This is a genomic window from Streptomyces fulvoviolaceus, assembly GCF_000718165.1.
Lineage (GTDB): Bacteria > Actinomycetota > Actinomycetes > Streptomycetales > Streptomycetaceae > Streptomyces > Streptomyces fulvoviolaceus.
In genome coordinates, this window is record NZ_JOEY01000005.1 from 112872 (window position 1) to 169098 (window position 56227).

Annotated in this window: 53 protein-coding genes and 1 riboswitch (2 of these 54 only partly in view); of the genes, 25 read left to right on the forward strand and 28 right to left on the reverse strand. The window is 71.3% G+C overall.

Features of this window, described 5'->3' with window-relative positions; genetic code table 11:
* A protein-coding gene (locus tag IG08_RS0106790) for a 2'-5' RNA ligase family protein (RefSeq protein ID WP_030597485.1) crosses the window boundary here: on the reverse strand, positions 1-104 show its 5' end (the start). Its footprint begins 475 nt before the window's first position; 104 of the gene's 579 nt are visible here — the first part of the coding sequence; the start codon lies at positions 102-104; the stop codon falls past the left edge of the window.
* A 151-nt stretch (positions 105-255) separates the two neighbouring features.
* Positions 256-1269, reverse strand: coding sequence for a tryptophan--tRNA ligase (gene trpS / locus IG08_RS0106795; protein ID WP_030597487.1), 1014 nt, complete (start codon positions 1267-1269; stop codon positions 256-258).
* A 141-nt stretch (positions 1270-1410) separates the two neighbouring features.
* Between trpS and IG08_RS0106800 the strand changes: the two genes are divergently transcribed.
* The 4 genes from IG08_RS0106800 (at position 1411) to IG08_RS0106815 (ending at position 4442) form a co-directional block, all read left to right on the forward strand.
* Positions 1411-1971: an RNA polymerase sigma factor gene (locus tag IG08_RS0106800; RefSeq protein ID WP_030597490.1), complete on the forward strand. Its 561-nt coding sequence runs from the start codon at positions 1411-1413 to the stop codon at positions 1969-1971.
* Positions 1958-2857, forward strand: a complete 900-nt coding sequence (locus IG08_RS0106805; RefSeq protein ID WP_199820816.1) for a hypothetical protein — start codon at positions 1958-1960, stop codon at positions 2855-2857. The genes IG08_RS0106800 and IG08_RS0106805 overlap by 14 nt, the downstream gene beginning before the upstream one ends.
* A gap of 98 nt (positions 2858-2955) precedes the next feature.
* The gene (locus tag IG08_RS0106810) at positions 2956-3681 is read left to right on the forward strand and encodes a hypothetical protein (RefSeq protein ID WP_030597496.1); all 726 of its coding nucleotides are present in this window, start codon (positions 2956-2958) and stop codon (positions 3679-3681) included.
* Positions 3682-3809: 128 nt separating this feature from the next.
* Positions 3810-4442 (forward strand): hypothetical protein, encoded by a 633-nt coding sequence (locus tag IG08_RS0106815; RefSeq protein WP_052424519.1) that lies wholly within the window; start codon positions 3810-3812, stop codon positions 4440-4442.
* Positions 4443-4478: 36 nt separating this feature from the next.
* Here the strand turns inward: IG08_RS0106815 and IG08_RS0106820 are convergent, their stop codons facing one another.
* Complete coding sequence (locus IG08_RS0106820; RefSeq protein ID WP_030597502.1) at positions 4479-5927, reverse strand: glycine hydroxymethyltransferase; 1449 nt, start codon at positions 5925-5927, stop codon at positions 4479-4481.
* Between the two features lie 41 nt (positions 5928-5968).
* Positions 5969-6058: riboswitch (ZMP/ZTP riboswitch) on the reverse strand.
* A 91-nt stretch (positions 6059-6149) separates the two neighbouring features.
* Between IG08_RS0106820 and rocD the strand changes: the two genes are divergently transcribed.
* Positions 6150-7355, forward strand: a complete 1206-nt coding sequence (gene rocD, locus IG08_RS0106825; protein WP_030597505.1) for an ornithine--oxo-acid transaminase — start codon at positions 6150-6152, stop codon at positions 7353-7355.
* 36 nt (positions 7356-7391) lie between these two features.
* Here rocD and IG08_RS0106830 read toward each other — a convergent pair whose 3' ends face one another.
* A complete protein-coding gene (locus IG08_RS0106830; protein WP_030597508.1) occupies positions 7392-8585 on the reverse strand; it encodes a glutathionylspermidine synthase family protein in 1194 nt (397 codons plus the stop codon).
* Between the two features lie 19 nt (positions 8586-8604).
* Entirely contained in the window at positions 8605-8967 is a 363-nt protein-coding gene (locus tag IG08_RS0106835; protein WP_030597511.1) for a hypothetical protein, read from the reverse strand.
* Positions 8968-9093: 126 nt separating this feature from the next.
* Here IG08_RS0106835 and IG08_RS0106840 point away from each other — a divergent pair, with 126 nt between their 5' ends.
* Complete coding sequence (locus IG08_RS0106840) at positions 9094-9915, forward strand: DMT family protein (protein ID WP_030597515.1); 822 nt, start codon at positions 9094-9096, stop codon at positions 9913-9915.
* Between the two features lie 4 nt (positions 9916-9919).
* Here IG08_RS0106840 and pdxR read toward each other — a convergent pair whose 3' ends face one another.
* Entirely contained in the window at positions 9920-11338 is a 1419-nt protein-coding gene (gene pdxR, locus IG08_RS0106845) for a MocR-like pyridoxine biosynthesis transcription factor PdxR (RefSeq protein WP_030597518.1), read from the reverse strand.
* A 47-nt stretch (positions 11339-11385) separates the two neighbouring features.
* Here pdxR and IG08_RS0106850 point away from each other — a divergent pair, with 47 nt between their 5' ends.
* The 3 genes from IG08_RS0106850 to IG08_RS0106860 are packed head-to-tail and all read left to right on the forward strand — an operon-like array spanning position 11386 to position 13075.
* Positions 11386-11895 carry a carboxymuconolactone decarboxylase family protein gene (locus tag IG08_RS0106850; RefSeq protein WP_030597521.1) on the forward strand — a complete coding sequence of 170 codons (510 nt, stop codon included), beginning with the start codon at positions 11386-11388 and terminating at the stop codon, positions 11893-11895.
* Positions 11892-12335 (forward strand): carboxymuconolactone decarboxylase family protein, encoded by a 444-nt coding sequence (locus IG08_RS0106855; RefSeq protein WP_030597524.1) that lies wholly within the window; start codon positions 11892-11894, stop codon positions 12333-12335. The genes IG08_RS0106850 and IG08_RS0106855 overlap by 4 nt, the downstream gene beginning before the upstream one ends.
* A complete protein-coding gene (locus IG08_RS0106860) occupies positions 12332-13075 on the forward strand; it encodes an isocitrate lyase/PEP mutase family protein (protein ID WP_390898519.1) in 744 nt (247 codons plus the stop codon). Before IG08_RS0106855 ends, IG08_RS0106860 begins: the two co-directional genes overlap by 4 nt.
* 15 nt (positions 13076-13090) lie before the next feature.
* On the opposite strand, the gene IG08_RS0106865 is transcribed toward IG08_RS0106860, so the two are convergent.
* Genes IG08_RS0106865 through IG08_RS0106885 form a run of 5 tightly spaced genes read right to left on the reverse strand, consistent with a single transcriptional unit; the run spans position 13091 to position 20173 of the window.
* Positions 13091-14047, reverse strand: a complete 957-nt coding sequence (locus IG08_RS0106865) for an ABC transporter substrate-binding protein (protein ID WP_030597528.1) — start codon at positions 14045-14047, stop codon at positions 13091-13093.
* A gap of 1 nt (position 14048) precedes the next feature.
* A complete protein-coding gene (locus tag IG08_RS0106870) occupies positions 14049-15989 on the reverse strand; it encodes an ABC transporter permease subunit (RefSeq protein WP_030597531.1) in 1941 nt (646 codons plus the stop codon).
* Positions 15989-17044, reverse strand: a complete 1056-nt coding sequence (locus tag IG08_RS0106875; RefSeq protein ID WP_030597536.1) for a quaternary amine ABC transporter ATP-binding protein — start codon at positions 17042-17044, stop codon at positions 15989-15991. The genes IG08_RS0106870 and IG08_RS0106875 overlap by 1 nt, the downstream gene beginning before the upstream one ends.
* Before the next feature lie 29 nt (positions 17045-17073).
* A complete protein-coding gene (locus IG08_RS0106880) occupies positions 17074-18597 on the reverse strand; it encodes a GMC family oxidoreductase (protein WP_030597539.1) in 1524 nt (507 codons plus the stop codon).
* 49 nt (positions 18598-18646) lie between these two features.
* Positions 18647-20173, reverse strand: coding sequence for an aldehyde dehydrogenase family protein (locus tag IG08_RS0106885; protein ID WP_030597541.1), 1527 nt, complete (start codon positions 20171-20173; stop codon positions 18647-18649).
* A gap of 189 nt (positions 20174-20362) precedes the next feature.
* Here IG08_RS0106885 and IG08_RS0106890 point away from each other — a divergent pair, with 189 nt between their 5' ends.
* On the forward strand, positions 20363-21115 hold the full coding sequence (locus IG08_RS0106890) for a LolA-like protein (protein WP_030597543.1): 753 nt from the start codon (positions 20363-20365) through the stop codon (positions 21113-21115).
* 16 nt (positions 21116-21131) lie between these two features.
* Here IG08_RS0106890 and IG08_RS60600 read toward each other — a convergent pair whose 3' ends face one another.
* From IG08_RS60600 to IG08_RS62770, 4 genes are all read right to left on the reverse strand, one after another.
* A complete protein-coding gene (locus tag IG08_RS60600) occupies positions 21132-22196 on the reverse strand; it encodes a hypothetical protein (RefSeq protein WP_030597545.1) in 1065 nt (354 codons plus the stop codon).
* A 51-nt stretch (positions 22197-22247) separates the two neighbouring features.
* Positions 22248-22601 (reverse strand): hypothetical protein, encoded by a 354-nt coding sequence (locus IG08_RS0106900; RefSeq protein ID WP_030597547.1) that lies wholly within the window; start codon positions 22599-22601, stop codon positions 22248-22250.
* A complete protein-coding gene (locus IG08_RS0106905; protein ID WP_030597549.1) occupies positions 22588-24348 on the reverse strand; it encodes a hypothetical protein in 1761 nt (586 codons plus the stop codon). The genes IG08_RS0106900 and IG08_RS0106905 overlap by 14 nt, the downstream gene beginning before the upstream one ends.
* A 93-nt stretch (positions 24349-24441) precedes the next feature.
* Complete coding sequence (locus IG08_RS62770; RefSeq protein ID WP_338060139.1) at positions 24442-25026, reverse strand: mycothiol transferase; 585 nt, start codon at positions 25024-25026, stop codon at positions 24442-24444.
* Between the two features lie 82 nt (positions 25027-25108).
* On the opposite strand from IG08_RS62770, the gene IG08_RS0106915 reads away from it, so the two are divergent.
* On the forward strand, positions 25109-25993 hold the full coding sequence (locus IG08_RS0106915; protein WP_030597551.1) for a GNAT family N-acetyltransferase: 885 nt from the start codon (positions 25109-25111) through the stop codon (positions 25991-25993).
* Between the two features lie 203 nt (positions 25994-26196).
* Here the strand turns inward: IG08_RS0106915 and IG08_RS0106920 are convergent, their stop codons facing one another.
* The 6 genes from IG08_RS0106920 to IG08_RS0106945 form a co-directional block, all read right to left on the reverse strand.
* Positions 26197-27105 carry a hypothetical protein gene (locus IG08_RS0106920; protein WP_030597553.1) on the reverse strand — a complete coding sequence of 303 codons (909 nt, stop codon included), beginning with the start codon at positions 27103-27105 and terminating at the stop codon, positions 26197-26199.
* Between the two features lie 143 nt (positions 27106-27248).
* Positions 27249-28238 (reverse strand): malate dehydrogenase, encoded by a 990-nt coding sequence (locus IG08_RS0106925; RefSeq protein ID WP_030597555.1) that lies wholly within the window; start codon positions 28236-28238, stop codon positions 27249-27251.
* A gap of 333 nt (positions 28239-28571) precedes the next feature.
* Positions 28572-29750, reverse strand: a complete 1179-nt coding sequence (locus IG08_RS0106930) for a helix-turn-helix domain-containing protein (RefSeq protein ID WP_030597560.1) — start codon at positions 29748-29750, stop codon at positions 28572-28574.
* A gap of 324 nt (positions 29751-30074) precedes the next feature.
* Complete coding sequence (locus tag IG08_RS0106935; RefSeq protein WP_030597564.1) at positions 30075-30524, reverse strand: helix-turn-helix domain-containing protein; 450 nt, start codon at positions 30522-30524, stop codon at positions 30075-30077.
* Between the two features lie 232 nt (positions 30525-30756).
* Complete coding sequence (locus IG08_RS0106940) at positions 30757-31236, reverse strand: DUF3017 domain-containing protein (RefSeq protein ID WP_030597567.1); 480 nt, start codon at positions 31234-31236, stop codon at positions 30757-30759.
* A complete protein-coding gene (locus IG08_RS0106945) occupies positions 31226-32080 on the reverse strand; it encodes a bifunctional methylenetetrahydrofolate dehydrogenase/methenyltetrahydrofolate cyclohydrolase (RefSeq protein WP_030597569.1) in 855 nt (284 codons plus the stop codon). The genes IG08_RS0106940 and IG08_RS0106945 overlap by 11 nt, the downstream gene beginning before the upstream one ends.
* Before the next feature lie 291 nt (positions 32081-32371).
* Here IG08_RS0106945 and IG08_RS0106950 point away from each other — a divergent pair, with 291 nt between their 5' ends.
* The 5 genes from IG08_RS0106950 (at position 32372) to IG08_RS0106970 (ending at position 37686) form a co-directional block, all read left to right on the forward strand.
* Entirely contained in the window at positions 32372-32956 is a 585-nt protein-coding gene (locus IG08_RS0106950; protein WP_030597572.1) for a hypothetical protein, read from the forward strand.
* Between the two features lie 132 nt (positions 32957-33088).
* Complete coding sequence (locus IG08_RS0106955; protein WP_030597576.1) at positions 33089-33832, forward strand: FHA domain-containing protein; 744 nt, start codon at positions 33089-33091, stop codon at positions 33830-33832.
* Positions 33829-35331 (forward strand): protein kinase domain-containing protein, encoded by a 1503-nt coding sequence (locus tag IG08_RS0106960; RefSeq protein ID WP_030597579.1) that lies wholly within the window; start codon positions 33829-33831, stop codon positions 35329-35331. Before IG08_RS0106955 ends, IG08_RS0106960 begins: the two co-directional genes overlap by 4 nt.
* A gap of 133 nt (positions 35332-35464) precedes the next feature.
* Positions 35465-36208, forward strand: a complete 744-nt coding sequence (locus IG08_RS0106965) for a hypothetical protein (protein WP_030597582.1) — start codon at positions 35465-35467, stop codon at positions 36206-36208.
* Positions 36205-37686: a protein kinase domain-containing protein gene (locus tag IG08_RS0106970; protein WP_030597584.1), complete on the forward strand. Its 1482-nt coding sequence runs from the start codon at positions 36205-36207 to the stop codon at positions 37684-37686. The genes IG08_RS0106965 and IG08_RS0106970 overlap by 4 nt, the downstream gene beginning before the upstream one ends.
* A 32-nt stretch (positions 37687-37718) precedes the next feature.
* Here the strand turns inward: IG08_RS0106970 and IG08_RS58840 are convergent, their stop codons facing one another.
* On the reverse strand, positions 37719-37910 hold the full coding sequence (locus IG08_RS58840; RefSeq protein WP_234342819.1) for a hypothetical protein: 192 nt from the start codon (positions 37908-37910) through the stop codon (positions 37719-37721).
* Between the two features lie 38 nt (positions 37911-37948).
* On the opposite strand from IG08_RS58840, the gene IG08_RS0106980 reads away from it, so the two are divergent.
* The 7 genes from IG08_RS0106980 (at position 37949) to IG08_RS55675 (ending at position 45807) form a co-directional block, all read left to right on the forward strand.
* Positions 37949-39145, forward strand: coding sequence for an acyl-CoA dehydrogenase family protein (locus IG08_RS0106980; RefSeq protein WP_030597585.1), 1197 nt, complete (start codon positions 37949-37951; stop codon positions 39143-39145).
* 235 nt (positions 39146-39380) lie between these two features.
* Positions 39381-39962, forward strand: coding sequence for a peptidoglycan-binding domain-containing protein (locus tag IG08_RS0106985; RefSeq protein WP_052424507.1), 582 nt, complete (start codon positions 39381-39383; stop codon positions 39960-39962).
* A gap of 231 nt (positions 39963-40193) precedes the next feature.
* Positions 40194-40418 carry an ATP-binding protein gene (locus IG08_RS53955; protein ID WP_338060140.1) on the forward strand — a complete coding sequence of 75 codons (225 nt, stop codon included), beginning with the start codon at positions 40194-40196 and terminating at the stop codon, positions 40416-40418.
* Between the two features lie 94 nt (positions 40419-40512).
* Positions 40513-41103, forward strand: a complete 591-nt coding sequence (locus IG08_RS59980; protein WP_030597595.1) for a peptidoglycan-binding domain-containing protein — start codon at positions 40513-40515, stop codon at positions 41101-41103.
* A gap of 298 nt (positions 41104-41401) precedes the next feature.
* Complete coding sequence (locus IG08_RS0107000; RefSeq protein WP_030597598.1) at positions 41402-43093, forward strand: serine/threonine-protein kinase; 1692 nt, start codon at positions 41402-41404, stop codon at positions 43091-43093.
* 136 nt (positions 43094-43229) lie between these two features.
* Positions 43230-44195: an ArsR/SmtB family transcription factor gene (locus IG08_RS0107005; RefSeq protein WP_030597600.1), complete on the forward strand. Its 966-nt coding sequence runs from the start codon at positions 43230-43232 to the stop codon at positions 44193-44195.
* Between the two features lie 145 nt (positions 44196-44340).
* Entirely contained in the window at positions 44341-45807 is a 1467-nt protein-coding gene (locus tag IG08_RS55675) for a choice-of-anchor P family protein (RefSeq protein WP_199820817.1), read from the forward strand.
* Between the two features lie 73 nt (positions 45808-45880).
* Here IG08_RS55675 and purH read toward each other — a convergent pair whose 3' ends face one another.
* Together purH and purN are read right to left on the reverse strand one after the other, a co-directional pair.
* Positions 45881-47449: a bifunctional phosphoribosylaminoimidazolecarboxamide formyltransferase/IMP cyclohydrolase gene (purH, locus tag IG08_RS0107015; protein WP_030597606.1), complete on the reverse strand. Its 1569-nt coding sequence runs from the start codon at positions 47447-47449 to the stop codon at positions 45881-45883.
* The gene (gene purN / locus IG08_RS0107020; protein ID WP_030597608.1) at positions 47446-48075 is read right to left on the reverse strand and encodes a phosphoribosylglycinamide formyltransferase; all 630 of its coding nucleotides are present in this window, start codon (positions 48073-48075) and stop codon (positions 47446-47448) included. The genes purH and purN overlap by 4 nt, the downstream gene beginning before the upstream one ends.
* Before the next feature lie 254 nt (positions 48076-48329).
* Here purN and IG08_RS0107025 point away from each other — a divergent pair, with 254 nt between their 5' ends.
* Complete coding sequence (locus IG08_RS0107025) at positions 48330-49130, forward strand: hypothetical protein (RefSeq protein WP_030597609.1); 801 nt, start codon at positions 48330-48332, stop codon at positions 49128-49130.
* 100 nt (positions 49131-49230) lie between these two features.
* Here the strand turns inward: IG08_RS0107025 and IG08_RS0107030 are convergent, their stop codons facing one another.
* Positions 49231-50892, reverse strand: a complete 1662-nt coding sequence (locus IG08_RS0107030; RefSeq protein ID WP_030597612.1) for a cell division protein PerM — start codon at positions 50890-50892, stop codon at positions 49231-49233.
* A 96-nt stretch (positions 50893-50988) separates the two neighbouring features.
* On the opposite strand from IG08_RS0107030, the gene IG08_RS0107035 reads away from it, so the two are divergent.
* A complete protein-coding gene (locus IG08_RS0107035; RefSeq protein WP_030597613.1) occupies positions 50989-52059 on the forward strand; it encodes a helix-turn-helix domain-containing protein in 1071 nt (356 codons plus the stop codon).
* Positions 52060-52295: 236 nt separating this feature from the next.
* Here the strand turns inward: IG08_RS0107035 and sucD are convergent, their stop codons facing one another.
* From sucD to IG08_RS0107050, 3 genes are all read right to left on the reverse strand, one after another.
* Positions 52296-53180: a succinate--CoA ligase subunit alpha gene (sucD, locus tag IG08_RS0107040; RefSeq protein WP_030597616.1), complete on the reverse strand. Its 885-nt coding sequence runs from the start codon at positions 53178-53180 to the stop codon at positions 52296-52298.
* A 22-nt stretch (positions 53181-53202) separates the two neighbouring features.
* On the reverse strand, positions 53203-54381 hold the full coding sequence (gene sucC / locus IG08_RS0107045; RefSeq protein ID WP_030597619.1) for an ADP-forming succinate--CoA ligase subunit beta: 1179 nt from the start codon (positions 54379-54381) through the stop codon (positions 53203-53205).
* A gap of 434 nt (positions 54382-54815) precedes the next feature.
* Positions 54816-56227: the 3' portion of a hypothetical protein gene (locus IG08_RS0107050; protein WP_030597631.1), read on the reverse strand. 520 nt of this gene lie beyond the right edge of the window; 1412 of the gene's 1932 nt are visible here — the last part of the coding sequence; its start codon lies beyond the right edge, outside the window — the gene reads right to left on this strand; its stop codon occupies positions 54816-54818.

Consider the following 56227-nt stretch of genomic DNA (forward strand, 5'->3'; position numbering starts at 1 on the left):
ATGCCGTGAGCCGCGGCGTCGCCGAAGCCCGCGCGCCGCTCCTGGAGCAGGCTGCCGTGAGGCTCCGGGACCGCGATCGACACGCCGATCGTTACGGTCCCCACGTCGTCTCCTGTCGTCCTGTCGGGTTCGTTGCCAGCCGTCCGGCTATCGACTGTACGGCCACGGCTGTGTTGTGGGCAGGCGCAACTGTAGTGATGTGCAGCGCTCTGCCCAGTGGTACGTGTGTGCGGTGGTACGCCTCGTGCTTGACGGTCAGTGCTTGGCGGGCAGGAAGCCCACCTTCTCGTACGTCTGCGAGAGGGTCTCCGCGGCGACGGCGCGCGCCTTCTCCGCGCCCTTGGCCAGGATCGAGTCCAGCGTCTCCGGGTCGTCCAGGTACTGCTGGGTGCGCTCACGGAAGGGCGTCACGAACTCGACCATGACCTCGGCGAGGTCCGTCTTGAGCGCACCGTAGCCCTTGCCGTCGTACTTCTGCTCCAGTTCGGCGATCCCCTCGCCCGTGAGGGTCGAGTAGATGCCGAGGAGGTTGCTGACGCCCGGCTTGTTCTGGGGGTCGAAGCGGATGACGGTGTCGGTGTCGGTGACCGCGCTCTTGACCTTCTTCGCGGTGACCTTGGGCTCGTCGAGGAGGTTGATGAGGCCCTTCGGCGTGGACGCCGACTTGCTCATCTTGATCGACGGGTCCTGGAGGTCGTAGATCTTCGCCGTCTCCTTGAGGATGTACGGCTTCGGGATCGTGAACGTCTCGCCGAAGCGGCTGTTGAAGCGCTCGGCGAGGTCGCGGGTGAGCTCGATGTGCTGGCGCTGGTCCTCGCCGACCGGCACCTCGTTGGCCTGGTAGAGCAGGATGTCCGCGACCTGGAGGATCGGGTACGTGAACAGGCCGACGGAGGCGCGGTCGGCACCCTGCTTGGCGGACTTGTCCTTGAACTGGGTCATGCGGGAGGCCTCGCCGAAGCCGGTGAGGCAGTTCATGACCCAGGCGAGCTGTGCGTGCTCGGGGACGTGGCTCTGGACGAAGAGCGTGCAACGCTCCGGGTCGAGGCCCGCGGCGAGGAGCTGGGCGGTGGCCAGGCGGGTGTTGGCCCGCAGGTCCGCGGGGTCCTGCGGGATCGTGATCGCGTGCAGGTCGACGACCATGTAGAACGCGTCGTGGGACTCCTGCAGGGCCACCCACTGGCGGACGGCGCCGAGGTAGTTGCCGAGGTGGAACGAGCCTGCGGTGGGCTGGATTCCGGAGAGCACGCGGGGTCGATCAGAGGCCATGTCCTCATTCTCTCAGGTGTCGGGGGCCGATCCGGAACTGGTCGGAAACAGATGTGACACAGGTGGGAACCGATCCGGTCCGGGCGGTGTACCAATCGTGTGAGGACGCGGGAGGGGGGCCGCATCGTCGATGAGGCCGCGGTGATCGCACGCGTACGCGCCGGAGAGCCGGAGGCGTACGCCGAGCTGGTGCGGGCCCATACGGGCATCGCGCTCAGGGCGGCCGCCGCGCTCGGGGCGGGAGCGGACGCGGAGGACGTGGTGCAGCAGGCCTTCGTCAAGGCGTACTGCGCGCTGGGCCGGTTCCGGGACGGCGCGTCGTTCAAGCCGTGGCTGCTGTCGATCGTGGCCAATGAGACGAGGAACACAGTGCGGACGGCCGCGCGCCAGCGCACGCTCGCCGGCCGCGAGGCGGCGTTCGTGGAGACGGAGCCGCTGATACCGGAGTCGGCGGACCCGGCGGTGGCCGCCCTGGAGATAGAGCGCCGGGTCGCACTGCAGGCCGCCCTGGAGAGGCTGAGCGAGGAACACCGCCTGGTCGTCACCTACCGCTATCTCCTGGAGATGGACGAGTCCGAGACCGCCCAGGCGCTGGGCTGGCCGCGGGGCACGGTGAAGTCCCGGCTGAACCGGGCCCTGCGCAAGCTGGGGCGGCTGCTGCCCGATTTCGAGCCTCGGGAAGGAGGTGATGAGCGTGAGTGAGTCCTACGACGGTGAGGGCGTCGGCGGGAGTGCGCGTGAGCCTGCGTCGCGGCTGCCCGAGGAGCTGCGGGCGCTCGGGCGCTCGCTGGACGCGCCGGGCGCGGCCGGGTCCGAGTCGATGGTCGAGCGGGTGCTGGAGCAGATACTCGCCGATCAGGTGCCGGTCCCCGTCGCGGAGCCGTCCGGCGCCGGTGAGCGGCTGCGGGCGGTGCGGCAGTGGACGCGGGTGCGGTGGCGTTCGCTGACCGCGACGCTGTGCGGGCTGCTGGCGGTCCTCGCGCTCACGCCTCCGGTGCGGGCCGCGGTCCTCGACTGGTTCGACTTCGGCGGGGTCGAGGTGCGCTACGACCCGTCGGCGGTGCCCTCCGACGGGGCCGAGGTGCCCGGCTGCGGGCGGTCGGTGTCGCCGGTGCAGGCCGAGCGGCGGGCGGGGTTCGAACCGCTGGTGCCGGAGGCGCTGGGCACTCCGGACGCGGTGTCGGTGACGGCCGAGCCGCAGGGGCGCTTCCTGGTGTCTCTGTGCTGGCGCGAGCAGGGACGCACGGTCCGGCTGGACGAGTATCCGGCCAGCCTGGACATCGGCTTCGCCAAGAGCGTGCGCGAGCAGCCGGAGTGGATCTCGCTGGGTGAGGACTCCTCGGACGTCGGTTTGCCGAATGACACCGCCCTGTGGTTTCCACGGCCTCACCTGCTGAGTTTCTGGCTGGTGGACCGGGACGGGACCCAGTACACGCGTGAGAAGCGGACCGCCGGGCCGACCTTGCTGTGGATGCATGACTCGGGCGGCGGGGACGTGGCGCTCCGCCTCGAAGGCGTGGCGTCGAAGGGGCGGGCGGTGGAGATCGCGAAGTCGCTCACGGAGCCTGCGGAGGAATCTCCGAAATAGTGCGCGCGGGGTGGGAACCCCGCCGCCTCGGGCGGTGTACCAGAAGTGACACGCGGCTCGCGGACGGGCCGCACGAGCATCTTCTGCAGGGGGTTCGGATGCGCAGGCATGAGGGCGGCCGGAGCGGCCGATGTCGTGAACTGGCGGCACTGGCAGGGGCGTTGGCGGTGACGTTCGCGCTGATGATCTGGGGCGCGTCCTCGGCGTCGGCCGGCGGACCGACGAGCGTGCTCGTGGTCTCACCGCAGAGCACGGAGACGGCGGCGCTGTACTGCACCGACAAGGAGTACGGCGAGTTGGAGCGACTGCTCGGCGCCCCGGGCACGGGCACCCGCGACAAGCCGCCCGAGGCCAATCTGGCCGCCGCCCGGCAGATCAACGTCACCTGGATGGTGCACGACGTGTCGCCCTGGCGACTGGACCGCGTCTTTCCGCTGGCCGACGCGGACGACGTGTGGATACACACCGCGGAGAACGTGCCCGCTTCGGTCAACGGCGAATGGCACCGCGCTCGGAACCCCGGCCAACTGCGTGCCCTGCTCAAGGACCTGGGCCTGATGGGCGAGACCTCCGGCGAGGGCCACGCCATCTTCCCGACACCCTGGCAGGAGTCGGGGAACGACTCGGCCACGGCGGAGCCGGAGACCGCCGCGGCCACGAGCCCGACACCGGCAGCGGACGACGAGGCCGATTGGTGGTGGGCCCTGCCGGGTCTGGCAGCCGGAGCCGTACTGGCCTTGGTCCTGCGGCCGTTCGCGATGCGGATGCCGCCGGCCCGCCTGCGCCGTGAGCCGGGGCCGCGACAGGAACTGCGCGATGTGTGAGACGTGACGGGGAAGTCGGAAGCGCTGGAGGGGGACGGATGGGAATCCGGAGCAGAAGGACGAGGCCACGGCTCGCGAGGCGCACGGCACTCGTGCCGGTAGCGGTAGCGGCGGTGACCGTGCTCGGAATGCCGACGGCGGACGCGGCGGCACAGGGACCGGATCCCGACCAACCCAACCTGGCGCTGGTCATCGCCGGCGGCTCGAGCCGGACGACGACCTTGCGCTCCGGCGAGTCCTCCTTCGACCGTCTCTGGCAGTTGCTGCAGCCCACCTACACCGGCACGGAGCGGGTGCCGCATGCCTGGGCCGAGGGCCGGTATCCGCCGGTGCGGATCACCGTGGTCTGGGGACTGACGGGTGTCGGAGGCTGGCCGCAGACGAATGCGGCGCCCGGCGGCGATGTGGCCATCGAGCGGCAGGACCAGCTGTTCCTGGCCGAGGACGGCACACCGTGGGTGCGCACGGATCCGGCACCGGAGGTGGCGGACGACGACATCCGCTGGCATCGGGCGCCGCGTGCGGTCTTCGGGCAGCTGAGCCGGACGGAGCTGCTCGGCGGGGCCGTGGAGGCGCGGACAAGCGGTGAGGCCGGCGACGGGCCCGCGGACATGGAGCTCGGTGCGTGGTGGGCGGTTCCGGGCCTCGCCGTGGGGTTCGCGGCCGGTGTCGGCGGCACGCGGCTGATACGCCGCGCGGCGGCCCGGCCGGGAGCCGGACCGCCGCGGGAGGAGCCACGACAGGAACTCATCGATCTTTGAGAGTCGCCGGTCTTTGACAACTCAAGAGGGCGTTTGTCAGCCCAGGTCGATCTCCGGGTACAGCGGGAAACCGGCGACGAGGTCGGTCGCGCGGTGGGAGATCTCGTCCGCGACCTTCGGGTCGAGGACGTGCTGGGCCTTGGAGGGGGCTCCCGACTTGGTGGTGCCGGGCTCCGTGGTGGTGAGGACGCGGTCGATGAGACCGGCGACCTCGTCCATCTCGGCGGTGCCCAGGCCACGCGTGGTCAGGGCGGGGGTACCGATGCGGATGCCGGAGGTGTACCAGGCGCCGTTGGGGTCGGCCGGGATGGCGTTGCGGTTGGTGACGATGCCGGACTCGAGCAGAGCGGCCTCGGCCTGGCGGCCGGTGAGGCCGTAGGAGGTGACATCGATCAGGTTGAGGTGGTTGTCGGTGCCGCCGGTGACGAGGGACGCACCCCGGCGCATCAGGCCCTCGGCCAGGGCGCGAGAGTTGTCGACGATGCGCTGGGCGTAGTCCTGGAAGGACGGCTGACGGGCCTCGGCGAGAGCGACGGCCTTGGCGGCCATGACGTGCGGGAGCGGGCCACCGAGGACCATCGGGCAGCCGCGGTCGACCTGGTCCTTGAGGGAGTCGTCGCACAGGACCATGCCGCCGCGCGGACCACGCAGCGACTTGTGGGTGGTGGTGGTGACGATCTGGGCGTGCGGGACCGGGTCGAAGTCACCGGTGAGGACCTTGCCGGCGACGAGACCGGCGAAGTGGGCCATGTCGACCATGAGCGTGGCGCCGACCTCGTCGGCGATCTCGCGCATGATCCGGAAGTTCACCAGCCGGGGGTAGGCGGAGTAGCCGGCGACGATGATGAGCGGCTTGAACTCGCGGGCCGAGGCGCGCAGGGCCTCGTAGTCCACGAGGCCGGTGGCCGAGTCGGTGCCGTAGGAGCGCTGGTCGAACATCTTGCCGGAGATGTTCGGGCGGAAGCCGTGGGTGAGGTGGCCGCCGGCGTCCAGGGACATGCCGAGCATGCGCTGGTTGCCGAAGGCCCGGCGGAGCTCGGCCCAGTCGGCCTCGGAGAGGTCGTTGACCTGGCGGACGCCGGCCTTCTCCAGCGCGGGGACCTCGACGCGGGCGGCGAGGACGGACCAGAAGGCGACGAGGTTGGCGTCGATGCCGGAGTGCGGCTGGACGTAGGCGTGGCGGGCGCCGAAGAGCTCCTTGGCGTGCTCGGCGGCCAGCGACTCCACCGTGTCGACGTTGCGACAGCCGGCGTAGAAGCGGCGGCCGATGGTGCCCTCGGCGTACTTGTCGCTGAACCAGTTGCCCATCGCGAGGAGAGTGGCCGGGGAGGCGTAGTTCTCGGAGGCGATCAGCTTGAGCATCTCGCGCTGGTCGTGAACCTCCTGGCCGATGGCGTCGGCGACGCGGGGCTCGACGGCGCGGATCACGTCGAGCGCGGCACGGAAGGCGGTGGACTCGGTGGAGAGGGGCTGCTGCTCTGACATGGCGGCCTCCGGGCGGCGTGGCTTGAAACGGTCACGGTTCACGGTTCGGCCCAGGCGCACGGCACTTGATCACTCACAGGCCGCTCCCCGATGGTCCGTCCCATCCCAGCGCGCCAGTCACGGCCTGTCGGCCAGCCTACCGGGCGCACCCCGGGCCCAAGGTGCCGCGTCCACCATGCGAGCGACCATGGAGGGAGGGCAGTCGCACCCCCGGGAGGTCCCGTGACCACGACGGAAGCGCTCATCGCGGCGGCCGACGCGCACAGCGCACACACCTACGACCCCTTGCCGGTGGTGGTCGCCACCGCGGACGGCGCCTGGATGACGGATGTGGAGGGGCGGCGCTATCTGGACCTGCTGGCCGGCTACTCGGCGCTGAATTTCGGGCACCGCAACCGGCGGCTGATCGAGGCGGCGAAGGCCCAGCTGGAGCGGGTGACGCTGACCTCGCGGGCGTTCCACCACGACCGGTTCGCGGCGTTCTGCGGTGAGCTCGCCGAGCTGTGCGGCATGGAGTCGGTGCTGCCGATGAACACGGGCGCGGAGGCGGTGGAGACGGCGGTGAAGACGGCCCGGAAGTGGGGCTACCGGGTCAAGGGCGTGCCGGCGGAGAGGGCGAAGATCGTGGTCGCGGGCAACAACTTCCACGGCCGTACGACGACGATCATCAGCTTCTCCACCGATCCGGAGGCGAGGGCGGACTTCGGGCCCTACACGCCGGGCTTCGAGATCGTCCCGTACGGGGATCTGACCGCGATGCGTGGGGCGCTGACCGAGAACACGGTCGCCGTGCTCCTGGAGCCGATCCAGGGCGAGGCGGGGGTGCTGGTGCCGCCGGCCGGGTATCTGCCGGCGGTGCGGGAGCTGACGCGCGAGCGGAACGTGCTGTTCGTGGCGGACGAGATCCAGTCCGGGCTGGGGCGGACGGGACGGACCTTCGCGTGCGAGCACGAGGGTGTCGTGCCGGACATGTACGTGCTCGGGAAGGCGCTCGGCGGCGGGATCGTGCCGGTGTCGGCGGTGGTGTCGAGCGCCGAGGTGCTCGGGGTGTTCCGGCCCGGGGAGCACGGGTCGACGTTCGGCGGGAATCCGCTGGCCTGCGCGGTGGCGCTGGAGGTGATCGCGATGCTGCGGTCCGGCGAGTACCAGGCGCGGTCCGCGGAGCTCGGCGGGCATCTGCACCGTGAGCTGGGCGCGCTGGCCGACACGGGCCGGGTGACGGCGGTGCGCGGGCGTGGGCTGTGGGCCGGCGTCGACATCGCTCCGGCGTACGGGACGGGGAGGGAGGTCTCGGAGAAGCTGATGGACCGGGGTGTGCTGGCGAAAGACACCTATGGGGCGACGCTCCGGATCGCGCCGCCCCTGGTGATCAGCAAGGAGGACCTGGACTGGGGGCTGGCACAGCTTCGGGGTGTGCTGGGCGTGTAGGCGTCGGGGCGGGGCAGGGTGAGCCGGGGCTCGCGGCTAGAGGATGACGTGCGGCAGGAAGCGTGCGTACTCGTCTGTGACCAGGCCGGACGACTCCCGGATGCCCAGGCCCGCCGACTCGTCCTCCACGACCCACGCGCCGAGGACGACGCGATTGCCGTCGAAGTCGGGAAGGGGCGCCAACTCCTGGTAGCAGCAAGGCTCTTCGGGTGCGTCCCGAACTGCGCCCGAGGTGCCCGGCTCGTGGATCGTCACGCCCGCACCCTCGCGGCCCAGCAGCGGCTTGGCGACGTAGCCGGTCGTCGTCGCCAGCTCCCGTGGGCCGTCGAGGTAGGCGGGGAGGAGGTTCGGGTGCCCCGGGTGCAGCTCCCAGAGGATCGCCAGCAGCGCCTTGTTGCTGAGCAGCATCTTCCAGGCCGGTTCGATCCACAGGGTGCTGCCCGTGCCGCCGCCGTTGTCGAGGGTGCCGAGGACGTGGCCGGCGAAGCGGTCGGTGGTGAGCCACTCCCAGGGGTAGAGCTTGAAGCAGCTGCGGATGAAGCGGAGTTGGTTGTCGACGAAGCGGCCGGACAGCGGGTCCCAGCCGATCTCCTCCATCGAGATCCAGTCGGTGTCCAGGCCGGCCTGATCCGCGGTCTCCTTCAGGTAGGCGACCGTCATGAGGTCCTCACCGAGTTCGTCGGCCGAGGAGTGCGCGAAGTAGAGGGGGCTGCCCGGCGGGAGGAGGGCGGCCTGCTTCTTCCAGGCGGCGACGAGGCGTTCGTGGAGGGAGTTCCACTGGTCGGCGCCCGGGAAGCGTTCCTCCATCCAGAACCACTGGGGTGAGGCGGCCTCGACGAGAGACGTGGGGGTGTCGGCGTTGTACTCGAGGAGCTTCGCGGGGCCCGTGCCGTCGTAGCGGAGGTCGAAGCGGCCGTAGACGGAAGGGAGTTCGGCGCGGCGGTGCCAGGACTCGGCGACCGCCTCGGCCACCTGCGGGTCGGTGATGCCGAGGTCGGTGAAGCGGCCGGCCGTGACGATGTGGTCCGCAGCCCTCAGGCACATGCGGTGGAGTTCCTCGACGACCTCCTCCAGCGCCTCGACCTCGGGGAGCGCGAAGGCGTAGTACGCGCTCTCGTCCCAGTAGGGGCGCAGGGAATCGTCGGGGTGGCGGGTGAGGGGGTAGATGAGTCCCTGCTGCTCGACGGTCTGCTGCCAGCCGGGGCGGGGCTCGATGGTGTGGCGTTTCATGAGAGCGAGGTCCTGTTGCTCAGCCGCCGGAGCTGCCCTTGCCGCCACTGCCGCTGTCGCTGCCGAAGCCGCCTCGGTCGACACCGCCGCTGCCGCCGCTGGTCGAGGAACTGCCGGACTTCTTGCTGGACTTGGTGAAGGAGCCGCCGGTGACCCAGGCGCCCTTCTTCTTGCCGCCGTAGTAGTAGGCGCCGTTGACGGTGGAGACGGACTTGCAGTTCTTGTCGGCGACGACCTGGTAGCCCTTGGTGGCGGTGTAACTGTCGCGGTCGACGCAGCGCTTGTCGGGGTCCGAGGAGCAGGCGGTCAGGGCCACGGCGAGCAGTCCCACACCGCCGAGTGCGACCGTGCCCGAGCGAAGTTGCCGGCGTGTGTCCGCCATGTCGTGTCTCCCCGTTGATGTGGTGGTCGTGCGGTGTCCGGCGGTCAGCTTAGAGATCAGTAAGAGCATGTTCACAGGCGGCCCTTCCCTCCTCTCCTCCCCTACAGTCGCTTTGTGCTCTTTGGAATGGTGTGCGCCCTTGGTGCCGCGGTCTGCTTCGGTACGGCGACGGTGTTGCAGGCGATGGCGGCGCGGGTGGCGGCCACCGTCGGGGGTGGTGGCGAGGCGGCACTGTTTCTGCGGGCGGTGCGGCAGTGGCGGTATCTGGCCGGGCTGTCGCTGGACGGAGTGGGATTTCTGCTCCAGGTCGCCGCGCTGCGGTCGATCCCGATCTACGCGGTCGGCGCGGCGCTCGCGTCGAGTCTCGCGGTGACGGCGGTGGTCTCGGCGCGGCTGCTGCGGGTTCGGCTGAGCGGGAGCGAGTGGGGCGCGGTGGGGGTGGTGTGCGCCGGGCTCGCACTGCTGGGGGTCGCGTCCGGGACGGAGGGCGACCGGGGCGGGTCGGCGGCGTTGAAGTACGCGATGCTCGCGACCGCGCTGGCCGTGCTGGGGCTGGGGTTGCTGGGCGGCCGGCTGCCGGAGCGGGGGCGTGCGCTGGTGCTCGGGCTGGGGGCCGGGTTCGGGTTCGGGGTCGTCGAGGTGTCGGTCCGGCTGATCGACTCGCTGGCACCGTCGGACCTGCTGGCCAACCCGGCGACGTACGCCCTCCTCATCGGCGGAGGCGCGGCCTTCCTGTCGCTGACCTCGGCCTTGCAGCGGGGCTCGGTGACCACGGCGACCGCCGGGATGGTGATCGGGGAGACGATCGGGCCCGCGCTGGTGGGGGTGGTGTGGCTGGGGGACCGTACACGGGAGGGCTTCGCGTGGGTGGCCGTGCTGGGGTTCGCCGTCGCGGTGGCGGGGGCGTTGGCGCTGGCCCGGTTCGGGGAGGCGCCGGCCGAGAAATGAGCCTTCACGGCAGCACCCTGCACAACGCCTCCAGCGCCCCCGCCCACGCGTGGTCCGGCGGGGTGCCGTACCCGACGACCAGGGCGTCCAGTGGCTCGGCGAGCGCGGCGGTGTGGCGGAAGAAGGTGAGGCCGTGGAGGGCCAGGCCCTGCCAGGTGGCTGCCTGGAGGACGGTGCGTTCGGTGCCGGACGGGAGGGGCAGGACGGCGTGGAGGCCGGCGGCGATGCCGGTGACGTGCACCTCGGGGGCGTGCGCGGCCAGGGCTGTGACCAGGGCGTCTCTGCGGCGGCGGTAGCGGAGGCGGGCGGATCGTACGTGACGGTCGTAGGCGCCGGAGGTGATGAACTCCGCCAGGGTCAGCTGGTCCATCACCCCGCAGGTGTCCATGCCGCCCTTCGCCGAGACGGCCTCCTCCATCAGGCGCGGCGGCAGGACCATCCAGGCCAGCCGCAGGCCGGGCGCGAGGGACTTGCTCGCCGTGCCCAGGTGGACGACACGGTCGGGGTCCAGGCCCTGGAGGGCGCCGACCGGCTGGCGGTCGTAGCGGAACTCGCCGTCGTAGTCGTCCTCCAGGACCAGCCCTCCGGTGCGCCGCGCCCAGTCCACGACGGCCGCCCGCCGGTCGCGGTGCAGGGGTGCGCCCATCGGGAACTGGTGGGCGGGGGTGAGCAGGACGGCGTCTTCGTCCGTCAACACCGTCGGATCCGTGCCGAGTTCGTCGTACGGCAGTGGCTGGGTGCGCAGGCCCGCTGCCGTCAGCAGGTTCCAGTGCGGGGGGAGCCCGTACGACTCCACGGCGACCGTCCGTGCCCCGTGCGCCCGCAGAACCGTGCCGAGCAGCGTCAGGCCGTGTGCGAACCCGGCGCAGATCAGAATGTGTTCGGGGTCGGTGCGGACGCCGCGGGCGCGGGAGAGGTAGGCGGCGAGTGCGGTGCGCAGTTCGATACGGCCGCGGGGGTCGCCGTAGCCGAGGGCCTCGTTCGGGGCGGAGGTGAAGGCGCGGCGGGCGGCCTTGAGCCACTCCGTGCGGGGGAAGGAGGCGAGGTCGGGGGTACCGGGGCGGAGGTCGTACGTCGGGCGGTGGCGCTCCCTGCGTGAGGGGGCCGTGCCGGAAGGGGGGACGACCGCGCTCCCCCACCGCCTGAAGGGCGTGGGAGGTGCCCCCATGGCGACCCTCGTGCCCGAGCCCTGGCGGGCGGTGAGCCAGCCCTCGGCGACGAGGTCGGCGTAGGCCTCGGCGACCGTGTTGCGGGCGATGCCCAGGTCGGTGGCGAGGGTGCGGGAGGAGGGCAGCCGGGTACCGGGGGCCAGCCGGCCGGTGCGGACGGCCTCGCGCAGGGCGTCGGTCAGGCCCCGGCGCAGGCCCGGACCGGTGGGTTCCAAGTGGAGGTCCACGCCCAGAGTGGCCCAAGGTTTCGGCATGGAAATGGACCATACTCCTGGGCTGCCTGGCTCATAGTGTCGACGGCATGACGACGAACGACACCATTTCTACGACCGTGGAGTACGCCCCCGAACACACCCCCCGGCTGAACTGGGCCGAGCAGGCCCCCGAGGTCTTCAAGGCGATGGTCCGGCTCGATGCCGCCGCCCGGAAGGGCCTCGACCCGAAGCTGCTCGAGCTGGTGAAGATCCGCGCCTCGCAGATCAACCACTGCGCGCTCTGCGTCGACATGCACAGCAAGGACGCGCTGGCCGCCGGCGAGAGCGTCGAGCGGATCGTCCAGCTCAGCGCGTGGGAGGAGTCGGAGCACTTCTACGCCGAGAAGGAGCTCGCGGCGCTGGCGCTGACGGAGGCGGTGACCGTCCTGACGGACGGCTTCGTGCCGGACGCGACCTACGAGAAGGCCGCCAAGCACTTCGAGGAGGCCGAGCTGGCGCAGCTGATCGCCGTGATCGCGGTGATCAATGCATGGAACCGGTTCGGGGTGACCTGCCGCCTGGTGCCGGGGCACTACCAGCCGGGGCAGTACAAGTGAGCCGTACGACGCACCTGGACCGCGAGGTCGGACAGGCCTTCTCCGCACTCAGCGCCGCCGCGAAGAAGGGGCTCGGCGATCCCGGTCTCGCCGAGCTCGTGGTGATCCGCGCCTCGCAGATCAACCACTGCGCCTTCTGCCTCGACATGCACCTCACCATCGCGCGCAAGCACGGGGTGAGCGAGAAGCAGCTCGATCTGCTCGCCACCTGGGAGGAGGCCGGGGACCTCTACGACGAGCGGGAGCGGGCGGCGCTGGCGCTGACGGAGGCGGTGACCGTGCTGACGGAGGGGTTCGTGCCGGACGCGGTCTACGACAACGCTGCCAAGTACTTCGACGACACCCGCCTCGCCCATCTCATCGCCCTGATCGTCGCCATCAACAACTGGAACCGGGTGATGGTCGGCCGCCGTATCCCGCCGGGGGGTTACACACCATGAGCACGGCAACGAGCAAGGCCATCAGCAAGACCGAGACCTTCCGGAGGCTCCACCGCGGGCGCACCCCGGACAATCCCCTCGTCCTGCCCGGGCCCTGGGACGCGGCCAGTGCGCGGGTCCTGGAGGAGGCCGGGTTCCCCGCGCTCGCGACGCCCAGTGCGGGGGTCGCCGCCTCGCTCGGGTACGCGGACGGGGCGACTCCGGCGGACGAGATGTTCGCGGCGGTGGCACGGATCGTACGGGCGGTGGACGTGCCGGTGTCCGCGGATGTCGAGGGCGGGTACGGGCTCGCGCCCAAGGAGCTGGTGGAACGGCTGCTGGAGACGGGGGCCGTCGGCTGCAACCTGGAGGACTCCCACGGGGACGGTGTTCTCAAGGACCCGCGCGAGCACGCCGAGTGGCTCGCCGAGGTGCGGTACGCCGCCGGGGACCGGCTCTTCGTCAACGCGCGCATCGACACCTTTGTGCGGGGCGTGTCCGATCCCGAACGGGCCATCGAGCGGGCCGCGTTGTACGTCGCCGCGGGCGCCGACTGCGTCTATCCGATCGGTGCGCCGGTGGGCGTACTCCCGCTGCTGCGGTCCGGGATCCAGGGGCCGATGAACGTGATCGCGCGGGTGGGCGAGGGCCCCTCCCCCACCGAGCTCGGTGAGCGAGGGGCCACCCGGATCACGTTCGGGCCGGGGCTGCAGCGCAGGGCCACGGCAGCCGTCAAGGAGATCGCCGTACAGCTGAAGTAGCTGAAGCAGCGGGACTCAGGACAGCCACGCCTTCCAGGTGGACTCGTGGCTGTCCACCCACTTCTTCGCCGCCTGCTCGGGGCTCAGCTTCTGGTCGGCGATCATCAGGGAGACCTCGTTCTGGTCCGCGGTCGTCCACTTGAACTTCTTCAGGAAGGCGGCCGCCTTGCCGCCGGACTGAGCGAAGTCGGTGTTGAGGTACTTCTGCAGCGGGGTGTGCGGGTAGGCGCAGGCGACCTTCGCGGCATCCGCGTCGCAGCCCTCCTTGTAGGCGGGCAGCTTCACCTCGGTCATGGGGACCTTCTCGAAGAGCCACTGCGGGGAGTACCAGTAGGTCAGGAAGGGCTTCTTCTCCTTGGCGAACTGCCTGATCTGGGTGATCTGGGCGGCCTCCGAACCGGCGAAGACCACCTGGTAGTCCAGGTTCAGGTTGTTCACCAGCGCCTTGTCGTTGGTGACGTAGGACGGGGAGCCGTCCATGAGCTGGCCCTTGCTGCCGCTCTCGGCGGTGCGCATCTGGGACGCGTACTTGTTGAGGTTCTTCCAGTTCGTGACGTCCGGGTGCTGCTTGGCGAAGTACGTGGGGACGTACCAGCCGATGTGCCCGGTGACCCCGAGGTCACCGCCCGGAGTGATCGTCTTCTTGTCCTGGACGTACCGCTGTTCCTGCTCGGGGTGGCCCCAGTCCTCCAGGATCGCGTCGACCCGGCCTTGGCTGAGCGCATCCCAGGCGGGGACCTCGTCGACCTGGACGGTGTCGACGCGGTAGCCGAGCTTGTGGTCCAGCAGGTACTGGGCCACGGCTACGTTCGCCTGCGCGCCCACCCAGGACTGGACGGACAGGGTCACCGTCTTGGCGCCCTGGGCGTTCGCGAACGGCGAGGCCTGCTTGGTCATGTCGGCGGCGCCGCAGCCGGTGAGCAGCGCGAGCGAGGACACGCCCGCCACTACGGCAGTCGTACGAAGTCGCATGTCACGCTCCCTTCTTCGTGCGGCGTTCCGTCGGCTGGGTCACCCGGTCGAGCATCAGGCCGAGGCAGACGATGGCAGCGCCGGCGACCAGGCCGGTCGCCAGGTCGCCCTGTGCGAGGCCGAAGACGGCGTCGTAGCCGAGCGCTCCGCCGCCGACCAGGCCGCCGATGATGACGACGGCGAGGACCAGGACCACGCCCTGGTTGAGGGCGAGCAGCAACGCCGGGCGGGCGAGCGGGAGTTGGACCTGCCGCAGCTGCTGCCAGCTCGTCGCACCGAGCGAGCTCGAAGACTCCAGCGCGGCCGGGTCGACCTGGCGCAGCCCCTGGGTGGTGATGCGGACGACGGCGGGGAGCGCGTAGACCACGGCGGCCGCCACGGCGGGGGCGCGGCCCACGCCGAACAGTGCGACGACCGGGATCAGGTACACGAACTGCGGCATCGTCTGGAAGACGTCCAGGACAGGGCGGAGAGCTCGCTCGACGCGGTCGCTGCGCGCCGCCGCGATGCCCGTCGCGAAACCGATGACCACAGTGACGGCGACGGCCGCCAAGACCTGGGAGAGGGTGTCCAGGGAGGGCCCCCAGACGCCCAGCACGCCGATCGCGGCCATCGCGAGGACCGCGGTGAGCGCGGTGCGCCAGGTGCCGATCAGCCAGGCGAGGGCGGCGATGAGGAGCAGGACCGACCACCAGGGCAGCCACTGCAGACCGTCGCGGACCGGGTTGAGGACCCAGGTGGTGAAGTGGGCCGCCCAGTCGGCCGTGCCACCGACGACGGGGACACCGGAGTAGAGGTGGTCCGTCATCCAGCCGACGGCACGGTTGACCGGTTCGGCGATGTTCACGATCCAGACGTCGGGCCAGTCGAGGCGGCCCATGAGACGTCCGGCCGCCGCGACGGCCACGGCGGCGACGAGCGCGTACGCCCATCCCGCGCGCCCCGACCCCTCGGTGCCGTCTCCCGCCGCCCCGGTCACCCGGTCCAGTACGACGGCGAGCAGCACGATCGGAATGCCGGCCGCCAGCGCCGCGCCCACGTCGACCGAGGCCAGCGCCTGGTAGACGCGGTCACCGAGGCCGCCCGCGCCGATCACCGACGCGATGACGGCCATGGAGAGGGCCATCATGATCGTCTGGTTGAGGCCGAGGAGGAGTTCCTTGCGGGCCAGTGGGATACGGGCGGTCAGCAGACGTTGGCGTGCGGTGGAGCCCAGCGACTCGACGGCCTCCAGGACCTCCTTGTCGGCGCCGCGCAGACCGAGGGAGGTGAGGCGGGCCATGGGCGGGGCGGCGTAGACGACGGTGGCGAGGACGGCCGCGGGGACGCCCATGCCGAAGACCAGGACGACGGGCAGCAGATACGCGTACGCCGGGAGCACCTGCATGGTGTCCAGGACCGGGCGCAGGGCTCGGTCGAGGCGGTCGGAGAGACCGGCGCCGAGGCCCAGCAGGGCGCCCACGACGACCGACGCCAGGACGGCGACCACCATCAGCGCCAGCGTCTGCATGGTCGGCACCCACATGCCGAGCAGACCGCAGGTCAGGAACGCGGCGCCCGTACCGAGCGCGAGCCGGACCCCGGCCACGCGCCAGGCGACGAGCGCGCCGAGGGCCGTGACGCCGGCCCAGCCCGCGCCGAGCAGCACGAGATAGACGGCGTGTACGGAGATCACGACCGCGTTGCTGACGTAGCCGAAGAAGTAGAGGAACAGGGGGTGGCTGTCCCGGTTGTCGATGATCCAGTCGCTGGCCTTGGCCAACGGTTCGGAGAAGTCGACGGTGAGGGCGTCGGGCCAACTGCCGCTGGCCCAGCGGGCGTTCGCGAGCGGCACGAGCACAGCGGCAGCGAGGGCCAGGAGGAGGAGCTTGTGGACGGCGCGGTGCCTCAGCAGGCTGCCGGGGAGCGCGCGAGGGGCGGAGGATGCGGTGATCGTCGCCATCAGACGGCCTCCTTTCGGAGCTCCGTTCCGGCCACGACGTCCAGGAGCCGTTCGTGGTCGACGACCCCCAGACACCGGCCGTTCTCCACGACGCAGGCGGCCTTGCGGCTCCGAGCGACGACCTTGATGGCCTCGGCGACCACCGCGTCGGCCGCCAGCGCACCCGGGTGCTCGATGCCGCCGCAGTCCCCGGCACGCATGGCCGTACGGACCGTCATGACCTGCTCGCGCGGCACGTCCCGGACGAACTCGCGGACGTAGTCGTCGGCCGGGGAGCCCACGATCTCCTCCGGAGTACCCAGCTGGACCACCTGGCCGTCGCGCATCAGCGCGATGCGGTCGCCGAGCTTCAGGGCCTCGCTCAGGTCGTGGGTGATGAAGACCATCGTGCGGCCCTCCTCGCGGTGCAGCCGGACGACCTCCTCCTGCATGTCCCGCCGGATCAGCGGGTCGAGCGCGCTGAACGGCTCGTCGAACAGAAGGACCTGGGGGTCCACGGCGAGTGCGCGGGCCAGGCCCACGCGCTGCCGCTGGCCGCCCGACAGTTGGGCGGGCTTGCGCTGCTCCATGCCTTCCAGGCCGACCTTGGCGACGACCTCGGCGGCCCGCCTGCGGCGCTCGGCCTTCCCCATGCCCTGGATCTCGAGGCCGTAGGCCACGTTGTCGAGGACCGTGCGGTGCGGGAGGAGGCCGAAGTGCTGGAAGACCATCGCGGCGCGGTGGCGGCGCAGTTCGCGCAGACGGGACTTGTCCATGGCGCGGACGTCCTCGCCGTCGATGGCGATCGTGCCGGCCGTCGGCTCGATCAGCCGGGTCAGGCAGCGGACGAGGGTGGACTTGCCGGAGCCGGACAGGCCCATCACCACGAAGACCTCGCCCTTGCGGACGTCGAAGGAGACGTCGCGGACGGCGGCCGTGCAGCCGGTGCGGGTGCGCAGTTCGGCGGGGGTGAGGGAGGACAGCTCGGGGTCGGCGGGTATGCGGTCCGCCTTCGGGCCGAAGACCTTCCAGAGGCCGTCCACCGAGAACACCGGCGTGTTCGATTCCGTATTCATCACGTCCACACTCATCACGTCCGTACTCATCACGCACCGCCTCCAATCAGGTCTACGGCCCTCTCACCGACCATCAACACCCCGATCATCGGGTTCACGGCGGGCATGGTCGGGAAGACGGAGGCGTCGGCGATGCGGATGCCGTCCAGGCCTCGGACCCGCAAGTCGGGGTCGACCACCGCCTGTTGGTCGTCGGCGGATCCCATACGGCACGTTCCCGCCGGGTGGTACACGGTGTGCGCGACCTGGCGGGCGTACGCGCTCAGCTCTTCCTCGTCCGTGACCTGCGGCCCGGGGGCCACCTCGCGCTTGAGCCAGCTGGCCAGCGGCTCGGTCGTCGCGATCTCGCGGGCGATGCGGATGCCGTCGACGAGGGTGCGGCCGTCGTAGTCGTCCTCGTCGGTGAAGTAACGGAAGTCGAGCGCGGGCTTCACGGACGGGTCGGCGCTGGTGAGGTACAGCCGGCCGCGGCTCTTCGGCTTGGGGATGTTCGGGGTCATCGAGACGCCGTACGGCGGGCGTTCGTAGCCGATGCGCTCCGGGTTGTCCGTGAACGGGATCTGGTAGAAGTGGAACATCAGGTCGGGGCCCTGGTGTTCGGGGTCGCGGCGCACGAACAGGCCGGCGTCGGAGTCCATCGCGGAGTTCTCGGGGATGGGTCCGTGCGTCTCCCAGACGATCACCGACTCGGGGTGGTCGAGCAGGTTCTCGCCGACACCGGGCAGGTCGTGGACGACGGGGATGCCGAGCTCGGCGAGGTCCTCCTTCGGGCCGATGCCCGAGTGCAGCAGCAGGCGGGGCGAATCGACCGCGCCCGCGCACAGCAGGACCTCGCGGCGGGCCCGTACGACGAACTCCTCGCCGTCCTTGGCGCGGACGTGCACGCCTTCGGCCCGCGTGCCGTCCAGCTGCAGCTTGTACGCCCAGGTCTCCAGCAGGATCGTCAGGTTCTCCCGCTCGTCCATCACCGGGTGCAGATACGCCACCGAGGCGCTGGAGCGCTTGTTGTTCTCGGGGTGGTAGGCGAGGTCGAAGAACCCGACGCCCTCGGTGAACGGCTGCTTGTTGAAGCCCTCGACGCGCGGGACGTCGAGCGCGCTCTGTGCCGCATCGACGAAGTCGCGGGCGATGGCGTTCCGGTCCTTCTCGTCGACCGGGACGATGTTGTTGCGCAGGCGCGGGAAGTACGCCTCCATCGACACCGCGCCCCAGCCCTTGGCGCCGGCCGCCTCCCACTCGTCCCAGTCGGAGGGCAGCGGCTTGAACGCGATGAGCGTGTTGTGGGAGGAACAGCCTCCCAGGACGCGGGCGCGGCTGTGCCGGATGTGGGAGTTGCCGCGGGGCTGTTCGGTGGTCGGGTAGTCGTAGTCGAGCTCACCGCCGAGCAGGCCCATCCAGCGGCGCAGGGTCAGGACGTCGTCGCGGCCGACGTCGCTGGGGCCACCCTCGATGACGGCGACGGTGACGTCGGGGTTCTCGGTGAGGCGGGAGGCGATGACGGAACCTGCGGTTCCGCCGCCGATCACTACATAGTCGTACTCGTGCTGGTGCATGGGGGGTTACTCCAGGGACGTGCGAAGCGAAACGAAGCGGGGTGCGGGGTCAGCCGGCGAACCAGCGGACCGGCTTCGGCGCGAGGTTCTGGTAGACGTGCTTGGACTCGCGGTACTCGGCGAGCCCGGCGGGCCCGAGCTCGCGGCCCACGCCGCTCTTGCCGAAGCCGCCCCACTCCGCCTGCGGGAGGTAGGGGTGGAAGTCGTTGATCCAGACGGTGCCGTGCCGCAGCCGGCCCGCGACCCTGCGGGCCCGTCCGGCGTCGGTGGTCCAGACGGCGCCCGCGAGGCCGTACTCGGTGTCGTTGGCCAGGGCGACGGCCTCGTCCTCGGTCTGGAAGGTCTCGACGGTGAGGACCGGGCCGAAGACCTCCTCGCGTACGACCCGCATCTCGCGGTGGCAGGCGTCGAGGACAGTGGGCTCGTAGAAGTAGCCGGTGGCGGGCCGCTGCGCGGACGGCTCCGGGCGCTTGCCGCCGGTGCGCAGCACCGCGCCCTCCTCCAGCGCGGAGGCGACGAACGACTCGACCTTCGTGCGCTGCTGCTCGGAGACCAGGGGCCCGCACTCGACGCTGTCCGCCGTGCCGCGGCCGAGGCGGATCTTCGCGGCGCGGCGGGCGAGTTCGGCGACGAAGCGTTCCCGGATGCTCTCCTCGACGATGAGGCGTCCGCCCGCCGAGCAGACCTGGCCGCTGTGGATGAAGGCGGCGTTGAGGGCCTGGTCGACGGCGGTGTCGAAGCCCTCCTCCGTGGCGCAGGCGTCGGCGAAGACGACGTTGGGGTTCTTGCCGCCGAGTTCGAGGGCGACCTTCTTGACGCTCGGCGCGGCGGCCTGGGCCACCTTCGTGCCGCTGACCAGGCCGCCGGTGAAGGAGACGAGGTCGACGTCGGGGTGCTCGGCGAGCCGGGCGCCGACGGAGTGGCCGGGGCCGGTGACGATGTTCGCGACACCGGCGGGGAGACCGGCCTCGGTCAGCAGGTCGATGAGGGCGATCGTCGTCAGCGGGGTGATCTCGCTCGGCTTGACCACGAAGGTGTTGCCGGCCGCGAGCGCGGGGGCGATCTTCCAACTGGCCTGGAGGAGCGGGTAGTTCCAGGGGGTGATCAGCGCGCAGACGCCGACGGGCTCGTGGACGACGACGCTGTGGATGTCGGGCGAGCCCGCGTCCACGACCCGGCCGGGGGCCTCGGCGGCGACGAGGTCGGCGAAGTAGCGGAAGGCGTCGGCGACGCAGTCGATGTCGACGCGGCCCTCCTCGACGGTCTTGCCCGCGTCACGGGCCTCCAGCCGGCCGAGGTCTTCGCGGTCGCGTACGAGGAGATCGGCGACGCGGCGCAGCAGCGCGGCCCGCTCGGCGACCGGGGTTTGCGGCCAGACGCCCTGGCCTCCGTCGAAGGCCTGCCGGGCGGCCGCGACCGCGAGGTCGGTGTCCTTCTCGTCACCCTCCGCGACCAGGACGAACGGCAGGGCGTCCGCGGGGTCGAGGATCTCGCGCGTGGCGCCGGAGACGGCTTCGAGCCACTCCCCGCCCACGTGGATGGTCTTCCGCGCCTGGAGTTCTGGTGTGTCCGCCATGATCGGGATTGCCTTCCGTTCCTGTTCAGTGCCCCTGTGTCACACATGTGTCACTCATCGGGACCGTGATCGCCTGCCCTTGGCCTTCGATTGCATGCGCAATCCATGGCTGAAAGTGGGCCGCGTCACTGAACATGCGGACAAATAGGTCGAAACCTAGCCTGGAGAGGGGTGCGTGGAGGTGTCGCGATGGCCAGGAAAGCTCTTGTCTGCGCGGCGGCGAGTGCGGCCCTGCTGCTGTCACCGGGCCTCGCCACGGCGGGCGACGCCGACGGCCTGAGCGCACGGGAGCTCGTCGAGCAGGCGCAGGACAACCTTCTCGACGCCGAGTCCGTCCATCTGAAACTGACGGACCGCAGCGCGGACGCGAGCACCAGCACGACACAGCCGACCTCGATGGACCTCTCCCTGGACCAGGACGGCAACTGCGTCGGCTCGATGGAGATGGGCTCGGACGGCGGCAGCGTCGAGATCGTCAAGCAGGGCGACGAGGTGTGGATGAAGCCGGACACGGCGTTCTGGAAGGCCCAGGTGCCGGGCGGTGAGGGCGACGCGGTCGCCGAACTCTTCAAAAACCGCTACATCCACGGCTCCACGCGAGACGCCATGCTCAAGGGCATGGCCGACACCTGCGACCTGACCTCCTTCCAGCAGGAGGTCGACACCGACTCCTCCGACGCCGGCAAGCTGAGGAAGGGCGACGAGACGACGGTCGACGGCACGAAGGTGGTCCCGCTGAAGGGTGTGTCGGACGGCAAGCAGGCGGTCCTGTACGTCACTTCGGACTCCCCGCACCGGCTGGTGCAGGCCACGCAGAAGGGCGACGGGACCGACATGACGCTGTCCTTCTCGGACTACGGCAAGCCTGTCCCGTCGAAGACGCCTTCGGCCGACGAGACCGTGGACGTCGGCAAGCTCCAGGACGAGCTCCAGAGCGTGTGACCGCCGACCCCGCCACTCAGTCGATCGACGCCGGGTCGCAGGCGTAAGGCGCGCAGAAACCTGCCAACGCCGTGGTGAGCAGCTCCAGTTCGTCCTCACGGCCGTCCGAGTCGGGGCCGTACGCGGCGATCGCGTAGATGAAGCCGTCCTGGGCCACGAAACGCTCGTCGTAGACGTGCCAGGTACCGACGTCGGGCTCGCCCTTGAGGGAGTCGGCGGTGTACTCCAGCCGTGATCCCGTGAACTCGCCGTCCTCGACGGTCCGCAGGTCCAGCTCCTCGAAGCCGTCCGGCTTGGGCGTGTCGTCGGAGAGGTACAGCTCGAACGACTCCTCCGGAGAGGCCTCCGCCACCTGGTACACCTGCAGGCGGCGTTCACCGTCCGCGCTGCGGTAGTTGACGATCTTCATGCCGTACTGCGAGTCCACGGCGGTGCGCGACCACCCCAGGGGCCGCCCGATCCGGAACTGCTCGTCGTCCTCGTACAGCTCGTAGCCGGCGGGGAGTTCGGGGGTCGAGGGCGACGCCGACTCCGCGGTGAGGGACGGATCCGGCGAGGTGTACAGGTCGGTCCGCTCCGAGGCCGAGGCTGTCGGGGACGGGCTCGCGGCGGCCGACGGCTTGTCGTCCTCGTCCCCGCCTCCGACCACCAGGGTCAGCACCAGGCTCACGGCGACACCGACGACGGCGGCCCCGATCAGCACGGACCATACGAGCCTACGGCTGACTCCACCGGCCGGGGCGGGCACGGCGGGCTGGTCGACGGGCGGCCAGGCCGCACCCGCACCGCCACTCGCCCACTCGGGCGCCGCGCCGCCGGAACCGCTCGCGCCTGCGGAACCGCCCGCACCGCCGGCCCCCGGACCGTGCCAGGCGCTGCCGCCACCGGCGCCGGGCCAGCCGGCGGGACCGGCCGGCGGAGGCGGCGGCGCGTCCGGAGTCACCGATGCCGCCGGTGCCGCCGGTGTGAACTCCGGTCGCGCCGGTGGCGGCGGAGTCGTCGACGCGGCCGGGACCCGGCTGCCGTCACCGTCCTCCCAGCGCTGCGTCTCCTCGTTCCAGTACCGGGCTCCCCCGCTCATCGCGTTCCCCTCGGACGTCCGTACCGAGCTCCCCCGCTCATGGCGTCCCCCTCACATCCCCAGCAGACCGGCCACGGCCCCGGCCGAGGCGAACAGGGTCACCAGGGCCTGGGAGTCCTGAAGCAGCTCCCGCAGGCGCTCCCGGCGCGACGGAGCGGCCTGCCCGGTCGTGGCGATCTCCTCCTCCGTCTCGGCCAGCTCGGCGTCCAGCGTCGCCGTCTCCTCGCTGGCGCGTACCCGGGTCAGGTCGGCGCGCAACTCGCGCACCGCCTGCAGCAGTTCCTCGGTGGCCTGGTCACGGCCAGGGGCCACGCCGGTGCGGTTCTCCGCGCTGGCGTTGGCGCCGATGGCCACGGCGCTGTTCGTCACGCCACTGATGTTGATGCCGGACTCATGCGGTGCCATGGGTGTCGGTTCCCTTCTGCGGCGCGGTGGCGCCCGAGACATTGGAGGCGGATGCGTTGTCGCCGAGGGCGATGGAGCTGCCTTGGACGCCGCTGATGTTCACGATCTTCTGGACGAACTCGCCGGTCTGGTAACCCGATTCGGCCAGTGCGGTCGTCACCCCGTGCGCGATGCGGTCCTGCATGTTCTTGAGGTAGCGGGAGACGTCCATCTCCTGGAAGAGGGACCCGAGGCCCACCGAGCCCAGCTCCCGCACCGACAGGGCCGGACCGTCGGGCAGCGCGTTCGCGTGGCCGCCGGTCAGCAGCCGCCACACGTATCCCAGGCTCCTGCCCAGGGTGACCGCCGAGCGGGCGGCGGACCCGGGCACCCGGACGATCGCCCAGGCGGCCTTGCCCAGCACGTTGTTGTGGCGGAAGACGTGGGCCGTACGGTCGGCGTTCTTGAAGTCCTCGCGCACCGGCAGCAGGACGTGCGGGGCGATCTCCAGGGTGAGCATGCGGCCCTGGGTGTGGACGCGCACGAAGACCGTGACGACCAGCTCCTCCTCCCAGCCGCCGACGCGGATGCGCAGGAAGTGCCGCCGCTTCTCGGCGCCCTCCTCCACCGCACGCGCCCGGTGCTCCTCGAAGGCCTGCGGGTTGTACGGCGCCTCCTCGCGCCGCCGCAGTCCCTCGGCGGGCAGGAACACGCACTCGTCGATCTCCAGCCAGCGCAGCCGGTCGCGGACCGTGTGGCCGGCGAACTCGGAGGGCAGCCGCAGCTGTTCGAGCAGCGGCCGGATCTTCTCCAGGACCGCGCGGTTGTTGAGCGGCTGCTGCTCCTTCTTGTCGCCGTCCGGCTTCAGCTCGACGGCGAGCACCCAGGTCTGGTAGGCGTAGCCCGCCCCGCAGAACGGGCGCTTCTCGTGGTACATGACCAGCGGCGCGTGCTGTTCGGTCCGGATGCGCCCCTTGAGCCGCTGGAACCGCTGCCCGTCGGCCTGTTCGGCGGGGTCGCCGGCGGCGTCCGGGAAGCGCTCCGGGGACAGTTCGGCGGCGAGCACCTTGGCGAACTGGCCGCGCTGCCCGGCCACGCACAGCGCGATGAGCGCGAACAGGACGATCACCATCCAGGCCTGCCACGGCTCGACGAGGCCGCCGACCTGGGTGAGGTCCGGGAACAGCAGGTCGGTCCAGTCCGACGAGTCGCTGTAGGAGCCGTAGGAGCCGTAGCCGTACGAGTCGTCGTAGGAGTACGAGTCGTCGTCCCCGCCGCCGAACGCGGCGACGAGGGTGATGATCAGGAACATCGTGAAGGCGATACGGCCCCACCAGCGGAACCAGAACGCGGGCAGCCGTCGGTACAGCGGCGGGTTCGCGTTCTTGCCGCGGACCCAGGAGGCGAGCGCGAGCAGCAGGCTGGGCACCAGGAATCCGGCCAGCAGCCCGCCGGTGAGCGGCAGCCCGACCACCCACAGGCCGAGGATCAGCCCGGCCCACGCCAGCTCCTGGCGGCGGGCCCGCAGCGCGTGCGCGAGGACGCGGGCCGCATCGAGGCCGAACGACGGCGCCACGATCCGCTGTTCGTTGAGGTGCAGTTGCTCGATGACCCGGTCCCGGTAACCGGAATCCAGATAGGTGCCCGCGCACAGCAGCCGGGTCGCCTCACTGGCGTGCGGCGGCGTGGGCGCCTGCGGCGGTGCCGGTGTCGGTGGTGTACCGGCCGGTGTCGGCTGTGGTTGCTGCGGCACGTATGCGGTGCTCACGCGACTCCCCCGATGCGTGTAAATACCCTTACTCAGCGTGCTGTTGACAAACAATCAGCATAGAGGGACCGGCGGAGGCGGGAAACCGGAATGTCAAGAGGCCGGCGGATCCTCACCCACTCTGCCGTCCACGGACTCCCGTACGAGATCGGCGTGGCCCACGTGACGGGCGTACTCCTCGATGACGTCCACCAGGATCCGCCGCAGGCTGGGCGCCCGCCCGTCGGGCCAGGTGCGGCGTCCCAGTCCGCCGAGGCCGCCTTCGTCCAGCGCCTGCCGCAGGTTTGCCCGGGACCGGGCGACGGCGTCCTCCCAGAGGGCGTACAGCTGCTCGGGGGTGTCGGAAGCGGCCGAACTCCACTCCCAGTCGGGCTCGGCGTCCCAGTCCGCCGAGCGCCACGGCTCCCCAGTTCGCGTCCGAGCGGCCGCCGGGAGAAGTACTCCTCCTCGACGAGCGCCAGGTGCTTGAGCAGCCCGCCCAGCGTGACGGCGGACTGCGCGAGTCTCGCGCTCAGCCCGGCCGCGTCCAGGTCCCCGCAGGGGGTCTGGGGGGGTGTCCCCCAGATGACGCAGCCACGCGAAGGTCCTGCGCTGCCGCTCCACCGAGCCGATCAAGGTGTCGGTCTCATCGCCCGCGACCGGCGGTTCCAGGGGAATCACTTCGATCTCCTCAGCCATGTCCCGAAGGCTACGAGCCGGGTCTGACAATGCCCGCCGGACTGTGGACGGACCCGGATTCTTTGACTAGGGTCAAAGAAATATGGAGCCAGTGTCGACGGATCACGTGGCGGCCCTCCGCCACTTCAACCGCTACTTCACGCGCCGTATCGGAGCGCTCGACGACCACTACCTCGGCCAGGACCGCCCGCTCGGCGAGGCCCGCCTGCTGTTCGAGATCGGGGACGGGGTCTCCCTCAGAGCACTCAGGGCCCGGCTCGGCCTGGACGCCGGGTATCTGAGCCGGATGGCGAAGGCCCTGGAGACGCAGGGCATGGTCCGCATCACCGTGCACCCGGACGACAACCGGCTGCGCATGGTCGAGTTGACCCCCGCCGGCCGGATCGAGCTCAAGGAGCAGAACCGGCGGGCCAACGCCCTCGCGGCCGGGCTGCTCGCCGAGCTCGACCCACGCCAACAGGAACAGCTGACCGAGGCGATGGCCACCGCCCAGCGCCTGCTGCGCCTGGCCGGCATCACCGTCGAGCTCGTCGACGGCGCCGCCCCGGAGGCCCGCGCCTGTCTGGACGCCTACGCCGCCGACATCGACGCGCGCTTCCCGGAGGGCTTCGACAAGTCCGATCTCGTACGGCCCGAGGAGGTGTCCGGGGACGCCGGCGCGTTCTTCGTGGCGTACGAGGAGGGGCGACCGGTGGGCTGCGGGGCCCTGCGCCGCCTGAAGCCCGGCGTCGGCGAGATCCGGCACGTGTGGGTCCACCCGGCCGCCCGCCGCCTCGGCCTCGCCCGACGGCTGCTCGCCGCGCTGGAAGGGGAGGCCGCCGCCCGCGGCTTCGACGTCATCCGGCTCGACACACACGCCACGCTCACCGAGGCGCAGGCGATGTACCGGGCGAGCGGGTACACGGAGATCCCGGCGTACGTGGACCATGTCTACGCCGACCACTGGTTCGAGAAGCGACTCCCTTAGAGCCGCCCGGACGTCAACTCGCCGTCCGGCAGCGAGTGTCCGGCCCGGGGGACGGCATGGGCCCCGCCCTGCACACGGTCGCACTGCTGGTACCGGCGGCCACGGTGACAGTGGTCGCCGGTTACCGCGGAGGCGACGGACGATCCCGTACGACGGTCAGGTCGGCCCCCGCGAAGGAGCCCGCGGCATGAGCGCCCCGCACCTCACGCGCACTCCCGTCCCGCCGGGCAGAAGGAGTCGACCGCCCGCGTGAGCGGGGTGCGGACCAGCTCGGGGGTGAGGTTCTCGGGGCCGGTGGAGCGGATCGCGTACAGCGTGCCGTCGACGGCCTCGAAGCGGTGGTCGACGACCTGGCGGGGGCCGAGGTCCGTGTCGTCGTAGCGGTAGGAGAGCTCGGACCAGTCGGCGCCGGAGGCGCGGTCGAGGACCTGGTAGCCGGGCTGCCGCGAGAAGCCGTAGCCGGGGTCGTTCTCGGCCAGGTCGAGGGATTCGGCGGGGGTGGCCTCGGTGAGCCGGAAGATCTGCAGGCGGCGGCCGTCGGCGGGGGCGTCGTAGGTGACCACGGGAGCCAGCCGGCCCTGTTTCTCGGTGCGGGCCCAGCCCGCGGGGATCTCGACGGCGTAGCCGATCGGGTCCTCGGTGCGGCGGTAACCGACGGCGGTGGAGGGGGAGTTGGAGTCCGGCGGCGGAGTGGTGGCGGTGACGCTCGCCGCCGGTCCGGCGCCCGGTCCGGCGCCGGAGCCGGAGCCGACGGACGTGTCACGGATGAGGAGCCACACACCCACGCCGACCCCCACACCGAGCAGGACGGACACGGCGAAGGCGACGAGCGCGCGCCGGACTCCGTGCCGGGCGGGAGGAGCGCTCACCGACGCCGGCAGCGCCCAGGGCGGCGTGAGCGAGGCCTGTGTCTCCGCCGTCACCCATGGAGGCGTGAGCGAGGCCTGTGTCTCCGCCGTCGCCCAAGGCGGCGTGAACGAGGTCTGCGTCTCCGCCGAGGACCACGGCGGCGGGAATCCCGTCTGCCCCGAGGTCCAGGCCGCCTGGCCTCTCTCCTCGCTCGGCTCGTGTTCCGCCCCGGAGCCGGAGCTGTAGCCGTTCCATCCGCTCATCGCGATCCCCCCGAAATCACCCCACCGGGTACGGGTCTGACGGTAGGGCGAAAAACGGCCACGGGCCCCGTTCCGGAAGGAACCGGAACGGGGCCCGTGCAGGGTCGTGACAGAACCGTCGCGAGGACGACTCGGCGGACGGCTCAGATGAGGCCGAGGCCGCGCACCGCGTCGCGCTCCTCCGCCAGCTCCTGCACCGAGGCGTCGATGCGGGCGCGGGAGAACTCGTTGATCTCCAGGCCCTGGACGATCTCGTACACGCCGTCCTTGGTGGTGACCGGGAAGGAGGAGATCAGGCCCTCCGGGACGCCGTAGGAGCCGTCCGACGGGATGCCCATGGAAGTCCAGTCGCCCTCGGCGGTGCCGTTGACCCACGTGTACACGTGGTCGATGGCGGCGTTGGCGGCGGAGGCCGCGGAGGACGCGCCACGGGCCTCGATGATCGCGGCGCCGCGCTTGGCGACGGTCGGGATGAAGTCCTCGGCCAGCCACTTCTCGTCGTTGACGACCTCGGCGGCGTTCTTGCCGGCGACCGAGGCGTGGAAGATGTCGGGGTACTGGGTGGCGGAGTGGTTGCCCCAGATGGTCAGGCGCTTGATGTCGGCGACCGTGGTGCCCGTCTTCTTCGCGAGCTGGGTCAGCGCGCGGTTGTGGTCGAGGCGGGTCATCGCGGTGAAGCGCTCGGCCGGTACGTCCGGCGCGGCGGCCTGGGCGATCAGCGCGTTGGTGTTGGCCGGGTTGCCGACGACGAGGACCTTGATGTCGTCCGCGGCGTTGTCGTTGATGGCCTTGCCCTGCGGCTTGAAGATGCCGCCGTTGGCGGAGAGCAGGTCACCGCGCTCCATGCCCTTGGTGCGCGGGCGGGCGCCCACGAGGAGGGCGACGTTGGCGCCGTCGAAGGCGACGTTCGGGTCGTCCGTGATGTCGATGCCCTGGAGGAGGGGGAACGCGGAGTCGTCGAGCTCCATCGCGGTGCCCTCGGCGGCCTTGAGCGCCGGGGTGATCTCCAGGAGGCGCAGCCTGACCGGCACGTCCGCGCCGAGCAGCTGGCCGGAGGCGATGCGGAAGAGCAGGGCGTAACCGATCTGGCCGGCCGCGCCGGTGACGGTGACGTTCACGGGAGTGCGGGTCATGGCGTTCTCCGTATGACAGCTGTCGGTGGGGCGTCACTGCCCCGGGTGGGACGTACAAATGATCGATCTCTTGGTATCAAGATAGATCCAGCGGTCAGGCTATCGCGCATCCGGGATCCCGGACGTCCGGGTCCGTGTGGCCCGTCCCACAGAGGCCGTCCAAACGTAGAAAAGAGGCGGCCGCCCGTCCGGGAGAGGGGGGACGAAGGCGGCCGCCGTATGGGGGTACCGATTTCCGGACTCCCGTGGGGGTACGGTGCGCGTGCCCCCGATTCCGGGAGCCATGCCTGTCGGCTCCGAAATCTTTTACGGCACGCTCACCGGCCCCCGTACCTACTTCGTGCACCCCTCCTGACCCGCCGCCAGCGTCACGCACGCCGTGGCCTCGCCCGCGTCCTTCACGGCGACCATCGGGGTGTACGCGATCGTGTCCCCGGCGACGGTGATGCTGCCGGTCTGGTCGGTCTTGCCCGCGGTGACCTTGACCTCGTCGCCTTGCGCGGCCTGGGTGATCCGCCCCCACGCGGCACCGCAGGTCTCGCTGTAGCGGACCTCGACGACGGTCGCGCCGACGGTGGCGGTCTTGGCGGTGGTCACCAGGTCGCCGCTGCACCCCATGCTCTCCGCGTCCTTGCCGGTGCATCCCTCGCCGCTGCACTTCACGCCGGCCGGCAGGTCGACGGACGCACTGACGGACGGGGAGGGCGAGTTGGCGCTGCTCTCGTTCTTCTTGTCGCCGCCCTTGTCGGTGAGGAAGAACGCGGCCGCGACGACGACCAGCACCCCGACGACCCCCGCGAGGAACATCGTCAGCCGCCGCTTGCCGCCGCCGGAGGAGCCGCCGCCCGGGCGCGCGTCCTGCGGCGGTTCGCCGTACGAACCGGGGGCGGGGGCGGCGACGGGACCGAGCTGGTCCGGCCCCGGACCCGACCCCGACGCGGACCCGGTACCGGCACCGGTACGCTCACCGGTCTGCGCCGGCCGCTGGTATCCCGCCAGCCCCCAGGAGTTGCCCCCCGAGGAACCCGCGCCCGCGTCCCGGTTCTCCGGAGACGTGGGCTGCGGCGGCACCGTCGGCGCCACGCCCGCGGGACCCGCGATACCGGGAGTCGCCGTCGCGCTCCCGCTCTTGCGGGCCGTCTTGCTGCCCTTGGCGTTCGCCGGAGTCGCCCCGAACTCGCCCAGCGCGGCGCGCGCCTGGGAGATCCGGATCGCCTCCATGGTCATGTCGTGGCGCATCTCCGAACGGCTCCAGGCACGCTCGGCGAGCTCCCACATCGTGGTCAGGTGAATGGGATTGGTACCGGTGACCTCGGCCAGGGCGACGATCGCGCCCTTGGGCGCGAGAAGCCGGCCGTTGAGGTATCTCTCCCAGGACGTCTTGCTGTAGCCGGTGCGGTCCGCCACCGACGCGATGCTCAGACCGCTGCGGTCCACGAGCCGCCGCAGCTGGCTCGCGAACTCCCTCACCTGCGGATCGAGTTCATCCGGCAAGGCCCTCCAACGAGGCATTGCTTCCCCCCTCTTTCCCCCCGGTAGTGCTGGCTGTTCCGCGCATTTCCCCGTGCGTGGTGCCCTCTGCCGAGTCCCCGTTGTGGCTACCCACAGGGATGCGCCCGGTCAGGATCTCAGGTTCCCGGGCGGGGGCGCACGGGAGCATCGTGACTGAGGGCTTGCACCGTTGCACGCCCGCCGTTCCCCGGTCCAGTGCGCCGTCGACAAGTTGGACACGCTAGCGCCGTTGTCGAACGACTTCGTATCAAATCCGCGAACTTGTCAATACATCGGCACACGAGGAACACACCGGAAAAAACGCCCGTCACAGCAGTCCTCCGCTCACCCAGACGCCACGGCACCGGCAACCCCGATCAGGAGAGTGAGGAGCAGCAGCAGTACGGCCCACAGCAGGAGCCGGTTCGGCCCTCGGGCGCTCTCCTTGGGCGGCTCGTCCCACCACGGAAGGGTGGGGTCGTCCTCGTACTCCTCGCTCCCCACCTGCCGGGCGGGCACCGTCTCCGGGCGCGGCCAGGCCTGGACGGCCAGTTCCCAGCGCACGCCGATGCGTTCGGCGTCCGCGCCCGCTATGCGGCACAGGGCGACGACTGCCTGCCGGGGCGGGGGCTGGGTGGCGTTGAGGTAGCGGTGCCAGGAGGACTTGCTGTACGCGGTGCGGGCGCCGAGCGCGACGAGGCTGAGCCCCGTGCGGTCCTTGAGGTGCCTGAGCTGCTCCACGAAGTGCCGCACCTCCGGCGGCAGATCGTCCGGCAGTGCCTGCCAGCCACCCATCACCCACCTCCAACGCGACCCTCTTCCAGACGATTGACGACGTCAGAGGGCTGATCGGTTCCCGCGCCGGTCCCGCTGTCGCAGAGCTCGAACACGGTGCCGGAACGGTCACTTCCGTGCCACAGCGTGCTGACAGGCGTTGAACAGCGCCTCCGGTCCACGGGAGGGTTGGTCATGGCGACGGCCCGTCCTTGCTCGGGGGAGGGGACGGGCCGCCGTCGTATGCAATCGGCTAACCGTCGACCGTGAAGTGCAGCGTGTCCTTGAGGAACGGGATGACCAGCCAGGGGTCCGGCTGCACCATCATCGCCAGCATGACGATCGCGGTGCCCAGCACGCCGTACGTGGCGATGTCCGTGAAGCGGGAGCGGACCGCGAGCATGCCGACGTCCGGCAGGAGCCAGCGCAGGACGCCGCCGGCGAGCAGGGCGACGCCGATGAGCATCGTGCCGTAGCGGAACTGGTCGAAGGCGGTCACCAGCAGCCCGGCGCCGACCGTGGCCAGCACGGCGAGGACCGGCCACTGCCGGGCGGGTGCCGGGGCGTCGCCGGCCGCGGCCCGGCCGCCGCCCTCGGGGCGGGCGGTGTCCCGGGTGAACAGCGGGAAGCGGCGGGTGACCCGGCGCGGTCTGCCCGCGGCGTCGGGCGCGCTGATCGCGTCGCGGACGGTCTCCTCCGCCTGCCGCTCGGAGTTCTCAGGTTCAGCCGACACTGCGCTCCGCCGCCTCGACCACGTTGACGAGCAGCTGCGCCCGGGTCATGGGACCGACGCCACCCGGGTTCGGGGAGATCCAGCCGGCCACCTCGGCGACGCCCGGGTGGACGTCGCCCACGATCTTGCCCTCGGCGCTGCGCGAGACACCGACGTCGAGGACGGCCGCGCCCGGCTTCACGTCCTCGGGGCGGACGAGGTGGGCGGAACCGGCGGCGGCGACGATGATGTCCGCGCGCTTCAGATGCGAGGCGAGATCGCGCGTGCCGGTGTGGCACTGGGTCACGGTCGCGTTCTCGCTGCGGCGGGTCAGCAGGAGCGGCATCGGGCGGCCGATGGTGACACCGCGTCCGACGACCACGACCTCGGCGCCCTTGATCTCGACGCCGTACTGACGGAGCAGGGTCAGGACGCCGTTGGGGGTGCAGGGCAGCGGGGCCGGCTCGTTCAGGACCAGGCGGCCGAGGTTCATCGGATGGAGCCCGTCCGCGTCCTTGTCCGGGTCCATGAGCTCCAGGATCCGGTTCTCGTCGATGCCCTTGGGCAGCGGCAGCTGGACGATGTAACCCGTGCAGGCCGGGTCCTCGTTGAGCTCCCGTACGGCCGCCTCGATCTCCTCCTGCGTCGCCGTCTCCGGCAGTTCGCGCTGGATGGAGGCGATGCCGACCTGGGCACAGTCGCGGTGCTTGCCGGCGACGTACTTCTGGCTGCCGGGGTCGTTGCCTACGAGGATCGTGCCGAGGCCGGGCGTGACGCCCTTCTCCTTCAGCGCCGCCACGCGGGCGGTCAGATCGGACTTGATCGCGGCTGCGGTGGCCTTGCCATCGAGAATCTGGGCGGTCATGGACCCATCCTCGCGGATGACCGGTCTCCGGTTCCAATCCGGGGCCCACGGAGGCAGCACGCCCTCTGTCCCGCGGTATCCCCTCATGAGCCCTATCTCATGATCAACGAGGTTGCACTTGCACAACACATGCCGAATGCGGCTGGACAAGTAAGACGGGCGTGAAGAACGATGGCGTGCACAGTGCCGCGGGCAGCTCATCGGGGGGACGGCCGCTTCTGTAGAACATTCCTCCGTACCGTGCCGGCCGCGTCGTCCCCAGCACTTGGAAACCACGGAGGAAAGACCGCCATGAGTTACGGCGACCCGAACAACCCCTACGGCGCCCCGCAGGGTCAGCAGCAGCCCCAGGCCCCCGGTTACGGCTATCCCCAGCAGCAGCCCCAGGCCCCCGGCTACGGCTACCCGCAGGCCCCGCCGGTCCAGCAGGCCTACGGCGCCGGCGCCCCGATGACGACGATGCCCAGCACGGTGAGCACCGCCCGCGTGCTGCTGTGGGTCATCGTCGGCCTCCAGATCGTCGGTGTGGGCATATTCGCCTTCGCCGCGGCCGCTCTCAACGCCGCGAAGAACGACGACTCGCTCAACGACGACGCCGCCTTCCAGGACCTGCTGGGCGACTCGTCCAGCGTGGTGTGGGGCTACACCGCGTTCGCGGTGGTCTGGCTCGTGTTCGCGATCGTGCTGGCGGTGAAGTTCAAGAGCGGCGGCAACGGCCTGCGCATCACCACGCTCGTCTTCGCCATCATCACCGCGGTGCTCGGCGTCTACCCGTTCATCCTCGTGGGCCTCGTCCACACCGTGCTCGCCGTCCTGGTCGCGGTGTTCGTGGGCAACGCGAACGGCAAGGCCTGGTTCAACCGTCCGCGGTACTGAAATCGCGTGCGCGACTGAACAGTTCGCGCCAATCCTGTCCAAGGGCCGTGTCCCACCCATCCGCGGGGGACACGGCCCTGGTGCGTCGCCCTACCCTGACCCGGGTAGCCGTATGGCACGGGGAGACGCACCTTGTACAGCATCATCGTGGTACCTCCGCCGACCACGGAGGACGAGACAACCCGCTCGCAGCTGAGGCTCGCCCCCGGCGAGCGGCTGAACTTCGGCCGCAGCACCGCCTGTGACATGGAGATCCCGCACGAGGGGGTCTCCCGAAGAGCGGGCGAGATCACCGCGCAGGGCGCCTTCTGGACCCTGAGCAACCTCAGCGCCCACCAGACGTACGTCGTGGAGAACCCGGAGGGCGCGGGCGAGCACATCAAGGTCGGGCCGGGCCGGCTGGACGCGCCGGTCCCCTTCGAGTTCTCGCGGATCGTGCTGCCGGCCGCGGGCGACCTGCTGGCGATGGACGTGTGGGCGCCGCGCCACGACTACCTGCGCGCCGGGGACGGCCTGGACGGCGCGACCACCGCGCCCGCCTTCTCCCTGGACGGGTCCAAGCGCTACTTCGCGGTCCTGGCCGCCCTGTGCGAGCCCCGCCTGCGCGGCGAACCGCACGCCCCGCTGCCCACGGTCGACCAGGTCGTGGACCGGCTGCACCCCACCTGGCCGGCCGCGTCCCGCACCTCCGTCCAGTGGAACATCGACTACCTGGCCGTGAAGCTGCGCCTCAAGCCCGGCCCCGAGACGGCGGACACGGGCCCGCGCCTGAACGGCAAGAAGGAGTCCCTGGTGTCCCTGGCGCTCCGCTTCGACCTCGTCCGCGAGGAGGACCTCACCGTCCTGAACCGGCCGGTGGCCCGGGGGCCGCGGTGACCGAGCCGTACGCCGTGCCCGTCCCCCGGGGCTACCGCGTCGGCGACTGGGAGGTGCGGGAGCCGATCGCGACGGGGGCGTTCGGGAGCGTCTACGAAGGCCGGCGCACCGGCGGGGAACTCCCCCGCACGGCCGCCCTGAAGTTCCTGCCCACCGGCACCGGCACACCCCGCCAGCTGGCCCACCTGCGCGAACTCGTCGAGCGCGAGGTCGAGTTGTACCGCCGGCTGAAGCGGCCGCGGCTGATCCGGATGTACGAGACCCTCGTCGTCGACGATCCGGAGCACCCCGCCCTCGACGGCGCCACGGTCCTGGTACTGGAACGCGCCGAGGGATCCCTGGCCGCCGTACCGCGCCCGTTGCCCGACCCCGGCGCCGTACTCGCCCAGATCTGCGAGGGGTTGGCCCAGCTGCACCGGGCCGGCTGGGTGCACGGCGATCTGAAACCGGCCAACGTCCTGCTGATGAAGGACGGTTCGGCCCGCCTGGCCGACTTCAACATGGCGGCGGAGCTGGAGGGCACGCACGCGTACACGCCCGCGTTCTCCACCCCCGACTACACGCCGCCGGAGCTGTTGTGGTCGGAGGTCGGCGAACGGGGCCGCCGTATCCGCCCGTCGGCGGACGTCTGGGCCTTCGGCGTCCTGGCCCACCTGCTCCTGACCGACTGCTTCCCTCTCCCCGGCGGCACCCCGACGGCCCGCCGGGACGCGGCCGCGGCGTACGCGCGCGGCACGGACGAGCTGCGCCTGTCCCCCGAACTCCCGGACGCCTGGCGGGAGATCGTGCGCGACTGCCTGACCCGCACGCACGAGGACCGCATCAGCACGGAGGCGCTGCTACGGCGGGTGGAGTCGGCGTCGGGCACGCCCCGCGCCTCCCGGCTGTCCCGCCGATCCCGCCGTACGACGGTCATCGGGGCCGCGGTCGCCGCCGTGGCGGCACTCGGGTCGGGCATCTGGGCGGCGGCGGGCTCGGACTCCCTCGGCGAACCCCGGGAAACCGCGTCCGCGGGCTACGGCGCCGCCGAACTCCGCACCGACAAGGGCGTCCCGCCCGCCTACCGCCTCCTGATCGTCGAAACGGCCCACGACTGCGCCCAGGAGGACGTCACCCCGTCCCTGATCGCCGCCATGCTCAAGGTCGAGAGCGACTTCGACCCGACCCTCGCCGACCCAGCCAAGAACGAGTACGGCATCGCCCGTTGGACCCCGAGCGTCCTGCGCTGGTGGATGAACGCCGACGGCACCCCCGCGGAGAGGGTCCCCAAGCCCCCTTTCCCGCCCGCCGAATCCATCCCGGCGATGGGACGCTACCTGTGCTGGATCGCGCCCCGCATCGACACCCTGCAGGGCGACCGCCGCGTCCTGATCGCCGCCGCCTACCGGACGTCGTACTCAAAAGTGAACGACGCGGCCGGAGTTCCCCCGAAGTACCGCGACTACGCCGGCCGCGTCGCCCACTACCTCAAGGAGTACACGCCGCCAGGGAAGAAGTGACCCTGAGAGTTCTGAGGTACCGACGCGCCGTGCCGCGAACAACCTTCGCGAACTCCCGGGATCGTCCCTTAGCCTCCCCTTAGTTGGACTGGGGGAGGGTGGCCCTCATGGGATCGGGCGAGGGGACGAGTCCATGTACAGCGTCATCGTCGTGCCGCCGGCCTGCTCAAGGCCGGACGGACAGATCAGGATCGCCACGGGGGAGCGGCTCGCGTTCGGCAGGGCCGGGACCGACGGTGGTCTCACCATCGCGCACGAGGGGGTGCCCCGGGTCGCCGGGGACATCACCGCGCACCGGAACTTCTGGCTGCTGAGCAACCTCAGCGAGGACCAGACCTACGTCGTGGAGAACCCGGAGGGCGCGGGCGAGCACATCAAGGTCGGGCCGGGCCGGCTCGACGCGCCCGTGCCGTTCGAGTTCGCGCGCGTGGTCCTGCCCGCCGCGGGCGAACTGCTCTCCTTCGATGTCTGGGCACCGCGCCACACCTTCCGCAGCGTCGAGCGCCACGGGCTCTCCGGAACGCTCACGTCACCGGCGTTCACCCTGGACCGCACCAAGCGGTACTTCGCGGTCCTGACCGCGCTGTGCGAACCCCGCCTGCGGGGCGAGCCGCACGCCACGCTGCCGGCGGTCGAGCAGCTGGTGGAGCGGCTGCGCCCGGTCTGGCCCGCGGTCAGCCGCTCCGCCGTGTACTGGAACATCGACTACCTGACCGTCAAGCTGCGTCTGCGGCCGGGCCCGGACACGGCGGAGCCCGGCCAGCGCGTCAACGGCAAGAAGGAGTCGCTGGTCTCGCTGGCGCTCCGCTTCGACCTGGTCCGCGAGGACGATCTGATCGTGCTCGCCCCGGCGGCCTCGAGCGAGGCGGTCCGATGACGTCCGAACAGCCGTACGCGATACCCGTCCCCAAGGGGTACCGGGTCGGGCCGTGGGAAGTCCGCGAGCCTCTGGCATCCGGTGCGTTCGCGACGGTCTACGCGGGCAGACTCACCGGCGCCGAAGGGCCCGACCGGCCGCGCGAGACCGCCCTGAAGTTCCTGCCCACCGGCACCCGCACCCCGCGCCAGCTGCGCCACCTGCGCGATCTCGCCGAACGCGAGGTGGACGTCCTCCGACGACTCCGCGCACCCCGCCTGATCCGCATGTACGAGACGCTGACGGTGGACGACCCGGACCACCCGGAGCTGGACGGTGCCACCGTGCTCGTCCTGGAGCGGGCCGAGAGCTCCCTGGACGACGTGATCGAGCACACGCCGGCCTCCGTCTCCGGCCCCGCCCTGCTGTCGCAGATCTGCGAAGGCCTGCACCAGTTGCATCACGCGGGATGGGTCCACGGCGATCTGAAACCCGCCAACGTCCTCTTGATGAAGGACGGTTCGGTACGCCTGGCGGACTTCAACCTGGCGGCGGAGATGGAGGGCACGCACGCGTACGCCCCCGCCTTCGCCACCCCCGACTACACCGCGCCCGAACTCCTCTGGTCCGAGATCCACGAGCGGGGCACACAGATCCGCCCCACCGCCGACGTCTGGGCCTTCGGCGTCCTCGCCCATCTCGTCCTGACGGGCACGTTCCCGTTTCCGGGCGGCACCCCGGAGGCCCGCACCGACGCGGTGATGCGGTACGCGCGGGGTGCCGAGGAGTTGCGCCTGTCGCCCGAACTGCCGGACGCCTGGCGGGAGATCGTGCGCGACTGCCTGACCCGCACACACGCCGACCGCATCACCGGGGAGGCGCTGCTGCGCCGCGTGGAGGAGGCGGCGGGCCTCGCCCGCTCACCCCGGCTGCCCCGCCTGCGTCCCCGCTTCTGGCGCCGACACCCGCTCCTGGTGGCGTCGCTCGCGACGGTGCTACTGGCGGCGGGCGGCACGATGGGGGCGGCGTACCTGTACGTGAACCAGGACGACGGGGTGCCGGCGTACACGGCCCTGCCCACGGAGTCGGCGTCCAAGGGCCCCGACGGCAAGCCGGTCTACGGCTACCACCGCTGCCCCGAGGATCACGCCTGCTTCTTCAGCGAGTACAACGGCAACGGCAAGATGTGCACATGGCAGGGCGACGACGCCGACTGGGCGGCGGGCAGCGAGAGTTGCACCTGGGCGGCCACCGCCCCGGTCCGCTCGATCTTCAACAACATCGCGGACGAACGGGAGAAGCACGACCTGGTCTACTGGCGCGGCACCGACTTCGAACCCGCCGGCGCCGACCGCCGGCGCATGGCCCAGCGCAGCGGCTGCTCGACCGTGAACAGCATGGGCAACGTCGCGGGAAGGGCCGCGCCCCGGTCGCACCAGCTGGTGGGCAGCTGCTCGACCAAGACGGTGCTGTGGACGATTCTCTCGCTGTTCGGCTGAGCCGTCGTCCGCTCACTCACTCGCTCACGTGCTCACGCGGAAGTCCGGCCGTCGCCGCCGGACTTCCGCACGGCGGCCCGGAGCACGAAGGCTCCCACGGGGGTGAGGGTGTGCAGCACGTGCGCGCCGTGGCGTTGGACGGTGATCCATCCCGCGTCCCGCGCCCTGAAAGGTTGCAGGTTCCGGCCGTTCTCCGCCTCCGCCACAGTGGACGGAAGCACCATCCGGAGAACGGCAGGGCCCGGCGGCCTGGAGGAAGCAGATGTACGGGGGATTCACCACGGAGCGCCACGAGCGCCTCAGGGCCCGGGTACGGGCCTTCGCAGAGGCCGAAGCACGGCCTCGTATACCGGAGATGGAGGCGACCAGGACCGTTCACCACGAACTGTCCCGTCTCATCGCCCGGCAGGGCTGGATCGGCGTCACCATCGACCGCGCGTACGGCGGCATGGGCGCCGGGCATCTCGCCAAGACGATCACCATCGAGGAACTGGCCCGCGTCAGCGGCGCGATGGGCGCCATGGTGCAGGCCTCGCAGCTGGGCGTGGCCAAGATCGCCCACTTCGGCAGCGAGCAGCAGAAGAGGACCTGGCTCCCGGCGATCGCGAGGGGCGACTGCCTGCCGACGATCGCTGTCACCGAGCCCGAGTCCGGCGGCCACGTCCTGGGCATGCGGGCGACGGCGCGCCGCGAGGGCGACACGTATGTCCTGAACGGCCGCAAGGTGTTCGTCGGCAACAGTCACGTGGGCGATCTGCACGGCGTGGTCGTCCGCACGGGCCCGGGCTCGCGAGGCCTGTCCGCGTTCCTCCTTGAGAGTGACCGCCCCGGCTTCTCGCTCGCCCCGCAGCAGCCGGCGATGGGCCTGCACGGCTTCTCCTTCGGCGAGTTGGTGATGGAGGACGTACGCGTCCCCGCCGCGAACCTGCTGGGCGAGGAGGGTGACGGCGTCGCGGTCGCGTACTCGTCGAGCGTCCTGTACGGGAGGGCGAACCTGACCGCGGTGTCACTGGGCATCCACCGCGCGCTGGTGGAGGAGACGACGGCGTTCGCGGCGGCGCGCAGCCTGTACGGCAGGCCACTCGCCGAACTGGACTCGGTGAAGCAGAAGTTGGGCCGGATGCAGTCCAGCCTGATGACAGCCGAGGCGGTGGCCTACCACGCGGTGGACCTGCTGGACCGCGGCCTGCCCTGCGACGCGGAGCTCATGAACGCCAAGCTCGTCGGCGTCGAGTCCAGCCTCGACTCCGCACGTCTGGCGATGGAGATCCACGCGGCCTGCGGCCTGTTCACCGACCGGCCGATCGAGCGCTTCGTCCGCGACGCCCACCACATCTACGCGCCCGCCGGCACGTCCGACGTACAGCGGCTGCGGCTGGCGGAGGTGGCGCTGGGGGTGGCGAAAGGGGCGCAGTGGTCGGTGCGGTTCGGTGGGGGGACGGAGCTGGCGGCGGCCTGAGTCCGAGGGGGCGGGATGGCTGAACGGGACGAGTCGCGGGACAACGACCGGCCGCACGCGGGCGGTCGCCAACACCGGGGAAGCCCGTGCCCTGGAACCGTACGAGCCGTTCTGATCACAGGCTCGCCTCGCGTATATGATCACTCCGCACTAATTGCCGTGGTGGTAAAAGGACTTGCATGTTCCGGAACCCCGCGGCACCTACACACAGCACCACCAACGGGGAAGAAACAACATGAACTTCCGCACCACCCGGGGCCGTCTGGCCACCGCCGCCGTCAGCGCCGCCATCGCGGGCGCCCTGGCCGTGAGCGCCTCGCCGGCCTCGGCCAGCAGCAGCAACGGCTATGTCAGCGGCGGCGGTTCGTTCTACGACGACTTCGCCGACGAGGGCACCCTGTCGACCTCGTCGCACACGGACTCCAACGCGACCTGCTTCTGGCAGATCATCCTGTACGCCGAGGGCGTCAAGGAGAGCAACGGCACCAAGTACGACCACGCGGACATCGACGGCAAGTTCGGCTCGAACACCAAGTACGCCACCAAGCAACTGCAGAAGGCCTGGGGTCTGACGCAGGACGGCATCGTCGGCAAGAAGACGTTCGGCTCCGCCGACGACAAGTGGAACTCGTCGACCGGGGCGGGCGAGCTGGAGTACCGCAGCACGGGCTCGACCTCGGCCACGAAGTACAAGATCCGCTACCACGGCTCCCGCTACTACTTCGAGATCTACCGCACGTCGGGCGGCAACTACCGCATCTACCACAACAACCAGTGGCAGTACGCGAGCTACAAGAACAACAGCAGCTGCAGCTGACCCACAGCCGTAGGCCCACCGGTTGTCGACCGGCGGGCCTACGGCATTCATGGTCCGGACGGCGGGTGCCCGACGTCCGGCGCCGCCGCCTCCCAGGCGAAGACCGCAGGACCGGCCGGCTCCTCCGGGTACCCCACCTCGTCGTCGGCGTCACCGTCGCCCCACCGGTGTTGAACCAGACGCCCCGCCTGCCCCGAACTCCAGCTCTGTGTGAGCGAGTTACTGACGAACGTGATCGTTCACGTCGGCGAGGGCACCTCGGTGACGCTCCGCCTGTTCGCCTGGCTCGTCGTGCGCCGCCCCGGCGGGGACGACGAGTCGGGCCGCGGCCTCCTGTTGCTCGACGCGGTCGCGGCGCGGTGGGGCGTGACACAGCACCACGGCGGCAAGTCCGTGTGGTGCGAGTGGTACGGAGACGCAGCGGACAGCACGGGTGGTTCCACACCGCACACCTGAAACTTTCCAGGTACCTCCGGGCGCCCGCCGCCCCCATCCTGGATCCGGGCCAGGGCGGCTCCACGCCTTGGCACGCAACGGGGAAGGAACACCCATGAACCTCCGTACAACTCGCGGCCGCGCCGCCGCAGCCGCCGTCAGCGCGCTGGCCGTGGGAGGGCTGGCGCTCAGCGCCTCGCCCGCCTCCGCAAGCGCGAGCAGCGGGTACGTCAACGGGAGCGGCTCGTACTACGACGACTTCGCCGATGAGGGCACGCTGTCGACCGCGTCGCACGCCAGCTCCAACACGACCTGCCTCTGGCAGAAGATCCTGTGGGCCGAGGGTGTCAAGGAGAGCAACGGGACCGCGTTCGACTACGAGGACATCGACGGTCACTTCGGTTCGAACACCAAGTACGCGACCAAGAAGCTGCAGAAGGCCTGGGGGCAGACCCAGGACGGCATCGTCGGCAAGAAGACATTCGGCTCCGCCGACGACAAGTGGAACTCGTCGACCGGGGCGGGCGAGCTGGAGTACAGGTCCTACGACAGCGGCTCGTCCCTGAAGCGCTGGAAGCTGACCTACCACGGCAGTGCCCACGCCTTCAACCTGTACCGCGCCACCAGCGCCTACGACGGCAGGTACACCTTCTACGCCAACAACGCCTGGCGGCCTGCGAGCTACAACGCCAACTCCTGCGACTGACGCAGCACACAGCGACGGCCCGCCGGCCACCACCGGCGGGCCGGACCCATAGGTGCGGCGGCTCCGTTCAGCCGCCGTAGCGGTGAAACACCGCCGCCCGTCCCGTCCTGCCGTCACAGTGTTCGCACGCCACCGGGGGGAGGATTGCGAACAGCCGGCTGCGGCACCCCGGACGTGGGTGCCGCAGCCCGCGCTCCCTCGAGCGTCCCGGGCCACTCCCCCGGCCCGTGCCGGTAGTCTCGCGTCAACTGGCGTGACACGAGAGCGCGTTGAGCGAGAAGGAACAGTCGGGGGATCCATGACAGACCAGCGGCCCACGCCGCCCTATACTCCCGCATCCGGTGACGCGGCGCTGCAGCAGGCGGGGGCGACTCCGCTCCAGCCCGCCGACCCCGGGCGGATCGGCCCGTACACACCGCTCGGCCGCCTCGGCAGCGGCGGCATGGGCCGCGTCTACCTGGCACGCCCCGCCGACGACAGCCCGGGCCTCGCCGCCGTGAAGGTGATCCGGCCCGAGTACGCCGAGGACCCGCAGTTCCGGCGGCGGTTCGAGCGGGAGGCCGGCGTGCACGGGCGGCTTCGGACGGCGTACGCGCCGGAGCTGCTCGGCACCGGGTTCGAGGAATCGCTGCTGTGGATGGCGACGCAGTATGTGCCCGGTCTCAACCTCGCCGACGCCGTACGCGAGTGCGGTCCGCTGGAACCGGCCGGTGTGTGGCGGCTGGTGGCGGACCTCGGGCGGGCCCTGTCGGCGCTGGCCGCCGTCGGCGTCGTACACCGAGATCTCAAGCCGTCCAACGTGATCCTGTCCACGCGACGCGCGCATGTCATCGACTTCGGCATCTCGCAGGCCGTCGACAGCAGCGCGATCACCGGCACCGGGAGCCGGGTCGGGACGCCCGCCTTCATGTCGCCCGAGTACTTACGGGAGGGGCGCTGCGACGCCGCCTCCGACGTCTTCTCGCTTGCGTGCGCGCTCACTTACGCCGCAACCGGGCACGCCCCGTTCGGCGACGGGACCGGTGTGGACGTCATGCACCGGGTCGCCTTCGAGGAGCCCAAGCCGGACATCATGGCCGAAGTCGCGACCGTCGACCCCGCGTTGGCCGCCCTCCTGGCCGGCTGCCTCGCCAAGGACCCCGCCGGCCGGCCCACGGCCCAGCAGCTGATCGACGCCGGCTCGGCCGCCCTGCACGGCCACACCCCCTCCTGGCACGAGCCGTTGGGCGCCCGCCTGCTCGCCCGGCAGCAGGCGGCCGCCCTGCTGGAACAGACCTCCGCCCAGCAGACCGTCCACCTCCGCGCACCGGTGGCTCCCGCCTCCGGCGAGAACACCACCCCGCGCAGGCGGAAGAAGCCCTACCTCGCCCTCGCGGCCGGCCTCGCCGTGGTCGCCGTCGCCGCGAGCGCCTTCTTCCTCACCCGCCCGTCCGTCGAGGAAACGGCCTCGGTCTCCCCGACGGCCTCCGCCGAGGCCACCTCCGACGCCGAACCGGCCTCGGCCCCGCCCAGTTCCTCCAGCTCACCTTCCCCGAGCGAGACGGAGGAGAAGGCGAAGGAGAAGAAGGGCAAGGAGTCGGAGGCGGCGAACGACGGCTCGTCCGGATCCGGTGGCGGCACGGATCGTACGCCCTCCGCGACGGCCACATACGGCGGCGGCGACGGCGGAAGCTCGAGCGGCGGCGGCGTCAGCACCCCGACCGCCACGGTCACCAAGACCACGTCAGCCCCCGCCACCCCGGCGTGGATCTCCCAGTGCACCTACTACTCCGGCACCGAACTCACCGTCTACGGCGACAAGAACCAACGCGTCGTCCAGGTGCAGTGCATGCTCTCCAAGCGCGGCTACAGCGTCGGTGACGCGGGCGTGGACGGCCAGTTCGGCAAGGACACACTGACCGCGGTGAAGCAGTTCCAGAGCGCCAAGGCGCTGGACGTGGACGGTGAAGTGGGCCCCAACACCTGGGCGGCGCTGCGCAGTTCGACCTGACGGTGCGCGCGTCGGCGCACCCTGGAGTCTTTCAGGTTCCGCGCATCCGGTCCTCCCCGCAGCATGAAGCGGAAGCAGGCATTACGCGACGGCGTGACGCCTGAGCGACCTGCACCGACATGCGACGGGGGATCCAGTGACGCTGCGCATCCACTTCACGGCCGACGACCTCGCCCGTACGACCGTGGCGCCGGGTCCGGACATCATGTGGGAACTGATCAGCAGCCTCCACAGACTGCAGGCACCCCGAACCGCCGCCCGGTACGGCCCGTGGCTGCGACACGTCCGCGCCCGGCTGGGGACCCGGAACCTGCGGGCGGCGCTGCGGCCGCTGACGGCCCTGGTGCCACGTCGCGGCGCCTTCCCCGATTTCCTCACTCCTTCGGCTCCTGGGGACTTCGCGGCCTCGCTGGAACTGGTCCGTGCCACCCCGGACCGCCGTCTGCGGCACGAGCTCGCCGACGTGTTCCGCGGCCGCCGGCCGTCGCACTGGGTGCGGCTGCTGGCCACCGGAGACCGGAACTGCCGTCAGGACCTGCAGTCCGCGCTGACCGTGTACTACCGGGAAGTACTCCGTCCCTACGTTCCCGAGCTGGGCGAAGCGGTCCTGACGGAGCGGGCGTTACGCAGCCGGGGCCTGGTCGACGGCGGGGTCGAGTCGCTCCTGCGCACCCTGTCGCCCTCGATCCGCTGGACCGCGCCCGTGCTCAGCTCCGACTACCCGTGCGACCGCGACCTTCATCTGCAGGGACGGGGCATCACCCTCGTCCCGTCCTTCTTCTGCACCGGCACCCCGGTGACCCTGATCGACCCCGACCTCTCGCCGGTGCTGGTCTACCCCGTCACCGCCCCTTCCCGCCCGCCCGCGGCCCCCGACGGCCTGGCCGCGCTGCTCGGCCGTACCCGCGCCCTGGCCATCCACGTGCTGTCCCACCCGCGCTCGACCACCGAACTCGCCCTGCGCCTGGGAGTGTCCGCCGGAACCGCCAGCCGGCACGCCGCCGCCCTGCGCGACGCGGGCCTCGTCACCAGCACCCGGCAGGGCAGCACGATGCTGCACGTCGCGACGGACCTCGGCAGCCGGCTGGCCCGTTCACGGTGACGCCACGGAACCGGAACCGGGACCTCCTGTTTGCATACGTACGCAATCTCCTGGCGCCCGGAACGCCCCGTCGGCCAGCGTAGTCATGCACACATCAACGCACATCGAAGCGACGCCATGTCGCTGACAACGGGGAGACACCGCGATGAGAGCACGCATGGCCATGGTCCTGGGCGCCGCCCTGACCGCCCTGGCCCTGGGAGCACCGCCCGCTTCGGCGGATCCCGACAACCCGCCGGACTTCAAGGCGCCGTTCGAGTGCGGCCAGACCTGGGAGATGTACACCCGGGACGGTCACGGCGGCAACGAGACAGAGGATCAGCAGCAGCTCGACATGGAGCGGGTCGGCGGTGAGACGGAAGGCTCCGCCGTCCTGGCGGCGGCGGACGGCGAGGTGTACTGGGAAGTCTCGGGCGGCGATGACGGCAGCAGGATCGGCATCAACATCAAGCACGATGGCGGCTGGTTCAGCCAGTACCTCCACATGAGCGAGTACGTCGAGGTAGGAACCAAGGTCAAGCAGGGGGACCGGATCGGCACCGCGAGCAACGCGGGCACCACGGTCCCGCACCTCCACTACCAGGAGATGTACGACTCCGACGGCGACGGGTCGGGCGAAGAGAACGAGCTCGTCTACCCCTATCTCGAAGGCAAGGAGTACCGCATCACCCCGGAGGACGGACGCGTCTCCTTGACCAGCACCAACAACTGCGACGGCAGTGGCGACCCCGGTGACCCGGGCGAGCCGGAGCCGGAGCCGGAGAAGACGAAGCTCGCCTACACCGGCGACACCTCCCTCGCAGGCGGTGACCCCGCCGAACTGTCCGCCGTACTCACCGAGGAGGAGTCCGGGAACCCCGTCGCCGACCAGAAGGTGAGCTTCACGCTCGGCGCCGACGACAGCGCGCAGGCCTGCGAGGGCACCACGGACGCCGAGGGCACCGCCACCTGCACCATCGAGGAGGTGGACCAGCCGCTGACGGACGACGCGACCGTCCCCGTCACCGCGGCCTTCGCGGGCGACGACGCCTACGAGCCGTCCGAGGCGCCCGCCACCCTCGATCTGCGGTATGTGACCGGACGCGCCTACGGCCTGTCCGCCGAGGTCCCGCTGCCGCTCATCCCCATCGGCATCGACCCGACGCCCGACACCGGGGCGGTGCGCACGGCCGGCGCCGGGACCACGGACGCCGGGTGCGCCGAGCAGATCGAGGCGATCGTGCTGTCCGCGGGACCGCTGTGCGCCGACGTGGTGACGAAGACCGGCCCCAACTCGTCCACGGCGACCGCCACCGTGGCCGACGCCAGGATCGGACTCACCGGGCTGCCGGTCGTCGAGGTCACCGGGCTCACCGCCGAGTCGTCGAGCACCTGCTCGGCGTCGAAGGGCAGTGTCGGCCTCACGCTGAGCATCGGCGGCACCCCGGTCGAGATCCCGGACACGCCGAACCACTCCATCGACCTCGGGGCCGGGGCCAAGCTCGTCGTCAACGAGCAGATCCCGGTCGAGGGCGCGGACCAGGGCCTGACCGTCAACGCGGTGCACCTGACCGCGCTCGGCGGCGCGGATGTGGTGCTCGGGTCCAGCACGTCCGGCGCGTTCAACTGCTAGACCAACCGTTCCCGTACGCCGTCGGGGCGGCCTCGAAAGGCCGCCCCGACGGTCGTACACGTGCGTCCCGGTGTCAGTGGAAGAAGTGCCGCGTCCCCGTGAAGTACATCGTCACGCCCGCCTTCCGCGCCGCCTCCACGACCAGCTCGTCCCGGACCGAGCCGCCCGGCTGGACGACCGCCTTCACGCCGGCCTCGGTGAGGATCTCCAGGCCGTCGGGGAAGGGGAAGAAGGCGTCCGAGGCGGCGTAGGAGCCCGCGGCGCGCTCGGCGCCCGCCCGCTCCACCGCCAGCTTCGCGGAGTCGACGCGGTTGACCTGGCCCATGCCGACGCCGACGGAGGCGCCGTCCTTGGCGAGGAGGATGGCGTTGGACTTGACCGCGCGGCAGGCCTTCCAGGCGAAGGCCAGTTCCCGCAGCTCGGAGGGCGACAGCGCCTCGCCCGTCGCCAGGGTCCAGTTCGCCGCGTCGTCGCCGTCCGCCTGGAGGCGGTCCGTCACCTGGAGGAGCGCACCGCCGTCGATGGGCTTGACCTCGACGGGGTTCGCGGGCGCGCCCTCGGCCTTGAGCACCCGGATGTTCTTCTTCTTGGCGAGAGCCTCGAGGGCCCCCTCCTCGTAGTCCGGCGCGACGATGACCTCGGTGAAGATCTCCGCGACCTGCTCGGCCAGCTCCTTCGACACCGGGCGGTTGACGGCGATCACGCCGCCGAAGGCCGACAGCGGGTCACACGCGTGTGCCTTGCGGTGCGCCTCGGCGACGTCCGCGCCGATCGCGATGCCGCAGGGGTTGGCGTGCTTGATGATCGCGACGCAGGGCTCGTCGTGGTCGTACGCGGCACGGCGGGCGGCGTCCGTGTCCGTGTAGTTGTTGTACGACATCTCCTTGCCGTGCAGCTGCTCCGCCTCCGCGAGACCGCCGGTGCCGGAGGTGTACAGGGCCGCCGGCTGGTGCGGGTTCTCGCCGTAGCGCAGGGTGTGCGAGCGGTCCCAGGTGGCGCCCAGGAAGTCGGGGAACTGCGACTCGTCCACGGGCGCGTAGGAGGAGGCGAACCACGAGGCCACCGCCACGTCGTACGACGCCGTGTGCTGGAAGGCCTCCGCGGCGAGGCGCTTGCGGGTCGCCAGGTCGAAGCCACCGTCCTTCACCGCACCGAGGACGTCCGCGTAGCGCGCCGGGCTGGTCACCACCGCGACCGACGGGTGGTTCTTCGCCGCCGCGCGCACCATCGACGGGCCGCCGATGTCGATCTGCTCCACGCACTCGTCCGGCGTGGCACCCGACGCGACCGTCTCGCGGAACGGGTAGAGGTTGACGACGACCAGGTCGAACGGCTCGACGCCCAGCTCGGCCAGCTGCTGCCGGTGGTCCTCCAGGCGCAGGTCGGCCAGGATGCCCGCGTGGACCTTCGGGTGCAGGGTCTTGACCCGGCCGTCCAGGCACTCGGGGAAGCCGGTCAGCTCCTCGACCTTGGTGACGGGGACGCCGGCGGCGGCGATGCGCCCGGCGGTCGACCCGGTCGAGACGAGCTCCACGCCCGCCTCGTGCAGGCCGCGGGCGAGGTCTTCGAGGCCCGTCTTGTCGTAGACGCTGACGAGTGCGCGACGGATGGCCCGCTTGTTGCTCTCGGCGGTGGCGGTCACTGGATAACTACCTTTCGTCCCTCAATGCGATAGCCGTTGCGGGCGAGCCGCCCCACGACATCGACGAGCAGCCTTCGCTCGACTTCCTTGATGCGCTCGTGCAGAGCGCTCTCGTCGTCCTCGTCCCGGATCTCCACCACGCCCTGAGCGATGATCGGTCCGGTGTCGACGCCGTCGTCGACGAAGTGGACGGTGCAGCCGGTGACCCGGGCGCCGTACGCGAGCGCGTCGCGGACGCCGTGGGCGCCGGGAAAACTGGGGAGCAGGGCGGGGTGCGTGTTGACGAACCGCCCGCCGAACCGGGCCAGGAACTCCTTGCCCACGATCTTCATGAAACCGGCGGACACGACGAGGTCGGGCTCGTGGGCAGCGGTCGCCTCGGCCAGGGCCGCGTCCCACTCCTCGCGGCTCTCGTAGTCCTTCACCTTGCACACGAAGGTCGGCAGCCCGGCGCGCTCGGCGCGGGCGAGCCCCTCGATGCCCGCACGGTCCGCTCCCACGGCCACGATCTCGGCCCCGTACGCCTCGACACCGGCGCTCGCGATGGCGTCGAGCAGCGCCTGCAGGTTCGTACCGGATCCGGAGACCAGCACGACAAGTCGCTTGGCCACGGGCTTGGCGGCCACGGCGGGGCCCTTTCTCGGGGGAGCGTTTGTACGGTCGTACGAATGCTTCGCGCCCCGGGATACGGGGAAGTCTACGAAGCGGCCGACCGTCAGCAACGATACCGGCACACCGGACGGCCCCCACGGGACGGGGGCGTGGCCGGAAGGTAGCGTCTGGGACGAGCGGACCTGGGAACGCGGTAGTCGTGCGGCGCGTTCACCATGTGACAGCTCACGCCAGACAGCCGTATCACCTAGGGGAAGACGCTCACTTGATGCCGGACCGCAGCCTGCGACTCCTCACGCTCCCCCAGCAGTCGGTGCAGGGAGGGGAGCGCAGCGGCGTGCTGCTCCGGGAGCAGCACGCCTCGCCGCCCGACGCGCCCTCGGGCGGCAAGGGACAGAAGCAGGGCGACGAGCGGGACCGGGCGGCCGAGGAGGACAACCCGTTCGCGCCGCCGCCGGAGGGCACCCCGGACCGCCCCTGGCAGCCGCGCCGCCCGGCCGACGGTGAGGGTTCCCAGGGCGACGACAACAACTCCCCTTGGGGCAACCAGTGGAGCGACCGCCAGCCCGGCCGCTCCCCCGACGGCTTCGGCGAGCGTCCGGGCGGACCCGGATCCGGCCCCGGCCCCGAGGGCCCCGGCAATGGCGGCAACGCCGGCCCCGGTCTGCGCTGGGACCCCACGGATCCCGCCCAGCGCCGGGCGCGCTTTGCCCTGCTCTCCGGCATGTGGGCCTTCTTCTTCGCCCTCTTCAGCTGGCCGTACGTCGCCCTGCTGCTCGGCGCCCTCTCCCTCTACTGGGGCATCAGCGCCCTGCGCACCAAGCCCCGCTCCCCCGACCCGGACACCCCGGCCGCCGCGCAGACCGGCCGCCCCCAGACGACGGCCGCGGTGAGCGGCCTGGTCACCGCCTCCCTCGCCATCGCCCTGGTCGCCGCCGGCTTCACCGCCAAGATGGTCTACGACGACTACTACACCTGCACGAACGACGCCCTCACCAACGAGGCGAAGCAGTCCTGCACGGACCTCCTGCCGAAGGAACTGCGGGGGTTGCTGGGGACGAGCAGCTGAATCCAGCCCCTCCGGCGTTTGAGGAGCGGGGGTCCCGGGGGCGGAGCCCCCGGGACGGGACGGGACGGGTAGGGGCGGCGGGGGCGAAACACCCCGAGGGTCAGTCCGTGCCGGGCGTCTCGTCGGGACGCAGCGTGGACGCCTCCTTCAACGCCGCCCAGCGAGCCTCGCGGGACGCGTCGTCGTGCCAGGGCGCGGGCGGAACCGGCTCCGGCCGAGGTTCGACGGGCAGGAAGTCGTACGGCTCGAAGGCCGCGTCCTGGCCATAGGGGACGTACGGCATTCCGCCCGCGCCCACTTCCGGCGTCGCCCCGCTGCCGGCCGAGCTCTTCCGCCGGGAGAACCAGCTCCCGACCGAAGGCAGCCGCAGTCGACGTCGGGCGGGGCGCCCCTCCGCAGAGGCACCGTCCCCGCCGCCCACCGGCTCCACCCGAGGCTTCGCGATCCGCACCGCCCCCTTCGCCCCGCGTTCCCGGCACCGCCAGGCCCGCAACCCCACCGCGACCGGGATCCCCGCGCCCGCGATCCAGGCCAGCGTCGCCCCGCCCGTCTGCCACCACACCGGCCCGAAGCGGGCGAGCGCGGCGACGCCGAGGGACCCGCCGGCGAGCGCGGAGAGGACGGCGACCAGGGCCGCGCACAGGGCGGCCGCGAGCCAGACGGTTCCGGCGGTCCGCCCGCGCGACCAGGCCACCGCCCGCTTCCCGTCGGCAGACCCCGCCCGCCCCACGAACCACCCCACCGTCACCCCGGCCACCACCGGCACCACGCCCGCCGCCCAGTTCAGCGGCGTACCGGTCCCGGCGTCCGGTACCGCCGTCAGCAGGGGGAACGGCGGCAGGAGGGGAGCGGGCGCGGAGGAGAGCGGAGCGACCGCGTGGCCGACGCCGAGGGTGAAGCCGGGGCCGAGGGAGTACGCCGCCGCCCAGACCGCCGCGTTCGGCACCAGCGCCAGACAGAGGAGCAGGACGGCGAAACGGCCCGACCACCCCTCCGTCAGCTGCAGGAAGGACCCCCTGGCCGCACCGCCGTGCCACACCAGCGACGCCGCCAGCAGCGCCGCCCCGCCCCCGACGAGCACCGCCGCCCCGGCCCCCGCGGCACGCGCGGCGGTGCCGAGGCGGGCCCGGCCTTCGGGGCCGAGGGCGAGTCGCCGTACCCCCGCGGGCAGCAGGATCAGCACGTTGTCGACCGCCTCGTACGGTCGGCCGTACGCCGTCCAGACGCCCAGCCCCGCCGCCGCCATGACGACCAGCGGCAGGCACACGCCCGTCCACGCCCACGAGGGCCGCAGCTCGCCGCCGGCGCAGTACAGCGCGGCGGCCGCGCCGACGGCGAGGTAGCCGAGGACGACGCCCGCCCACGCGGTCCGCGCCGAGACGAGGGGCGGCTCCTCGTCGCCGGACGCGGCGTCGCGCGCCGCGCGGTGCACCAGCCAGACCGGCAGGGCGAGAAGGAGGAGCGGGGTGATGCCGACGGGCGCGGGAACACCGGAGAGCGTGTCGGTGCGGACCAGTTCGGCGCCGTGGGCAAGGAGCCACAGCGCGGCGGCCACGTGCAGCGCGCCGCCGGGCCCGCTGTCGGGATACGGCGAGCTGATCCACAGCACCATCACGAGCACGGCGAACGAGCCGAGCCCCAGCCCGGCCGCGAGCGCACCTCCCACGAGGCCGGCGGCCAGTCCGGGCGACCGGTCGCGCAACCGGGTGAGCAGGGGCGACAACGACGGTCGGCGAGCGGTCATCTGGATCACGACCGCCATGCTCCCAACGACACGCGCTTTCCTGTCGTAACAGGCGAACCTCCGAAGTGTCGCTCAATATATGTTTATGTACTTTTTCGTGCGAAGGGGCGCCCGGTGACGCAGAGTCCTGCAACCCCTCTCCCGCCGCCCAAGGAGCGCCGACGCCTGCGTGAGGCCGGGTCGTTGACGCAGGTTCAGGTCGCGGAACGGGTGGGCGTCACCCGCGAGACCGTCCGTGCGTGGGAGTCCGGCCGCAGGAGCCCGCGCGGCCGGAAACGGGAGGCGTACGCGAAGCTGCTGGACGAGCTCACCCCGGAGCCCGAGGTGACGGTGACGGCATGCCAGGAGGAGGAGCCGCCGCCCCCCGAACCCGAGGCACCGGTCGCCCCCCTGACCCCCGCTCAGGCCTTCGACGCGCTGTACGCCTTCTGCTCACCCGCCCTCGTACGGCAGACCTATCTGCTCACCGGGCGGCGCGAGCTCGCGCGCGAGTCGGTCGAGCGGGCCTTCCAACTCGCCTGGCAGCGCTGGCCCGAGGTGGCCGTCGACCGGGACCCGGCGGGCTGGGTGCGGGCGACGGCGTACGAGTACGCGCTCTCCCCCTGGCACCGGTTCCGCCCGCGCTACCGGCACCCGGAGCCGCCCCCCGCCGACGCGGTCGACCGCGCGCTGGTGGACGTACTCCTGAAGCTGCCGCCGCCGTATCGCCGCACGCTCTTGTTGTACGACGGTGTCGGCCTCGATCTGCCGGAGACCGCGGCGGAGACGGAGGCGACCACACCGGCGGCCGCGAACCGGCTGCTGCATGCGCGCGAGGTGATCGCCGCGCGGCTGCCGGAACTGTCGGATCCGGTCGAGTTGCACCGGCGGCTGGCGTCACTGGCTTCCACGGAGCGCTTGCGCGCGGCGAGGCCGCCGTCGGTAAGGACGGGGGGTGAGCGCAAGGCGCGCTTCTGGACGCGGGCGGCGATCGCGTTCACGGTGGCGTTGATCGGGACGACAGCGCTGACGGTGCGGGCGGCGCCGACGCACTACGAGCCACCGGTCGCGCCGGGGGCGGAGGTGCAGGGGGTGCCGCCGCGGGCGGCGCAGGGGTCCTTGTCGGATGCGGAGGTGGACCTACGGCAGAAGTTGCGAAGGGAGGCGGCGAGCGGCCCGGAGAGGCTGGTACCGCTGAGTCGCTAGCTGCGGGCCGGTGGGGGCTGGTCGCGCAGTTCCTCCCCGCGCCCCTTGAAAGCAGGCCTGCTCAGGTCTTTTGGGGGCGCGGGGCTGCATCAATATGCGGCTCCGCGGCGTGGGCGCGACCAGCCACAACGAACCCGCACCCGCCCGACAACCGAACCCGGCACCCCCGCAGAGCACGAAGGTGGGCCCGCCCCCCCACGCAGGGGAACGGGCCCATCAACCGTCAGCTGAGTACCTCAGCCGGCGAGAAGCTCACGAGCAAGCTTCGCCGTCTCCGTCGGCGTCTTGCCGACCTTGACGCCGGCGGCCTCGAGGGCCTCCTTCTTCGCGGCGGCCGTGCCGGACGAACCGGACACGATCGCACCCGCGTGGCCCATGGTCTTGCCCTCGGGCGCGGTGAAGCCGGCGACGTAACCGACGACCGGCTTCGTCACGTTCTTCGCGATGAAGTCCGCCGCACGCTCCTCGGCGTCGCCGCCGATCTCACCGATCATCACGATCAGGTCGGTGTCGGGGTCGGCCTCGAACGCGGCGAGCGCGTCGATGTGCGTGGTGCCGATGACGGGGTCGCCACCGATGCCCACCGCCGACGAGAAGCCGATGTCACGCAGCTCGTACATCATCTGGTACGTCAGCGTGCCGGACTTCGAGACCAGGCCGATGCGGCCCGGCTTGGTGATGTCGCCCGGGATGATGCCGGCGTTCGACTGGCCCGGGGTGATGAGACCGGGGCAGTTCGGGCCGATGATCCGGGTCTTGTTGCCCTTGGACACGGCGTACGCGTAGAACGCGGCCGAGTCGTGGACCGCGATGCCCTCGGTGATGACGACCGCGAGCGGGATCTCGGCGTCGATCGCCTCGACCACGGCGGCCTTCGAGAAGGCCGGCGGGACGAAGAGGACGGATACGTTCGCGCCCGTCTTCTCGATCGCCTCGGCGACCGTGCCGAAGACCGGGATCTCGGTGCCGTCGATGTCGACCGACGTGCCCGCCTTGCGCGGGTTCACGCCACCGACGATGTTCGTGCCGTCGGCCAGCATGAGCTTGGTGTGCTTCATGCCCGTGGCACCGGTCATGCCCTGGACGATGACCTTGCTGTCCTTGTTGAGGAAGATAGCCATGGCTGTGTCTGTCCCTCTTCCCTTACTTCGCAGCCGCGAGCTCGGCGGCCTTGTCGGCCGCGCCGTCCATGGTGTCCACGCGCTGGACCAGCGGGTGGTTGGCGTCGGAGAGGATCTTGCGACCCAGCTCGGCGTTGTTGCCGTCGAGGCGGACGACGAGGGGCTTGGTGACTTCCTCGCCCTTGTCCGCGAGCAGCTGCAGCGCCTGCACGATGCCGTTGGCGACCTCGTCGCACGCGGTGATGCCGCCGAAGACGTTGACGAACACGGACTTGACGTCCGGGTCGCCGAGGATGATCTCCAGGCCGTTCGCCATCACGGCCGCGGACGCGCCGCCGCCGATGTCGAGGAAGTTGGCCGGCTTCACGCCACCGTGCGCCTCACCGGCGTACGCGACGACGTCGAGGGTGCTCATGACGAGACCCGCGCCGTTGCCGATGATGCCGACCTCACCGTCGAGCTTGACGTAGTTGAGGTTCTTGGCCTTGGCGGCGGCCTCGAGCGGGTTGGCCGAGTCCTTGTCCTCGAGCGCCTCGTGCTCCGGCTGGCGGAACTCGGCGTTCTCGTCCAGGGAGACCTTGCCGTCGAGGGCGATGACCTTGCCGGAGGCGACCTTGGCGAGGGGGTTGACCTCGACGAGGAGGGCGTCCTCCTTGATGAAGGTGTCCCACAGGGTCACGAGGATCTCGGCGACCTGCTCGGCGACCTCGGCCGGGAACTTCGCCTGGGCGACGATCTCGCGGGCCTTCTCGATCGAGACGCCCTCATTGGCGTCGACCGGGACCTTCGCGAGGGCCTCGGGGTTCTCCTCCGCGACGACCTCGATCTCCACGCCGCCCTGGACGGACGCCATGGCGAGGAAGGTGCGGTTGGTGCGGTCGAGGAGGTACGAGACGTAGTACTCCTCGACGATCTCGGGCGCGGTCTCGGCGATCATCACCTTGTGGACCGTGTGGCCCTTGATGTCCATGCCGAGGATGTCCGTCGCACGCGCGACGGCCTCGTCCGGGGTGGCGGCGAGCTTCACGCCACCGGCCTTGCCACGGCCGCCGACCTTCACCTGGGCCTTGACTACGGACTTGCCACCGAGACGCTCAGTGGCTGCGCGGGCCGCCTCAGGCGTGTCGATGACTTCACCGGCCAGCACCGGTACATCGTGCTTGGCGAAGAGGTCCCTCGCCTGGTACTCGAACAGGTCCACGCGCTTCCGTCCTCAGTGATCTCGCGGTTCGTTGGATGCGTGGGCGTGCCGCGAAGGGCAACGTGACGTCCGCTGTCACAAGGGAGGCGCACACGGTGTCCGAGCGCGCGGCATGTCCGTCTCGCAGGTTATCCCTGCTTGCCGGGGGCCTCTAAATCGCGGGTCACACCTGAGCGGTGATACCTGTCACATGATGCCGAGATCTCTGGCACGGCGTGCCGCAAGTGAAGGACCTCACCGGGTTGGGGTCGACCCGGTGAGGTCCCCTGAACAGCCCCTAAGGGGCGCAGGGCGGCTGGTCCCCACCCCAATGGGGACCCTCCCGCCCCAGCCGTGAGGTTTCGGTCGGACAAACCGACGGCTTTCGGCCGTCCGGGTCCTGTCGCCTCACGGAGTCGGTCGGAATCGGTCGGGATCGGTCGGGCAGGGGAAGGTCAGGCGCCGTACGTGCTGCCGTACTGCACGTTCGGCACGTAGCCCGGGGTGATCGAGTCGGCCACGCCCTCGACGCCGGTGAGGGCGTGGCCGACGAGCGGACCCGCCGTGTTCTGGGCGGTCCCCGTCAGGTCCTGCGCGAAGGGCGCGACCTGACCGACGACGGGCTGGACCTCGGAGACGACCCCGTACGCGAAGGGCGTGACGTCGCCCGTGACGCCGTGGGCCAGCGTCGTGGCGCTGTCGGCGACGGGCCGGACGGTCCGGGTGACGGTGTCGACGACGGGCTGGACGGCACCGGCGACCCCGTACGCGAACGCCGGGACCTCGCCCGTGACGCCGTACGCCAGGTCGGTCGCGTGACCGGCCACGCCGTACGCGAGCGGCTCCACGGAGGCGGCGACACCGCCCCCGAAGGACTGCACGTCGCCGGCCACGCCGTACGCCAGCCCGCCCGCGTCCCCGACGGCCTGCCCCGCGACGGGCAGCACGCCGTGCACGGCGGTGTTCACGACGGGGGGCAGCACGGCGGCGGTGGTGTCGTCGGCGATCTGACCGACCAGACCGGTCGCGTACGGCGGTACGTCGGTGACGACGCCGTCGACGACGGGCCGGATCTCGGCGACCACGCCGTACGCGTACGCGGGGACGTCCGCGGCGACACCGTTCACGACCGGCTGGACGCCGCCCACCGCGTGGGTGACGACGGGCTGGACGTCGGCGACGACGCCGTACGCCAGCGCGGTCGCGGCGTCGACGGTGTGACCGGCGGTCTGCGCGACCCCGCCCACGGCACCGGCGGCGACCGGCGTCACGCCGTTCACCGTGCCGGTGACGACGGGGGTCACCCCGCCGACGGCCTGCCCGGCGACCGGACCGACGCCCGCCACCGTCCGGCCCGCGACCGGCAGCACTCCGTCCACGGCGGTGGTCACGACGGGCGGGACGGCCGCGGCCGCCGTCTGCTCGACGACCGGGGTGACCGTGCCGGGGACGCTCGCGACGGTGCCGACGGCCTGCTGCTCGACACCGCCGACCGCGCCGGCGACCTGGTGGTGGACACCGGTCACCGTGCCGGTGATGTGGCTCGGGACGGATGAGACGGTGGCCTCGGCGGCGCCCGTGACGGCGGTGGCCTCGGTCTCGGCGACGGTGGCCACGCCGGCGACCCGGCCCTGGGCGCCGGTGACCGTGGTCTGCACGGCGCCGGTCGCGCCGGACACGGTCCGGCCCGCGCCCGCGACCGTCTGCTGCGCCTTCGTCCGTACGACGCCGTCGACGCCCTGCGCCTGCGTACGGGCCGCCGACTGCACGCCCTGCAGCTTCGTCTGGGCCGCGGCGAGCGCCTGCTCCAGTTCGGGGGCGAAGACGGAGAGAGGGCCGAAGAGGTAGTCGATGCCGTCCTGGGGGG

What these genes read in the sequence shown, in the direction of transcription:
- trpS (WP_030597487.1), bottom strand. Translation starts at nt 1,269, where the DNA reads ATGGCCTCTGATCGACCCCGCGTGCTCTCCGGAATCCAGCCCACCGCA.
- IG08_RS0106805 (WP_199820816.1), top strand. Translation starts at nt 1,958, where the DNA reads ATGAGCGTGAGTGAGTCCTACGACGGTGAGGGCGTCGGCGGGAGTGCG.
- IG08_RS0106810 (WP_030597496.1), top strand. Translation starts at nt 2,956, where the DNA reads ATGCGCAGGCATGAGGGCGGCCGGAGCGGCCGATGTCGTGAACTGGCG.
- IG08_RS0106815 (WP_052424519.1), top strand. Translation starts at nt 3,810, where the DNA reads ATGCCGACGGCGGACGCGGCGGCACAGGGACCGGATCCCGACCAACCC.
- IG08_RS0106820 (WP_030597502.1), bottom strand. Translation starts at nt 5,927, where the DNA reads ATGTCAGAGCAGCAGCCCCTCTCCACCGAGTCCACCGCCTTCCGTGCC.
- IG08_RS0106830 (WP_030597508.1), bottom strand. Translation starts at nt 8,585, where the DNA reads ATGAAACGCCACACCATCGAGCCCCGCCCCGGCTGGCAGCAGACCGTC.
- IG08_RS0106835 (WP_030597511.1), bottom strand. Translation starts at nt 8,967, where the DNA reads ATGGCGGACACACGCCGGCAACTTCGCTCGGGCACGGTCGCACTCGGC.
- IG08_RS0106840 (WP_030597515.1), top strand. Translation starts at nt 9,094, where the DNA reads ATGGTGTGCGCCCTTGGTGCCGCGGTCTGCTTCGGTACGGCGACGGTG.
- pdxR (WP_030597518.1), bottom strand. Translation starts at nt 11,338, where the DNA reads ATGCCGAAACCTTGGGCCACTCTGGGCGTGGACCTCCACTTGGAACCC.
- IG08_RS0106850 (WP_030597521.1), top strand. Translation starts at nt 11,386, where the DNA reads ATGACGACGAACGACACCATTTCTACGACCGTGGAGTACGCCCCCGAA.
- IG08_RS0106860 (WP_390898519.1), top strand. Translation starts at nt 12,332, where the DNA reads ATGAGCACGGCAACGAGCAAGGCCATCAGCAAGACCGAGACCTTCCGG.
- IG08_RS0106865 (WP_030597528.1), bottom strand. Translation starts at nt 14,047, where the DNA reads ATGCGACTTCGTACGACTGCCGTAGTGGCGGGCGTGTCCTCGCTCGCG.
- IG08_RS0106870 (WP_030597531.1), bottom strand. Translation starts at nt 15,989, where the DNA reads ATGGCGACGATCACCGCATCCTCCGCCCCTCGCGCGCTCCCCGGCAGC.
- IG08_RS0106875 (WP_030597536.1), bottom strand. Translation starts at nt 17,044, where the DNA reads ATGAATACGGAATCGAACACGCCGGTGTTCTCGGTGGACGGCCTCTGG.
- IG08_RS0106880 (WP_030597539.1), bottom strand. Translation starts at nt 18,597, where the DNA reads ATGCACCAGCACGAGTACGACTATGTAGTGATCGGCGGCGGAACCGCA.
- IG08_RS0106885 (WP_030597541.1), bottom strand. Translation starts at nt 20,173, where the DNA reads ATGGCGGACACACCAGAACTCCAGGCGCGGAAGACCATCCACGTGGGC.
- IG08_RS0106890 (WP_030597543.1), top strand. Translation starts at nt 20,363, where the DNA reads ATGGCCAGGAAAGCTCTTGTCTGCGCGGCGGCGAGTGCGGCCCTGCTG.
- IG08_RS60600 (WP_030597545.1), bottom strand. Translation starts at nt 22,196, where the DNA reads ATGAGCGGGGGAGCCCGGTACTGGAACGAGGAGACGCAGCGCTGGGAG.
- IG08_RS0106900 (WP_030597547.1), bottom strand. Translation starts at nt 22,601, where the DNA reads ATGGCACCGCATGAGTCCGGCATCAACATCAGTGGCGTGACGAACAGC.
- IG08_RS62770 (WP_338060139.1), bottom strand. Translation starts at nt 25,026, where the DNA reads ATGGCTGAGGAGATCGAAGTGATTCCCCTGGAACCGCCGGTCGCGGGC.
- IG08_RS0106915 (WP_030597551.1), top strand. Translation starts at nt 25,109, where the DNA reads ATGGAGCCAGTGTCGACGGATCACGTGGCGGCCCTCCGCCACTTCAAC.
- IG08_RS0106920 (WP_030597553.1), bottom strand. Translation starts at nt 27,105, where the DNA reads ATGAGCGGATGGAACGGCTACAGCTCCGGCTCCGGGGCGGAACACGAG.
- IG08_RS0106925 (WP_030597555.1), bottom strand. Translation starts at nt 28,238, where the DNA reads ATGACCCGCACTCCCGTGAACGTCACCGTCACCGGCGCGGCCGGCCAG.
- IG08_RS0106930 (WP_030597560.1), bottom strand. Translation starts at nt 29,750, where the DNA reads ATGCCTCGTTGGAGGGCCTTGCCGGATGAACTCGATCCGCAGGTGAGG.
- IG08_RS0106935 (WP_030597564.1), bottom strand. Translation starts at nt 30,524, where the DNA reads ATGGGTGGCTGGCAGGCACTGCCGGACGATCTGCCGCCGGAGGTGCGG.
- IG08_RS0106945 (WP_030597569.1), bottom strand. Translation starts at nt 32,080, where the DNA reads ATGACCGCCCAGATTCTCGATGGCAAGGCCACCGCAGCCGCGATCAAG.
- IG08_RS0106950 (WP_030597572.1), top strand. Translation starts at nt 32,372, where the DNA reads ATGAGTTACGGCGACCCGAACAACCCCTACGGCGCCCCGCAGGGTCAG.
- IG08_RS0106965 (WP_030597582.1), top strand. Translation starts at nt 35,465, where the DNA reads ATGTACAGCGTCATCGTCGTGCCGCCGGCCTGCTCAAGGCCGGACGGA.
- IG08_RS0106970 (WP_030597584.1), top strand. Translation starts at nt 36,205, where the DNA reads ATGACGTCCGAACAGCCGTACGCGATACCCGTCCCCAAGGGGTACCGG.
- IG08_RS58840 (WP_234342819.1), bottom strand. Translation starts at nt 37,910, where the DNA reads ATGGTGCTTCCGTCCACTGTGGCGGAGGCGGAGAACGGCCGGAACCTG.
- IG08_RS0106980 (WP_030597585.1), top strand. Translation starts at nt 37,949, where the DNA reads ATGTACGGGGGATTCACCACGGAGCGCCACGAGCGCCTCAGGGCCCGG.
- IG08_RS0106985 (WP_052424507.1), top strand. Translation starts at nt 39,381, where the DNA reads ATGAACTTCCGCACCACCCGGGGCCGTCTGGCCACCGCCGCCGTCAGC.
- IG08_RS59980 (WP_030597595.1), top strand. Translation starts at nt 40,513, where the DNA reads ATGAACCTCCGTACAACTCGCGGCCGCGCCGCCGCAGCCGCCGTCAGC.
- IG08_RS0107000 (WP_030597598.1), top strand. Translation starts at nt 41,402, where the DNA reads ATGACAGACCAGCGGCCCACGCCGCCCTATACTCCCGCATCCGGTGAC.
- IG08_RS55675 (WP_199820817.1), top strand. Translation starts at nt 44,341, where the DNA reads ATGAGAGCACGCATGGCCATGGTCCTGGGCGCCGCCCTGACCGCCCTG.
- IG08_RS0107025 (WP_030597609.1), top strand. Translation starts at nt 48,330, where the DNA reads ATGCCGGACCGCAGCCTGCGACTCCTCACGCTCCCCCAGCAGTCGGTG.
- IG08_RS0107030 (WP_030597612.1), bottom strand. Translation starts at nt 50,892, where the DNA reads ATGGCGGTCGTGATCCAGATGACCGCTCGCCGACCGTCGTTGTCGCCC.
- sucD (WP_030597616.1), bottom strand. Translation starts at nt 53,180, where the DNA reads ATGGCTATCTTCCTCAACAAGGACAGCAAGGTCATCGTCCAGGGCATG.